Origin of the sequence: Citrobacter sp. T1.2D-1 (assembly GCF_950098555.1) — a bacterium.
Lineage (GTDB): Bacteria > Pseudomonadota > Gammaproteobacteria > Enterobacterales > Enterobacteriaceae > Citrobacter_A > Citrobacter_A telavivensis.
This window is the reverse complement of sequence record NZ_CATNHH010000012.1, coordinates 345,155-402,115: the sequence shown is the minus strand read 5'-3', so window position 1 is coordinate 402,115 and position 56,961 is coordinate 345,155. Positions and strand designations below refer to the sequence as shown.

The window sequence follows — 56,961 nt, the reverse complement described above, 5'->3', positions numbered from 1 at the left end:
TGACGTCTTCAAAGCGCTCGGCGCACACGGTGTTGTGCGTCGCGGTAACGGTATTCAGGTGATTGTCGGCCTGCATGTTCCTCAGGTTCGTGACCAGCTCGAAACGCTAATGAAATCTTCTTTATCAAACGAACATATCCCCATGACGGAGGCAGTATCATGAAAAAATTCTCGGTGGTAATCGCGGGCGGCGGGAGTACGTTTACGCCAGGTATCGTACTGATGTTGCTGGCAAATCAGGACAGGTTTCCCCTGCGTTCGCTGAAATTCTATGACAATGACGGGGTGCGTCAGGAGGTCATTGCCGAGGCGTGCAAAATCATTCTCAAAGAGCAGGCACCGGAGATTGCGTTTAGTTACACCACCGATCCCGAAGCCGCCTTTACCGATGTGGATTTCGTGATGGCGCACATTCGCGTAGGGAAATACCCGATGCGCGAAAAAGACGAAAAAATCCCGTTGCGTCATGGCGTATTGGGTCAGGAAACGTGTGGGCCTGGAGGGATCGCCTATGGCATGCGTTCAATCGGCGGCGTGCTGGAACTGGTGGACTATATGGAAAAATACTCGCCCAATGCCTGGATGCTGAACTACTCCAACCCGGCAGCGATTGTGGCGGAAGCGACCCGTCGCTTGCGACCGAATGCCAAAATTCTCAATATCTGCGATATGCCGATCGGGATTGAAGGGCGCATGGCGCAGATTGTTGGGCTTAAAGATCGTAAACAGATGCGTGTTCGTTACTATGGTCTGAACCATTTTGGCTGGTGGACGTCGATTGAAGATCTGTACGGAAACGATCTGATGCCAAAATTACGTGAATATGTGGCGAAAAATGGCTATGTGCCGCCTTCTGACGATGTACATACCGAAGCAAGCTGGAATGACACGTTTGCCAAAGCCAAAGATGTGCAGGCGCTCGATCCGCAAACGATGCCGAACACGTACCTGAAATATTATCTCTTCCCGGACTATGTGGTGGCGCATTCCAACCCGGAACGCACCCGCGCCAACGAAGTGATGGATCACCGTGAGAAGCATGTCTTCAGCGCCTGTCGGGCGATTATCAATGCCGGTGACTCTTCAGCGGGTGAGTTGGAGATTGATGAACATGCTTCCTACATTGTCGATCTGGCGGCAGCTATCGCTTTTAATACTCAGGAGCGGATGCTACTGATTGTGCCGAACAATGGGGCAATTCATAACTTTGATGAGACGGCAATGGTAGAAATTCCATGCCTGGTGGGACATAACGGCCCGGAACCGTTAACCGTAGGCGATATTCCGCACTTCCAGAAAGGGCTTATGAGTCAGCAGGTGGCGGTTGAAAAACTGGTGGTGGATGCCTGGGAACAACGTTCTTACCAGAAGCTTTGGCAGGCGATCACCTTATCTAAAACGGTACCCAGCGCGTCTGTGGCGAAAGTCATTCTCGATGATTTAATTGAGGCAAATAAAGGCTACTGGCCGGAATTACATTAAACCTCCTGACCGGCATCGGACGATGCCGGTCTCCTCGTTCTTTTCGATTTAGGCTATTCTGGAACCTGCCTGCAGCCCGACAAGGAATATTCATGAAACTTTCTCGCCTCGGAGAATCACCGGATTACCGTTTCTCGCTGGCAAACGAGCGTACCTATCTGGCGTGGATTCGTACTGCGCTGGGTTTTCTGGCCGCAGGCGTCGGGCTTGACCAACTGGCACCGGACTTCGCCACGCCGGTGATCCGCGAACTGTTGGCGCTGCTGCTTTGTCTGTTCGCTGGCGGCCTGGCGATTTACGGTTATCTGCGCTGGTTACGCAATGAAAAGGCGATGCGGCTGAAGGAAGATTTACCTTATACCCGCAGTCTGCTGGTTATCAGTCTAATTTTGACAATGGTGGCGATCGTCGTGATGGCGCTGGTGCTGTATGCCGGATAGCCGTAAGGCCCGTCGCATGACCGATCCGGGGCTGCAACCGGAGCGCACATCGCTGGCATGGTTGCGCACACTGCTGGGCTATGGCGCGCTGATGGCGCTGGCGGTGAAACATCACTGGCATCAGGCGGGATTCCTGTTCTGGGTCTCGATTGTGGTACTGGCCATCGTGGGCCTCATTCTCTGGCGCTATACCCGCAAGCGTAATCTGATGGATGTCTCGCTTCTTGATTTTTCCCAATCTCGCGCGGTTCGTGACAAATTTATGATCTCCCTCGCGGTGTTATCTCTCGCAATACTGTTTGCTGTAACGCACGTTCGCCAACTTATCCTCTCTATCGGAAATTTTGCATGACAGGATGTCAGGTCATGGCCAAACCGGCCAGTTCACGTTGTAACCTGGATTGTCGTTACTGCTTCTACATTGATAAACCCGTCCACCCGGTTATGGATGACGCAACGTTATCGACGTTTATTCAGCAGCATATTGCCGCACAGCCCGGGCAGGATGTCCTGTTTTCCTGGCAAGGTGGGGAGCCGACGCTCTGCGGTCTGGATTTTTTTCATCGCGTGGTGGAATTGCAAAAGCAGTTCGGCGCGGGAAAACAGATCCAGAACGCTTTTCAGACCAACGGTATTTTGCTCAATGACGCATGGTGCCGCTTTTTGCGCGACAACAACTGGCTGGTGGGACTCTCACTGGACGGCCCCGCCGATTTACATGATGCCTTTCGGGTCAGCCGTCGCGGAAATCCAACCCATCACAACGTTGTCAATACGCTGCAAAAACTGGTCGAATACCGTGTGGAGTTCAACCTGTTGGTGGTGGTGAATCGCCTCAACAGCGGTCAGCCGGAGCGGATGTACCACTATCTTCGCCAGCTTGAGACACCTTTTTTGCAGTTTATTCCGCTCGTTGAGTTGGATGAGCATGGCAGGCTGACGGCGGAATCGGTCGAGCCGCAGGCGTGGGGTCAATTTCTTAACGCGGTGTTCGATATCTGGGTGCGGGAAGATATAGGTCACGTGTACATCCAGCTCTTTGATTCGATGCTGGGCGTATGGTGCGGCTATCCGTCGCAGATGTGTACGTTAAGTCAGGACTGCGGTCACGCCTTTGCGCTGGAGGCCAATGGTGATTTGTATCAATGCGATCATTATGTCTATCCGCAATACCGGTTGGGTAACATTCATCACACCTCGCTAAAAACGCTCAATGCCAGTTCGCAGGCGAAAGCTTTTGGGGAGTTAAAAAGGTCCACGTTAAGCGCAGCGTGTCAGGCCTGCTCGCTGCTGCGCTTTTGTCATGGCGACTGTCCAAAACATCGGGATGAGAGTGGGAAAAGCGTGCTGTGCGCAGGATACCGTGCATTTATCGATTATACCGCGCCGCACATGCGCGTGATGCGCGATCTGATCAGGCAGCATCGCTCACCGACAGAGCTGATGGCGATGCTGCGCACAGGACGTTAGTGCCCTTTCGCCAGGTATTGCGCCATTTCTGCTTCTGGCACCATGCCGCCGCCCGTTGCCCAGACCAGGTGCGTGGCATTATTGAGTTGCTCAGCGCTGATGCCCTGCATCTGCTGATAGTCAGCGGATGCGCAGACGCGCTGAGGCCCGGCCATTCCCGCCAGGGCTGACGGTTCCAGACGAATGTTCTCCTCCTGCGCCAGCCAGCCCAGCATGTCGTACATAGACCGATCGCTTAAGGTATACAACCCGTCGAGCAGACGTTCCATCGCTCTGCCGACAAAACCTGATGCACGTCCGACCGCCAGACCATCTGCTGCCGTCAGGTTATCAATACCGATTTCCTGTACGGCGATGCCATCATGCAAGCCGGTATACACGCCCAGCAGCATGCACGGAGAATGGGTCGGTTCAGCGAAGAAGCAGTGCACGTTATCGCCAAATGCCAGTTTCAGACCAAACGCTACCCCGCCGGGGCCACCGCCCACTCCGCACGGCAGATAAACAAACAGCGGGTGATTGGCATCCACCACGCGGCCTTGCTGTTCGAATTGCGCTTTCAGACGCTGCCCGGCAACCGCATAACCTAAAAACAGCGTGCGGGAGTTTTCATCGTCGATAAAGAAGCAGTTCGGATCGGACTGTGCAGCCTTGCGGCCTTGCTCAACCGCCACGCCATAATCTTCTTCGTACTCAACAACCGTAACGCCGTGGCTGCGCAGTTTGGCTTTTTTCCACGCACGGGCATCAGCAGACATATGCACCGTGACGTTAAAGCCAATGCGGGCGCTCATAATACCGATAGACAGCCCCAGGTTGCCGGTTGAACCCACAGCGATACTATACTGGCTAAAAAAGGCTTTGAATTCCGGAGAAAGCAGAACGCTGTAGTCCTCTTCGGGGGTCAGCATACCGGCTTCCCGCGCCAGTTTTTCGGCGTGCGTCAGGACTTCATAAATGCCGCCGCGCGCTTTAATCGAGCCGGAAATCGGCAAATGGCAGTCTTTTTTCAGCAGGATTTCCCCGCTGATTTTCTGTCCGTACTGTTTTTCCAGACGTTGTTGCATGGCCGGAATGGCGACGACCTCAGATTCAATGATCCCCCCGGTTGCTGCGGTTTCCGGGAAGGCTTTGGCCAGATACGGTGCGAAGCGCGCCAGACGGGCGTGGGCATCCTTAACGTCTTGTTCCGTCAGCCCCACATAAGGTAAACCTTCCGCCAGAGAGGTGGTTCCCGGGTTGAACCAGGTCGTTTCTCGCAGAGCCACCAGATCCTCCACCAAAGGGTACTGGGCGATAAGTTTTTGTATGTTTTCCATAGGACGTCTCTTTGCGCTTAGATGATAAAGGAAAGCAGGAATGTGCAAGCCAGTGCAATAACCGAGGCGATAAATGTCGCGGTCGTATAGTATTTGAACGTCTCATTCAGGGTGGCGCCGCAGTACTGCTTAACCAGCCAGAAGAGGGAGTCGGTAACGATCGTGCAGCCAATGGCACCAGAACCAATGGCAATGGCGATGATCTCCGGACTGACGTTGGGATACATCGGCAGCATCGGCGCGACAATCGCCGTGGCGCCCATCATCGCCACCGTGGCAGAACCGACCGCCGCGTGCAGAATCAGCGCGACCAGCCAGGCCAGCAGAATCGGGTGCATGTCCATGTTGGAGAGGATCACCGCCAGCGTGTCTGCCAGACCGCTGCTCTTGAGGATGGCGTTGAACGCGCCGCCCGCCCCGATAATCAACAGAATATTGGCGATGGAACCAAAACCGTTTTCGGTATGGGTGAGCAGTGCGCTCATGCCAATATGCTGGCGCAGACCGAGAATGTAATACGCCACAAAGACGGCGATAAACATGGCAGTGATCGGGTTGCCGATAAATTCCAGCAGGGTGTACAGCGTGCTGCCTTTGGTCATGTTCAGTTCAGCCACGGTTTTCACCAGCATCAAACCAATCGGCAGCAGGACGGTAAACAGCGTTGCACCCAGCGATGGCAGTGTACTCTCCTCGCGTACTTTGAGGTCTGCAAACTCAGCGGGAACCGGTTTGAACGGCAGGCGATTACCGAGAAATTTCAGGAACAGCGGGCCGCCTATCAGTGAGGCCATCAGGCCAACCAGCAGGCCGTAGACGATCACCGAACCAATATCCGCACCCAGTTTATTGGCAACAAACAGCGCGGCCGGGTGCGGCGGCACGACGCAGTGAACGGCCATTAGCGCGGTACACAGTGGGATAGCCAGTTTCAGCAGTGAGGTGTTGGTTTTTTTCGCGATGGAGAACGCCAGGGGAATCAACAGCACCACGCCAACTTCAACGAACAGCGTAATCCCGCAAATCAACCCCACCAGCACCATAATGACGTCAGCGGAGAGCCAGCGGCAGCGCTGTAGCGTTAAGCCGATGCGTTCCGCCGCGCCGGAAACCTCCATCATTTTACCGAGAATGGTACCCAGACCGATGACCGCGGCGAGGAAGCCGAGCGTACCGCCGATCCCGCTTTCGATGGCATTGACCATGTCCAGCGGGCCCATGCCCATCATGGTCCCGACAAAGAAACTGGCGAGCAGCAGTGCCAGGAACGGGTGGAATTTGAATTTCACGATGGTCAGTACAATTAACACAATGCTAATTAGCAGCGTGCTCACAACCCAGATTTGAGAGTGCATATCTCACCTTGCCCTGTGATTTACCTGCCCCTATTGGACAAAAATTCGGCGTGGGCTGACAAACGATATAAATCCTCGTTCACATGAATCAGATTGAATCAAAGAGGTGATTTGCATCGAATATTCGCTCAATTTTGCGATATGGTTCACTCTCATTCATCTTTGTGCTGATTTTTTCTGCGGTTTTTTTTACACTTCGCCGGACTGAAGCTGAAGTCACCGAGGTACTCATGGAACCCCTTCGCGAAGTCAGAAACCACCTCCTGAACGGCTGGCAATTATCCAAACTGTACACATTTGAAGTAGCGGCCCGGCATCAGTCGTTTGCGATGGCCGCAGACGAGTTATCGCTGAGCCCCAGTGCCATCAGCCACCGCATTAACCAACTGGAAGAGGAGTTGGGGATCCAGCTTTTCGTGCGCTCGCACCGCAAAGTGGAACTCACCCATGAAGGTAAGCGGGTGTTCTGGGCGCTGAAATCGTCGCTGGATACGCTGAACCAGGAGATCCTCGATATCAAAAATCAGGAGCTTTCCGGGACGCTGACCGTCTATTCTCGCCCGTCTATCGCGCAGTGCTGGCTGGTGCCTGCGCTGGGTGACTTTACCCGCCGCTATCCGTCGATTTCGCTCACCATATTAACGGGTAACGACAATGTGAACCTGCAGCGCGCCGGGGTCGATCTGGCGCTCTACTTTGACGATGCGCCTTCGGCCCAACTGGAGCATCACTTCTTAATGGACGAGGCGATTCTTCCCGTCTGTAGTCCGGATTATGCTCAACGCTTTGATTTAATGGGGTCTCTGGTGAATCTGCCACATTGTACGCTGTTGCACGATCGTCAGGCCTGGAGCAATGATTCAGGGACCGACGAGTGGCATAGCTGGGCGCAACATTTTGCAGTGAATCTGCCGACATCGTCGGGAATTGGCTTTGATCGTTCAGATTTAGCGGTGATTGCTGCCATGAACCATATCGGCGTGGCAATGGGACGCAGACGGCTGGTACAAAAGCGACTGGAGAGCGGTGAGCTGGTTGCGCCTTTTGGTGAGATGGCGCTGACCTGTCACCAGCATTACTACATGACGACGTTACCCGGCAGGCAATGGCCGAAAATTGAGGCCTTTATCAACTGGCTGCATGAGCAGGCGAAGTCGTTTTCCAGAAGCGAAACTGCTACACGGTAAATAAAAAAGCGTGCTAAATACGTGATATTGCGCCTGCAAAATTGCTGAGGGTCATCGTGATTAAACCACTTGTCTCGCTCTTTGTGTTTGTCAGTTTCGCCCTGGGGGCAGCACAATCGCCGCTGACGGCGGCACATTATGCGCAGCAACTTGGTGTGGGAATGGACGTCGACTGGGCGCGCACTGAACAAGGTATCCGGGAGTTCGACCCGCTGGTGGTGCGGGACTTCAAGGCGAAAGGGATCGCTCATGTGCGTATTCGGGTAAGCGGAGAACCCACGGAGGCGCGGCTTATTCATCTGCGCAAGCTGGTGGAGGCCTGCGAGCAGTACGGCGTGATCCCGATTATCGCTTTTCAGGCGGACGAGTATAAAAATGACCCCAGTGCGAGCAATGAAAAAGAGGTGATCAATTGGTGGGTCGCGGTGGCGCACTATTTTGCCCACAGCGCGCCGCTGCTGGGGTTTGATCTGATTTACGAACCGGCCGGTAAGCTGAATCATAATCTGACGTCCCTGAACCGGGTGTATGACAAAACCATTCGTACTATCCACGCCATCGACCCGCAACGGATGATTTTTGTTGCGCCTCGTCTGCGTGCCGCACCGGAAGATCTGCCCAATCTCAGGCTGCCACCGCAGAGCCAGAGCTATGTCCTGGCGCAATGGCATATCTTCCCGTGGGGGCCGGTGAAAAATAACGGCAAATACCCCTGGACGTCGGGTACGGCTGCAGAGAAAGCGGCAATTCGCGCGCGCATCAACACTGCTGTGCACTGGCAGCAAAAAAGCGGGCATGTCAGTTGGGTTGGCGGATGGGCCACGGGAGAAACCAGCAAGAATCCTCCGTCCTCTTCACAGCTCGCTTTTGCCACGTTCATGGCATGTGAGCTGAAGAAGGTGAAAATTCCCTACGCGATCAACGCCGATACGCAGTTTTACGATGGGGAGGAAGGCGCGTGGCGGCCCGCGCTCGAGCCGCTGTTAATGGCGATGATTGCGCCGGACTGCGAAACGCCCGGCCATACGGTCATTAAATCGCCTGCCCCTGGTGTGAAAAACGCGCCGCCAGCGGTAACCAGCACAGTAAAATCAGTAGTCCCATAAGCGTCATCAGCAGGCCGAGACTGCCCTGCCCGGTCTGCGGCAGCATAGCGGAAAGCCATGCCAGTACGCCGGAACCAATATTTTGCAGACCGCCCACCAGCGCGCCCGCTGTACCGGCGAGGAACGGAAAGGGTTCCATCGCGCCGCTGGTCGCCAGCGGGAACAGCATCCCGGCGCCGAAGAAGAACAGCGCGGCGGGGATCAGCAGCGTCCAGACGTTCATCACGCCGAACCAGCCGGGGATCCACATCATCAGCCCTGCCAGCAGACAGCTCACCACTGACTGCCACATCAGCGTAGAGAAGCGTTTATTCGGGCGACCGGCAAACCATGCACCGAAAAACGCCGCCGGGATCGGCAGGATAAACAGGATACTCACCACCATGCTGCTCAGTCCTAACACCGCGCCCATCAGCACGCCGGAACAGGCTTCGAATACAGCGATACCGGCCAGTCCGCCAATCAGCATCAGCAGATAACAGTTAAAGGCGCTGTGACCAAACAAGGTTTTATAGCTGGTCATCAGCCGCGTGCGCGGTGCGCCAGTGGGACGTGTTTCCGGCATCCAGCGCGCCATGCTGAAGGTGACCCCCGCACAGAGCACGAGCAGGAAGACGTAACAGGCGCGCCAGTTCCATATCGTATCCAGCAGCCCGCCAATCAGCGGTGCCAGCAGCGGACTGACCAGGATGCCCATATTCAGCATGCTGTTGGCGTGGCGCAGCTGCGTGCCTTCGTACAGATCGCGCGGCAAGGTTCGCGCCATCACCCCGCCGACACCGGTCCCCATCCCCTGCAATGCGCTGGCGGCGATCAGCACCGTCAGGCTATGAGTCGTAATGGCGACCAGCGTGGCGAGCATAAAAATCGACATCCCGACGAGGATCACCGGACGGCGTCCGACGCGGTCGGAAAGCGGGCCATAAAACAGTTGCGATACGCCATAGGTCAGCAGATAGGCTGCCATCACGCTTTGCACGGCCCCTTCGCGAACGTTTAGCTCGCGTGCCATGTCGGCAATGGCAGGGATATAAATGGTTTGTGCCATCTGACCCACAGCCACAAGTAATACCAACATCAACAACAAATTGACGTTTCTCTGCCTTTTCATTTCGCTGAATACTTTTTAAAAAGAGAAAAAATAAGAATAAGGTGCTGCGCATTCCCATAAATGCGAGTGAAATCTACCACACTAAAAAAAGAAGGCCAGATGGCAGGCGGGAATGGAAAAGGGCTGAACGGCAGGATATGTAAACAAAAAGCGGCAACAAATGTTGCCGAGAGTGTGTTCTAGGACAAACGCAGCAGTATCGCGCCTGCCGCAATCCCGCCAGCAGCCACGAGGCGCAATCCTGCGACCCGTTCTTTCAGCAGCAACCAGGCGATAAGCGCGCCGAACAGGATTGAGGTTTCACGCAGTGCAGCGACCACCGCCAGCGGCGCGAGGGTCATCGCCCAGAGCGCCAGTCCGTAAGAGCCCATTGTGGCAATGCCGCCAAAAATTCCCTTTTTCCAGTGCTGCGTCAGATAGCGCAATGCTTCCCGGCGACGGGCAACCATCGCCCATCCCAGCAGGCAGGAGCCGTTCAAAAAGAAGGTCCAGAGCGTGTATCCCAGCGCGGTTTCCGACAGTCTGACGCCGGTGCCGTCGACCAGCGTATACCCGGCGATAAAACAGGCGTTAATCAGCGCGAGCACAATGCCCTGCTGCGAACGGGCCCGACCGTTAAAAGCCATACCGAGGATGGCGGCGCAGATCACTGCAATTCCCGTCCAGGCCAGCGTGGACAGGCTATCGCCAAGAAACAGTACGCTAATGATAGCCACCAGTAGCGGCGCCGTCCCGCGCATCAGCGGATAGGTCTGACTCATATCGGAGACGGTATAGGTTCTGGCGACCAGCACGGTGTAGACCACCTGTAATGCGGTCGAGGCGGCTAAAAACGGGATGCTGGCGGTCGAGGGTTGTGGTGCAAAGGGCAGGCACAGGAGCGCCATGATGGCGGCGGAACCGCTGACGCTGATGGCAGCGTAGAGCTTGTCGTTTCCGGCTTTCACAATGGCGTTCCAGCTGGCGTGCAGCAGCGCGGCGAATAGCAAGATGCAGAAAACGGAAAGGGTCATAGCGTAGACGTCACCAGGAAATGTCATAAAAATGTAACATATCATCACCGCGCAAGCATCAGTCGATGTAAAAGGGGAGCGGTTGCCCGCTCCCCTTTGGTGCGACTTGAATCTGAATTACTTCAGGTATTTCAGAACAGCATCAAGCAGTTGCATGGCTGCAACGATGAGTTTCAGGATAAGAATAACGATATCCACGAGGCTCATACGCGTCTCCTTTTGGCAAAGGAGCACGGTGCTGACGTACCTTTCCGCCGCCTGCTACCAGCACCTTCGTTGACATAACACAGTGTGCTCACCGGGGGGGTTAAGGCGCTGACGGCACCACCCGTTTCAGCCAGGACTTTGTTGCGCCGGTTTACGATGCGGCCCCACCTAACACATTGCGTACTGAGACATTATAGATAAACACTGTATAAATGAACAGGTATTTATGGACAGTGCCGAACTTCTGATCCATACTCAAAAGCGTCAAAATCCGTGCCGAAATTGCGTGTTCTTCGCAGAACGCGTATACTTTTGCTGTTGACATAACACAGTGTGCTTTGCGACTACCAACCGCATAACGCTGAAAAAACCTCGCTCCGGCGGGGTTTTTTGTTTTGGCCGCTTTTTCCTGGTGAAACGTGATCGTCGACGCATTTTTACGCAGATGAAAATTTTTCCGTTGTCAGCTTATGAAAGCTGTGCTTGTATAAATCCTGTTAATCATTAAACAGACAAGGTCCCTAATGAACTCTTCCATGCTGACGTCGACCCTACTAAAAACTGCGCCATCTTGCGCAGCGGTCGTCGTGCGTGTGGTGGTGGTCGTCGGCAATGCGCCGTAGGGTCCGGAACAACACACGATTCCAAAACCCCGCCGGCGCAAACCGGGCGGGGTTTTTCGTTTAAGAGACCTGCCCGGAGCGTCGGCCCAGAACAAAAGGACTGGAGTATGGCAAGTTCGGGCACAACATCAACATCCCAGCGTACGCGTTTTACCGGCGCTGAATTTATCGTTCATTTTCTGGAACGTCAGGGCATTAAGATTGTCACTGGCATTCCGGGTGGATCGATTCTTCCCGTCTATGATGCCTTAAGTCAGAGCACGCAAATCCGCCATATTCTGGCGCGCCACGAGCAGGGTGCGGGGTTCATTGCGCAGGGTATGGCGCGAACTGACGGTAAACCGGCGGTGTGCATGGCCTGTAGCGGGCCGGGCGCAACCAATCTGGTGACCGCCATCGCCGATGCGCGGCTGGATTCTATCCCCATGGTGTGTATCACCGGGCAGGTTCCGGCCTCAATGATCGGCACCGACGCCTTCCAGGAAGTGGACACCTACGGCATCTCTATCCCCATCACTAAACATAACTATCTGGTCAGACATATCGATGAACTCCCGCAGGTGATGAGCGACGCATTTCGTCTCGCTCAATCCGGACGTCCTGGCCCGGTGTGGATAGACATACCTAAGGATATCCAGATGGCGGTTCTCGAGATTGATGAGATGCCAGAACCGGCACAGAAAATGGCGACGCCGGAATTCAGCGCAGAGAGCATTCGTGAAGCGGCCGAGATGATTAACGCCGCACAGCGTCCGGTGCTGTACCTCGGCGGCGGGGTGATTAATGCGCCGCAGCGGGTGCGTGAGCTGGCGGAAAAGGCGCAGTTGCCGACCACCATGACGCTGATGGCGCTGGGAATGCTGCCGAAGGCGCATCCGCTGTCGTTAGGCATGTTGGGGATGCACGGTGCGCGCAGCACTAACTTCATCCTGCAAGAGGCGGATCTGCTGGTGGTGCTGGGCGCGCGTTTTGATGACCGGGCGATTGGCAAAACCGAGCAGTTCTGCCCGAATGCCAAAATCATCCATGTCGATATCGACCGTGCGGAGCTGGGCAAAATCAAGCAGCCGCATATCGCTATTCAGGCTGACGTGGATGAGGTACTGGCCCAGTTGATTCCGCAAATCGACGCAAACCCGCGCGCTGAGTGGCACCAGTTGGTCAGCGATCTGCAACGTGAATTCCCGTGCGCTATCCCGCAGGAGAGCGACCCGCTGTGCCACTACGGCCTGATCAACGCGGTAGCGGCCTGCGTGGACGATAACGCGATTATCACTACCGACGTGGGCCAGCATCAGATGTGGGCAGCGCAGGCCTATCCGCTGAACCGTCCTCGCCAGTGGCTGACTTCTGGCGGTCTGGGCACCATGGGATTTGGTCTGCCGGCAGCGATTGGCGCAGCGCTGGCGAACCCGGATAAGAAAGTACTGTGTTTCTCCGGCGACGGCAGTCTGATGATGAACATTCAGGAGATGGCGACCGCCAGCGAAAATCAGCTGGATGTGAAAATCATTCTGATGAACAACGAAGCGCTGGGGCTGGTGCATCAGCAGCAGAGCCTGTTCTATAAGCAGGGCGTTTTTGCCGCGACGTATCCGGGGACAATCAACTTTATGCAGATTGCTGCCGGATTCGGTTTGCAAACCTGCGATCTGAATAACGAAGCTGACCCACAGGCGGCATTGCAGGTGATCATCAGCCGACCGGGGCCGGCGCTGATCCATGTCCGCATTGATGCGGAAGAAAAAGTGTATCCAATGGTACCGCCAGGCGCGGCAAATACTGAGATGGTGGGGGAATAAACTATGCAGAAACAATCACATGAGAACGTCATTCTGGAACTCACCGTCCGCAACCACCCAGGCGTGATGACCCACGTTTGCGGGCTATTCGCCCGCCGTGCATTTAACGTCGAGGGGATCCTCTGTCTGCCGATTCAAAGCAGCGACCAGAGCCGTATCTGGCTACTGGTCAACGACGATCAGCGTCTGGAGCAGATGATTAGCCAAATCGATAAGCTGGAAGATGTGGTGAGAGTGGTGCGTAATCAGTCAGACCCCACAATGTTCAACAAAATTGCCGTGTTCTTTGAGTAACTTAATCGCCGTCTGAATCAGGGGTGATCACCTTGACGGAACCGTTCCGGCAGTGGGTGGCATAATCTGCCGGTAGCGGACGATCGCATATCAGGACATCAAAGGTGGAAAGCGGACCAATGCTGGCGGGGGCGACCTCATCGAACAGGGCGTAACGCGTCAGTAAAATTTTACGCAGTCCGCGCTCCATTGCTTTGCGCTTGGTGGCGAGGTCGTCCGGGTTAAACCAACTGACGCCGAAGTGTTCGTGTACGCCGCTGGCGGAGATAAACACTTTTCGCGGATTCAGGGAATCCAGCGGTGATGGGTTATTCGCATCGTAAAATGCGTCGCTCTTCGCCCGATACGTTCCACCACAGAGGATCGGCGTGGCGTTGGGCTTTTCATTGAGCGCGATAAAAACCTGGTGCGAGTAGCAGATCCCGGTAAAGGCGATCTCGTCCGGGATCATACCGATCACCAACGGCATCTCCGGACCATTATCAAAAAAGATCAGATCGTTTTCGCTCACCAGACCGGCCGCCAGGATAGCGACGGGTAAATCGTCGCGATGATGGGTCTTGTTGGCTGGCTGGGGGACGTTAGCTGGCGCGGTGGGTTTGCTGACCATCACGATATAGCCGCCGAGCAGCGTCAGGGGCAGCGGCTCGTCATCCTGGCTGAGATCCCGGCGAATGGTCATCACGGAAACCTCCAGCATCCGTGCGGCGTCTTTCAGATGGATGCGGTCGGTCTTCTTCAATAGTTCCATCAGACGTCGAATACGTTCTTTTTGTTTGGTTTCCATTCACCTTCTCCGCGATTCATGTTGCGAATGTTCCATGAGTAACATTTTTGTGTCTCTCGGAACATCATCTTGCTGCATTACTATACGTCTGGCTGGCGGGAATTAAAAGCGCGTTTGTTCGCGTTTTTTTGATTGTAACTGGTTTAATTTCAGTTAATTGTAACAGTTTAGATGCTGTTGATAGGTAACAGTGAATCATGAGGTGGGCAATAAATAAACAAGGAAATGATCTTCCAATCGCGATCGTAGTCACAAATGATACGAAAGTAACATGATAATGTTATTTTATTATCATTGTTATGTGATTGTTTCTTAGAGGGTGTAAAATGGATATCGCGGTTATTGGCTCCAACATGGTGGATCTCATCACTTATACCAACCAGATGCCCAAAGAAGGCGAAACCCTGGAAGCGCCGGCGTTTAAAATCGGCTGCGGTGGTAAAGGCGCAAATCAGGCCGTTGCGGCGGCGAAACTCAACTCCAAAGTGCTGATGCTGACCAAAGTCGGCGACGATATCTTTGCGGATAACACCATTCGCAATCTCGAATCCTGGGGCATCAACACCACCTATGTCGAAAAAGTCCCGTGCACCAGTAGCGGCGTGGCACCGATTTTTGTGAATGCGAACTCCAGTAACAGCATTCTTATTATTAAAGGGGCGAACAAGTTTCTCTCCCCGGAAGATATCGATCGCGCTGCGGAAGATTTAAAAAAATGTCAGCTTATTGTTCTGCAACTGGAAGTTCAACTGGAGACGGTTTACCACGCCATTGAGTTCGGCAAAAAGCATGGCATCGAAGTATTATTAAATCCCGCACCGGCATTGCGTGAATTAGATATGTCCTATGCCTGTAAATGTGATTTCTTTGTACCGAACGAAACCGAACTGGAAATATTAACCGGTATGCCAGTGGAGTCGTATGACAATATTTGCGCCGCCGCCCGTTCCCTGGTGGATAAAGGGTTAAACAATATTATTGTGACCATGGGTGAAAAAGGTGCGCTTTGGATGACGCGCGATCAGGAAGTGCATGTTCCGGCGTTTCGCGTTAATGCTGTTGATACCAGTGGCGCAGGCGATGCCTTTATTGGTTGCTTTGCCCATTACTACGTTCAGAGCGGAGATGTCGAAGCCGCAATGAAGAAAGCCGTCCTTTTCGCTGCGTTTAGCGTGACCGGGAAAGGCACACAATCCTCTTATCCGAGTATCGAACAATTTAATGAATTTCTTACCCTAAACGAATAATACTTCTGCACTGTAAAAGGTAGCACTATGAACGATAAAAACATCATTCAGATGCCCGATGGGTATCTGAATAAGACCCCTCTGTTCCAGTTTATTTTGTTATCCTGTTTATTCCCATTATGGGGATGCGCAGCCGCATTAAATGATATTCTGATTACGCAATTTAAAAGTGTATTTTCACTCAGTAACTTTGCCTCAGCATTAGTTCAGAGCGCCTTTTATGGCGGTTATTTCTTAATTGCGATCCCGGCATCTCTGGTGATTAAAAAAACCAGTTATAAAGTGGCGATATTAACCGGCCTGACGCTGTACATTGTCGGCTGTACGCTCTTTTTCCCGGCCTCGCACATGGCGACCTACACCATGTTCCTTGCCGCGATCTTCGCGATTGCGATTGGTCTGAGCTTCCTGGAAACCGCAGCGAACACCTACAGTTCGATGATCGGCCCAAAAGCCTATGCCACCTTACGCCTGAATATCAGCCAGACGTTTTATCCGATTGGCGCGGCGTCCGGCATTTTGCTGGGGAAATATCTGGTCTTTTCCGAAGGCGACAGCCTGGAAAAACAGATGGCGGGAATGAATGCCGAGCAGATCCATAACTTTAAAGTGCTGATGCTGGAAAACACCCTTGAGCCGTATAAGTACATGATTATGGTTCTGGTGGTGGTGATGGTGCTGTTTTTGTTAACCCGCTTCCCGACCTGCAAAGTGGCGCAAACCGCCAACCATAAACGCCCGTCGGCGATGGACACGTTGCGCTATCTGGCCAGCAATGCCCGTTTCCGCCGCGGTATTGTGGCGCAGTTCCTGTATGTGGGGATGCAGGTGGCCGTGTGGTCATTCACCATCCGTCTGGCGCTGGAGTTGGGCGATATCAACGAGCGTGATGCCTCTAACTTCATGGTCTATAGCTTTGCCTGCTTCTTTATCGGTAAGTTTATCGCCAACATCCTGATGACCCGCTTTAACCCGGAAAAAGTGCTGATTCTTTACTCCGTCATCGGCGCGCTGTTCCTTGCCTATGTTTCGCTGGCGCCGAGCTTTAGCGCCGTGTACGTCGCAGTGCTGGTGAGCATTCTGTTTGGTCCCTGCTGGGCGACTATTTATGCCGGCACGCTGGATACGGTGGATAACGAACATACCGAAATGGCGGGCGCGGTGATCGTGATGGCCATCGTTGGCGCCGCCGTGGTCCCGGCGATTCAGGGTTATGTGGCGGATATGTTCCACTCGCTGCAACTCTCGTTCCTTGTCTCCATGCTGTGTTTCGTTTACGTGGGGATCTACTTCTGGCGCGAAAGCAAAGTGCGCAGCCTGGCTGAAGCGACCGCTTCCTGAGGAGAACGATTATGACAACACGTATCACGCTGTGGCGGACGCTCTTTAGTGAACATCCGCAAATCCTGCTGGAGAACAGTGATTTCACGGTTACCGCCTTTCGTTATGCCAGCGGTGTGGAAGGGCTGAAGGTGCAGAACAGTCGTGGTCATCTGGTGATTCTGCCCTGGATGGGGCAGATTCTCTGGGACGCGCAGTTTGACGGCCACGATCTGACCATGCGCAACATGTTCCGTCAGCCGAAACCCGCAGCGGAAGTGGTGGCGACCTATGGCTGTTTTGCCTTCCATTCAGGACTGCTGGCCAATGGCTGCCCGTCGCCGGAAGATACTCACCCGTTACACGGTGAAATGGCCTGTGCTGCGATGGACGAGGCCTGGCTGGAACTGGACGGCGACAGCCTGCGCGTGACCGGACGCTACGAGTATGTGATGGGATTCGGTCATCATTATCAGGCGCAGCCTGCGGTGGTGATGCATAAAGCGAGCGCGCTGTTTGATATCCAGATGGCCGTCACTAACCTCGCGTCTGTCGCGATGCCGCTGCAGTACATGTGCCACATGAACTATGCATATGTGCCAGAGGCGACGTTCAGCCAGAATATTCCGGATGAGGCGCTGCGGCTTCGCGAATCGGTCCCGGCGCATGTGAAACCCACCGAACAGTGGCTGGCATTTAATCAACGGATCTTACAAGGCGAAGCGTCGCTGGCGACGCTCAATGAACCCAACTTCTACGATCCAGAAATCGTCTTCTTTGCCGACCAGTTGGACAGGTATACGGATAAACCCGAATTCCGCATGATCGCCCCGGATGGCACCACGTTTGTTACCCGTTTCGCCAGTTCGGAACTCAACTACGTAACCCGCTGGATCCTGTATAACGGCGATCAGCAGGTCGCGGCATTTGCCCTGCCTGCCACCTGCCGTCCGGAAGGATTTCTTGCCGCCCAGCGAAACGGCACGCTGATTGAGGTTCAACCGCAGCAAACCCGGACATTTACGGTCACCACCGGCATCGCCTGAACGCTCAAGGCTTGAACAGCAACGCGCTTATCGTTAAGGTAAGCGCTTTCGCCGGATGGCGGCGTAAACGCCTTATCCGGCCTACAGCGGTATCTGCCTGTAGGCCGGATAAGCGTAGCGCCATCAGGCCGTTGCACGCGCCAGGACAGAACCATGATCACCGTTGCCCTTATAGACGACCACCTTATCGTTCGCTCCGGCTTTGCCCAACTGCTGGGGCTGGAGGCGGATTTGCAGGTTGTTGCCGAGTTTGGCTCGGGGCGTGAGGCGCTGGCAGGATTACCGGGACGCGGCGTTCAGGTGTGCATTTGCGACATCTCAATGCCGGACATATCCGGGCTGGAGCTATTAAGCCAGTTACCGAAAGGGATGGCGACCATCATGCTTTCTGTTCACGATAGCCCGGCGCTGGTGGAACAGGCATTGAACGCCGGGGCGCGCGGTTTTCTCTCTAAACGCTGTAGTCCGGATGAACTGATCGCGGCGGTGCATACGGTGGCAACCGGAGGTTGTTATCTGACGCCAGAAATTGCCGTCAAACTGGCGGCCGGACGTCAGGATCCGCTGACCCGACGCGAGCGTCAGGTGGCGGAAAAGCTGGCGCAGGGGATGGCGGTGAAAGAGATCGCCGCCGAGCTGGGGCTCTCGCCGAAAACGGTGCACGTCCATCGCGCTAACCTGATGGAAAAACTGGGTGTCAGCAATGACGTTGAGCTGGCGCGGCGCATGTTTGACGGCTGGTAATGAAAACCCTGTTCTCTCGGTTAATCACCGTTCTCGCCTGTTTTTTTATCTTCTCTGCCGCCTGGTTTTGTCTGTGGAGCATCAGCCTGCACCTGGTTGAGCGCCCGGAACTGGCGGTACTGTTGTTCCCGTTTGGTTTGCGTCTGGGGCTGATGCTGCAATGTCCGCGCGGCTACTGGCCGGTTTTGTTGGGCGCGGAATGGCTACTCACCTTCTGGCTGGCGCAGGAAGTGGCGTTGGCGCATCTGCCTCTTTTGATGATCGGCAGTTTGCTGACCCTGCTGCCCGTGGCGCTGATCTCCCGCTATCGCCATCAGCGCGACTGGCGGACGTTGTTGCTTCAGGGAGCGGCGTTGACGGCGGCGGCGCTGTTGCAGTCGCTGCCCTGGCTGGGACAGGGGGAAGCGGCGTGGAATGCGCTGCTGCTGACCCTGACCGGCGGATTAACGCTGGCGCCTATCTGCCTGGTGTTCTGGCACTATCTGACCAGTACCACCTGGTTGCCACTGGGCCCGGCGCTGGTGTCGCAACCGGTGAACTGGCGCGGTCGGCACCTGATCTGGTATCTGCTGCTGTTCAGCGTCAGCCTGTGGCTCCAGTTGGGATTGCCCGCCGAGCTTTCGCGGTTTACCCCCTTCTGTCTGGCACTGCCTATTATCGCGCTGGCCTGGCACTATGGCTGGCAGGGGGCACTGATCGCAACGCTGATGAACGCCATTGCGCTAATTGCCAGCCAGACCTGGCACGATCATCCCGTAGATTTACTGCTCTCTCTGCTGGCGCAAAGCCTGACCGGGCTACTGCTTGGCGCAGGCATTCAGCGTCTGCGTGAGTTGAATCAATCACTGCAAAACGAACTGGCGCGTAATCATCGGCTGGCGGAGCGCCTGCTGGAAACCGAAGAGAGTGTGCGCCGCGACGTGGCGCGTGAGTTGCACGATGATATCGGACAGACCATCACCGCCATCCGTACCCAGGCCGGGATTGTACAGCGGCTGGCGGTGGAAAACGGCGGCGTGAAGCAGAGCGGTCAACTTATCGAACAGCTTTCGCTTGGCGTTTATGATTCCGTGCGGCGCCTGTTGGGACGCCTGCGTCCGCGCCAACTGGACGATTTAACGCTGGAACACGCTATCCGTTCGCTGATGCGGGAAATGGAGCTGGAAAGCCGCGGCATCGTCAGCCATCTCGACTGGCGAATCGACGAGACGGCGCTCAGCGAAAGTCAGCGCGTCACCCTGTTTCGCGTCTGCCAGGAAGGGCTGAACAATATTGTGAAACACGCCAATGCCAGCGCGGTGACGCTGCAGGGCTGGCAGCAGGACGAGCGGCTGATGCTGGTAATTGAGGATGACGGTAGCGGTTTGCCGCCGGGCTCCGGCCAGCAGGGGTTTGGCCTGACCGGGATGCGCGAGCGCGTGACGGCGCTCGGCGGTTCACTGACGATTTCCTGCACCCACGGTACGCGAGTCAGCGTCTCGTTGCCCCTGCGTTACGTTTAAGGAGCGGCGATGCTGACCTTCTTCAAAGCACCGGCGAATGCGCCGCAGTTAACGGACAAGCGCGAGATTGACGAACGCTACCGCTACTGGCGTCGTCATATCCTGCTGACCATCTGGCTGGGCTACGCCCTGTTCTACTTCACCCGTAAAAGTTTTAACGCTGCCGTGCCGGACATTCTCGTCAGCGGTGTATTAAGCCGTAGCGATATTGGCCTGCTGGCGACGCTGTTTTACATCACCTATGGCGTGTCGAAATTTGTTTCCGGCATCGTCAGCGATCGTTCCAACGCTCGCTATTTCATGGGGATCGGGCTGATTGCCACCGGTATCGTCAACATTCTGTTTGGTTTCTCCACCTCGCTCTGGGCGTTTGCCCTGCTGTGGGCGCTGAACGCCTTCTTCCAGGGCTGGGGCGCGCCGGTGTGCGCCCGTCTGCTGACGGCGTGGTATTCCCGTAACGAGCGCGGTGGCTGGTGGGCTATCTGGAATACCGCGCACAACGTTGGCGGCGCGCTGATCCCGATCGTCATGGCCGCTGTGGCGCTGCACTATGGCTGGCGTGCCGGGATGATGATGGCCGGAACGCTGGCGATTGTCATCGGGTTTTTTCTCTGCTGGCGGCTGCGCGACCGTCCGCAGGCCGTGGGATTACCGCCGGTAGGCGACTGGCAGCACGATGCGCTGGAAATCGCCCAGCAGCAGGAAGGTGCAGGACTGACCCGCAAAGAGATCCTCACCAAATACGTGCTGTTCAATCCTTACATTTGGCTATTGTCGCTCTGTTATGTGCTGGTATACGTGGTGCGTGCGGCCATCAACGACTGGGGCAATCTGTATATGTCCGAGACGCTGGGCGTCGATCTGGTGGCTGCCAATATGGCGGTGACGATGTTTGAACTGGGCGGATTTATCGGCGCACTGGTGGCAGGCTGGGGGTCGGACAAACTGTTCAACGGTAACCGTGGGCCGATGAACCTGATTTTTGCCGCCGGGATTTTGCTTTCGGTCGGCTCGCTGTGGCTGATGCCGTTTGCCAGTTACGTGATGCAGGCTGCCTGCTTTTTCACTACCGGATTCTTTGTCTTTGGCCCGCAGATGCTGATCGGAATGGCGGCGGCGGAGTGCTCGCACAAAGAGGCGGCGGGCGCGGCGACCGGGTTTGTGGGGCTGTTTGCCTATCTCGGCGCCTCGCTTTCCGGTTGGCCGCTGGCACAGGTGATGGAAACCTGGCACTGGACCGGTTTCTTCGTTGTTATTGCTATCGCCGCCGGCATCTCTGCCCTGTTATTACTGCCGTTCCTCAACGCCCAGGCCCCGCGCGAGGCCAGTGAAGCGTGATGTAGCTCACTTTTTTACCGCGAGTGGGGCAAAACTAAGACATTTTCCCGGTTTCGCCTGGACGCTGTCTCAGGCGTGTCTCCCGACTGATTTTTACAATGCCTGCTATTCGCAGGTATAAAAATGAACTCGGGAGTGTCCTATGCTGGCCTTTCTAAACCAGGTGCGTAAACCCACCCTGGATCTGCCGCTCGATGTGCGGCGCAAGATGTGGTTCAAACCGTTCATGCAGTCTTATCTGGTGGTCTTTATCGGCTATCTGACCATGTACTTGATCCGCAAGAATTTTAACATCGCCCAGAATGACATGATCTCCACCTACGGGTTGAGCATGACGCAACTGGGGATGATTGGCCTGGGGTTCTCCATTACCTACGGCGTGGGTAAAACGCTGGTCTCCTATTACGCTGACGGCAAAAACACCAAGCAGTTCCTGCCGCTTATGCTGATCCTCTCCGCGATTTGTATGCTCGGCTTCAGCGCCAGCATGGGCACCGGCTCGGTGAGCCTGTTCCTGATGATCGCCTTCTATGCCCTGAGCGGTTTCTTTCAGAGTACCGGCGGGTCGTGCAGCTATTCCACTATCACAAAATGGACGCCTCGCCGTAAGCGCGGCACCTTTCTCGGCTTCTGGAATATCTCTCATAACCTGGGCGGCGCGGGCGCGGCAGGCGTGGCGCTGTTCGGTGCGAACGTCCTGTTCGACGGGCACGTGATTGGGATGTTTATCTTCCCGTCGATTATCGCCCTGATTGTCGGCTTTATCGGTCTGCGATTCGGTAGCGATTCGCCGGAATCTTACGGTCTCGGTAAAGCTGAAGAGTTATTCGGCGAAGAGATCAGCGAAGAGGATAAAGAGACTGAAGAAAATGACATGACCAAATGGCAGATCTTTGTTGAATATGTGCTGAAAAACAAAGTCATCTGGCTGCTGTGTTTCTCCAACATCTTCCTGTACGTGGTGCGTATCGGTATCGACCAGTGGTCGACGGTGTACGCTTTCCAGGAGCTGAAACTGTCCAAAGCGGTGGCCATTCAGGGCTTTACTCTGTTTGAGGTGGGCGCGCTGGTGGGGACGCTGCTGTGGGGTTGGCTCTCGGATCTGGCGAACGGTCGACGGGCGCTGGTGGCCTGTGTGGCGCTGGCACTGATCATCGCGACGCTTGGCGTCTATCAGCATGCCAGCAATCAGTATGTCTATCTCGCGTCACTGTTTGCGCTCGGTTTCCTGGTGTTTGGTCCGCAGTTGCTGATTGGCGTAGCGGCGGTGGGCTTTGTCCCGAAAAAAGCCATTGGCGCAGCGGATGGTATCAAAGGCACCTTTGCCTATCTGATTGGCGATAGCTTTGCCAAGTTAGGCCTGGGGATGATTGCTGACGGTACGCCCGTGTTTGGTCTGACCGGTTGGGCGGGCACCTTTGCTGCTCTGGACGCTGCCGCGATTGGCTGCATCTGCCTGATGGCCATGGTCGCGGTCATGGAAGAACGCAAAATTCGCCGGGAAAGAAAAATTCAGCAGTTAAGAACCGCTTAAGTGTGTAGTGGGTAACATGTTGCCCAGCCTGTGCGCTGGGCTTTTTTTATGCCTGTTTCTGGCGACGGCATTCTGAAATCAGTCAGCAATCTCCGGAGAGATAAAGGTAAACGTTTCACCGTCAAACAGTCCCTGGCTGGTGAGTTTTAGTGCGGGGATCACCGGTAAGGAGAGAAACGCCATCTGGATAAAAGGCTCATCGGGCAGCGTGCCACACTCGAGACCCGCCGTTTTGAGCGCATCGATTTGTCCAGCCAGCGAATCGGCGGTGTCGGTACTCATTAATCCGGCAATCGGCAGCGGCAAATGGCACTGCACCTGACCGTTACGCACGACGCAGAGCCCGCCGCCATCTTCAATCACCTGATTAACCGCCAGCGCCATTTCATCAGCGCTGCAACCGATCACCACAATATTATGGCTGTCATGGCTGACCGTTGCCGCCAGCGCGCCTTCACGCAGGCCGAATCCGCCTAATAAACCGTAGGCCGGGGCCGACTGCTGACCGTAGCGCTCGAGCACGGCGATATAGCAAATATCATGGCGATCGAAGCCCCCGGCGGTGCACATGCAGGCACTGGCACCCGTCACCAGTTCGTTAGGGATAACATCAATCACCCGATAGCGTTTGCCGGGGGTGAAATGCAGCGCAAAGTCATCGGCGCAGACGGGGTGCCGCGCAATGGTATTGCCATAGGGCGGAACGGTTTGCGCCAGCCTTGCCGGTTCCCCGGCTTTCAGGCGTTCGGCATCAATGGGTTCCCCTTTGACAAACACTTGCTGTACCGCCACGTTGCGGGCATCGCTGAGCAGGACGATATCCGCCTGTTTTCCGGGGGCCAGTAAGCCTAAATGGTGCAGGCCAAAATGGCGTGCTGCTGACCAACTGGCGATGCGGTAAGCGACGTGTAGCGGGACGTTATGGTGTAAAATCAGTCGGCGAATCAGTGCATCAATATGCCCTTCATGAGCGATTTCCCAGGGATTACGGTCGTCGGTGCAGAGCAGGCACTGTGGGCTGTTGAAGGCGTTGATGAGCGGTGCCAGCGCGTCGAGGTTGCGGGCGGCGGACCCTTCGCGGATCATCAGCGCCATCCCAAGTTGCAGTTTGCGGCGCCCCTCCTCCAGGGCGTAACTCTCGTGGCAGTTCTCTATCCCGGCGGCGATGTAGGCGTTGAGCGCCTTACCGCTCAGTCCAGGACAGTGGCCGTCCAGCGTCAGATGGCGGAAGGCATCCATTTTGTCGAGCAACGTATTTTGTCCGACAATGACGCCAGGATAATCCATCACTTCCGCCAGTCCGGCCACCAGTGGATGATCGCGCCAGGTCAGCATCTGGTCGAGGGAGAAACGCGCGCCATTCACATCACATCCCTTCAGGGCCGGAACGCAGGAACTCACCTGAAGATACTGATTCTGCTTCGCCAGTTCGGCGCAGCGGACAAACCAGGAAAATCCCTTTTCGCCCATCACATTGACGATTTCATGCGGATCGCAAACAACGGTGGTGAGCCCGTGCGGCAGCGTTGCGGTTTCAAATGTGACCGGCGTCATCATGCTGGATTCAATGTGCAGGTGTGAGTCGATAAAGCCGGGAACGGCCGTTGCGCCGTGGGCATCGATACGCCGTAATGCCGGGGCGTCACGATACTCTGCGCCGATGCCCGCGATATGTCGTCCTTTGGTCACGATGGGACCCGTCATTTCCCCGCCATTGATAATATCGAGAAGGATGACATTATCAATAATATAATCGGCGACGGCTTCACCGCGCGCAACCGCTAATAATTTCTGCCGTTCCTGACGGCTAATATAATGAAATTTATGACTTATGCCGTTGTTCATATTTTTCTCATTTTGATTTTATCAATTTGATTATTATTTATCATAAAGAAATGCCGGGTGATTATTTAAAGCTTATCGATTAACGGGCATTGGCATTGTGATTGCAATCACTGAATTAAATATGGGAGATGTTTTAAATGAGACCTGATTATATCTTCATTAATGGATAAAAAAGATGAATACTGATGTCAGTGATGACGCGAGAAATGATTTAAATCATCTTTCGCGATTATTTAAACTGCGCCAGCATGGCACCGACGTGCGGACAGAAACGATTGCCGGGATGACGACTTTTTTAACGATGGTGTACATTGTGTTCGTGAACCCGCAAATACTCGGGGCCGCACAGATGGATCCCAAAGTGGTGTTTGTCACCACATGCCTGATCGCCGGCATCGGCAGTATCGCGATGGGCCTGGTCGCTAACCTTCCTGTTGCATTAGCCCCGGCGATGGGATTGAACGCGTTTTTTGCCTTTGTGGTAGTGGGGGCGATGGGGGTGAGTTGGCAAACGGGAATGGGGGCCATATTCTGGGGCGCGGTCGGACTCTTTTTACTCACGCTTTTTCGCATTCGTTACTGGATGATTTCCAATATTCCGATTAATTTACGTATCGGCATTACCAGCGGTATCGGCTTATTTATTGCATTGATGGGGTTAAAAAATGCGGGCGTTATTGTTGCGAATAAAGACACGCTGGTGACCATTGGTGACTTAAGTTCCCACAGTGTATTACTGGGTATTTTAGGTTTCTTTATTATTACCGTGCTGTCATCGCGTCAGTTTCATGCAGCGGTGCTGGTTTCCATTGTTGTCACCTCCTGTTGTGGATTGTTTTTCGGTGATGTCCATTTTAGCGGCATCTATTCTGTGCCTCCCAGTATCAGCGGGGTGATAGGTGAGGTGGATTTACGCGGTGCATTATCGCTTAACCTGGCCGGGATTATCTTTTCATTCATGCTCATCAATTTGTTTGATTCATCAGGAACACTAATTGGTGTGACGGATAAAGCCGGGTTAATCGGTAGCGACGGTAAGTTTCCAAGCATGAGGCGGGCGCTGTATGTCGACAGTGTAAGCTCGGTTGCCGGGGCGTTTATCGGCACCTCTTCCGTGACGGCCTACATTGAGAGCACCTCGGGCGTGGCGGTTGGCGGGCGCACCGGTCTGACGGCGGTGGTGGTGGGCGTGCTTTTCCTGCTGGTGATGTTTTTTTCTCCGCTGGTGGGTATGGTTCCCGCTTATGCAACGGCAGGGGCGCTGATTTTTGTCGGTGTGCTGATGACCTCCAGCCTCTCCCGCGTTAACTGGGATGATTTTACCGAGTCGGTGCCTGCGTTTATCACCACGGTGATGATGCCTTTTAGTTTCTCCATTACCGAGGGGATTGCGCTTGGTTTTATGTCCTACTGCATTATGAAAGTGTTTACCGGACGCTGGCGGGAGTTAAACCTCTGCGTCATTACGGTCGCGGCGCTTTTCGCGCTGAAAATCATTCTGGTGGATTAGTATTCGTGGGCCGTTTCCAGATATCATGAGCGCGGATAAAGCAGGAGAACTCATGGTCTGGATAATGCTGGCCACACTGGCGGTGGTGTTTGTTGTCGGGTTTCGGATCCTTACTTCCGGATCCCGGCGGGCGATTCGCCGCTTGAGCGAGCGCCTGAATATTGATGTGGTGGCGGTAGAATCGATGATCGATCAGATGGGAAAAGCGCAGGGAGAGGCATTTTTGCAGTATCTCCACCGCCCCGACGAGTCGCATCTGCAAAACGCCGCTCAGGTCCTGTTGATCTGGCAAAGTGTCATTGTGGACGGCAGCGAGCAGAATCTGTTGCAGTGGCATCGCCTGCTGCAAAAGGCCCGGCTGGCCGCGCCGATCACCGACGCGCAGGTGCGTCTGGCACTCGGTTTCTTACGTGAGGCCGATCCGGATATGCAGGACATTAATGCGTTCCAGATGCGTTACAACGCCTTTTTTCAACCCGAAGACGGCGTGCACTGGCTGCACTAAGACAATATAGACGATGAATGTCGTTAACTGAGCCGACGATATTCATCATGAATTACGCCATTCGCGGTTACGCCAGAACTTTTAATCCATGCTTCTGGACAACGCTCAGCAGTTTGAGAGACATCCCACTGGGGCGTTTCGCGCCGCTCTCCCATTTTTGCACGGTGGACACGCTGGTGTTCAGGTAATGTGCGAACACGGGTTGGCTAACGTTGAATTTCTCGCGTAGTGCTTTAATTTCAAGCGGCAGGAGAGCGTTGACCTGGCTCAGGCAGGCTTTGTCGAAATTGCGCATCGTTTCCTGAGGGATCGCCTCAACGTTATATAACCCGGATGCTGCGCTGTGGATGGCTTCGAAGGCTGGGCTTTTAAAGTTATTTTTTATAGTCATCGCAGACCTCCACCAGTTCTTTACTCTTAATCAATGCCGTAATGTTGTCATCAGTCAGACGAGCGTAATGTTTTGCTAACTCACGAAAGCCCGCCAGTTCGTTGATAGTGATATTTGTCATGTCCTGTTTGGCATACAAAAACGTGTAAAACCAGTGGTTGCCACCCCTCGCGAGGATAATCGCGCGGTCACGGTTCTGGTTCAGACGCTTTTTAAAAATGCCGCCTCCCAGATCGTCTGCCTGCCCCTGTAAAGTGGCTTCAATTGCCTGGCATAACTCATCATCTTTGATGGCATGGGATTTTGCTTCCCTGGAAAACCATTTGGTTTTGAATACACGCATCGGAGACATCCTGTAACCGTAAGTATAGCACCTGGTGGCATACTATGCGTTTCAATACGATGATAAATAAATTTTGCGGTAGATATTTCACATTTGCGAACCTTCTCGAAAGCGGCAATGCAAACGAAGAAAGTAGCCAAAACGTTAAATACGTCACATTTAAAATGTTACACTGCGTAGCTTCCCCACAAGAAATCGACGCAGATAGCAAAATGAGTGAATGTATCGAAGAGAAAACCCACGCTGACGTTGTCGCTCGCCCAAACTGGTCGGCAGTATTTGCCGTGGCGTTCTGTGTGGCTTGCCTGATCACCGTCGAGTTTTTACCCGTCAGTCTGTTGACGCCGATGGCGCAGGACCTGGGCATTTCTGAAGGCGTAGCCGGACAGTCGGTGACCGTGACCGCGTTTGTCGCCATGTTTGCCAGCCTGTTTATCACGCAGATCATTCAGGCCACTGACCGTCGCTACGTAGTGATTCTGTTCTCCGTGTTGCTGACCCTCTCCTGCCTGCTGGTCTCTTTTGCCAATTCCTTCGCGTTACTGCTGGTGGGACGCGCCTGTCTGGGACTGGCGTTGGGCGGATTCTGGGCGATGTCGGCCTCGCTGACCATGCGGCTGGTTCCGCCGCGTACGGTACCGAAAGCGCTGTCGGTGATTTTCGGATCCGTCTCTATCGCGCTGGTTATTGCCGCGCCGCTGGGTAGTTTCCTGGGGGGGATCATTGGCTGGCGTAATGTCTTTAACGCGGCGGCGGTGATGGGCGTGCTGTGTATTATCTGGTTGGTGAAATCGTTGCCGCCGCTGCCCGGCGAGCCTTCGCATCAGAAGCAAAACATGTTCAGCCTGCTGAATCGTCCGGGCGTGATGGCGGGGATGATTGCCATCTTTATGTCCTTTGCCGGGCAGTTTGCGTTCTTCACCTACATCCGTCCGATATATATGAATCTGGCGGGCTTTGATGTCGATGGCCTGACGCTGGTGCTGTTGAGCTTTGGTATTGCCAGTTTTGTCGGCACGTCGCTGTCGTCCTTGATTCTCAAACGCTCTGTCAAACTGGCATTAGCCGGTGCGCCGCTGGTGCTGGCGCTGAGCGCGCTGGTGCTGATGCTGTGGGGCAGCGACAAGATTGTTGCGGCAAGCATTGCAATTATCTGGGGGCTGGCGTTTGCGCTGGTGCCGGTGGGATGGTCGACGTGGATCACCCGATCGCTCGCCGATCAGGCAGAAAAGGCTGGATCCGTCCAGGTCGCCGTGATCCAGCTTGCCAATACCTGTGGGGCCGCGGTGGGAGGCTATGCACTCGATAACCTTGGCCTGCTGTCGCCCCTGATGCTTTCCGGCAGCCTGATGCTGCTGACGGCGCTTCTGGTGGCAGCGAAAGTTCGCATAAAGGGTATGCAATGACCTCAACCCTCATTGAGGGTTCCTTCACGTAGGCCGGATAAGGCGTTAACGCCGCCATCCGGCATTATGCCCGGTGGCGCGTTGCTTACCGGGCCTACGTGACTGTAGGCCGGATAAGGCGTTAACGGCGCCATCAGGCATAACGCGATATTGCCAATCAGAACCACGCTTCCCACATCGCGCCGACGTTGAAATCGTCCAGCGTTTCGTCATCTGTGCCGTTCACGCGTGCGGTGCGGTCGTTATCCACTTTGCCGCCGGTGACATAGAAGCGCAGCATTGGACGGAATTCAGGCCCCATCGCAATCGACATGTTCTGCGACAGCGTCAGCTTCCAGCCTTTGTTATCGCCGCCGTTGTCATAATCGACACGCTGATAGCCCGCTTCCAGCCAGGTGGAGTGCACGTCGTTCCAGAAGTACATGGGACGTACAATGGCACCGTAGTTCTTACGATTTTCACTCTGGTCAGCACTGTTATCGTAGTCATGGAATGCCAGCAGGTATTCAACCTGCGCCTGCTGCGTAAACTTGTGGCTTCCTTCGAAGCTGGCGTAAATCGCGGTCAGGTCGTCGGTTTTGTTGTAGACGCTGTTGTCGGAGTTATCAGAGTAACGGGCGATCACTTTGTTGACGCCGCTGTCATTGGTATGACTCACCACAAACGCGCCCTGCCAGGCCTTCAGGCGATCGTCGGTGTCGACGGCTTTCGAGTCAAAGCCGTAGTTGGCGTAGATTTCCAGATCCAACGGACCGAGTTTCATGCCGTGAATTTTTGAGGTAACGGCGTAGTTCCCTTTATCACCCGTGCCGGAACCGCCGGTACAGGTAATGCGTGACGGGTTGGCTTCATCTTCCATCACTTCCGGGCTGCACGATTCAACGGCAGCTACGGTGGCAACGTCAAACTGAATGCCGCCAATATCGAAGTTCTTCACCCCGGCACCCTGGCCGTCGTGGTTCATCCAGAAGTAGTCGTTGATCCCCTGTTGCGGACGCTGGTGGAAGTCGCGACCGGCCCAGATATAGGCGTTCGGGTTGGATTCCAGGACGTTGGTGACTCCCGCGTAAGCTTTTTTGAGGTTCACCTCGTCGCCCCAGTGGTCGATCATCACGTTGATATCCCAGATCGCGCCGTTGTCGCCTTTGAACGCTTTGGAGAGCTGGAATTCACCGCCGTTGCCTTCGTTACCCAGACGACCAATGGCGGATGCACCGTTATAGGAACCATCAACGCCCACGTATTTCTGATCGCCACTCTGGAACTGCGCGCCATAACGCGCATAGCCACTGAATTTCACACCGAACGGGATGGCCATGTCGGGTGACTGTGCGGCGCTTTGCGGCTCGTTAATGACATCGGTTTTTTTCGCCACAGCAGCGTCCATTTTCGCCTGACGTTCCGCAAGGGCTTTATCTACGGCTTTGGCGACGATGGCGTCGATTTGTTCCTGAGTAAATTCCTGTGCGAGTACAGAAATCGGGCAAAGCGCGGCCACGACCGCCATGGCTAATGGAAGTTTTTTTATCATGTTCATGGTTATCTCATTTACGTTTTATCCTTCAGTTTGCATTAAGCATTCTGAATAGATGTGCGCATTAATTTATTTTAAGATAATAACCATCCCGCCTCGGTGTAATTCGCTATCACCAAAACAAGTTGATCTGTTATTTATAGATAGAGGTACAGGTAGTATTTATTTAATCGTAGTGACGTCTCCGTTTATTATTTAATTTAAATTAGCGTTGATAGAGATGAATAATTTCTTCTGACAGTTCGCGGGCTAACAGCGACGTCATTAAGTGATCCTGCGCATGCACCATAATTAACGTCATGGGTTGCCGGGCTTCCCCGGCATCCTGTTCGATCAATTTGGTTTGCATGTGGTGAGCCTGACGAGCGTAGCCGTCAGCCTCCCGAAGCAGGCTTTTCGCCTCGTCAATGTTGCCTGCACGCGCGGCGTGCAGCGCCTCGAAGCACAGACTACGGGACTGTCCGGCATTGACGATAATGTCCATTACTGCTTCTTCTAATGCAATCATTGTCTGTATCTCTTAATCGAATCCGTTGTGTTCGGCGGTATTAGCGAACCACTCGCCGCTCTTTTTCACCGTACGTTTTTGCGTGTCTAAATCTAACTGTACCAAGCCATAGCGGTTTTTATATCCGTTGAGCCATGACCAGTTATCAATAAACGTCCACATATGGTAGCCAAGACACTGACAGCCCTCGCTGATCCCTTTATGTAGCCATTTAAGGTGTTCAGAAACAAACTCAATACGGTAGTTGTCGTTAATTTGCCCATCCTGAATAAAACGCTGTTCGTTTTCTACGCCCATTCCGTTCTCAGAAATAAAGCAGCGCGGGTTGCCGTAATTATCACGCAGGTTCGTAATAATATCGTAAATACCCGGCTCATAAATTTCCCACCCGCGATAAGGGTTCATTTTGCGGCCTGGCATTTCGTAGTAATCAAACAACCACTCCGGCATAAAGGGCGCATTCAGATTGACTGCGGTATCACGGCATTTCACCCGACGCGGCTGGTAGTAGTTAATCCCCAGCAGGTCGATTTTGCCATCGGCAATCAGCTGTGCGTCACCCGGTTGACAGGCTGGCAACTGATCGTACTCTTTCAGCAATGCCACCAGATCCGCCGGATATTCCCCTTTCAGCACCGGATCGAGGAAGCTGCGGTTAAACAGCAGATCCGCATAGTGTGCGGCTTTCACATCCGCCGGATGCGGTGAGCGCGGATAGGAAGGCGTCAGGTTGAGCACCACGCCAATTTCGCCATCGTTGTTGCCCGCGCGATAAGCGCGAACCGCCGTCGAGTGCGCCAGCACGGTGTGATACGCCACGGTCGCTGCGCGCCTGAAATCCACTACGTTCGGGTAATGGAAGTCATACAGATAGCCGCCTTCCACCGGCACAATCGGCTCGTTGAAGGTGAACCAGTGCTTAACGCGGTTGCCGAACAATTTGAAACACGTCTGCGCGTAGCGGCCAAAGGCCTCCACGACGTCACGGTTTTCCCAGCCGCCCTTCTCCTGCATCACCATCGGCATGTCGAAGTGAAACAGCGTGATAAACGGCGTGATGCCCTGCGCCAGCAGTTCGTCAATGACGTTGTTATAGAACGCCACCGCCTCAGGATTCACCTCGCCCGTACCATCAGGAATCAGACGTGACCAGCTTAACGAGGTGCGGAAGCTGTTATGTTTTAACTGCTTCAACAGCGCGATGTCCTGTTTCCAGTGCTGATAAAACGTCGAGGTGTTCGCCGGGCCAACCCCCTGATGGAAACGACCTGGCTGGCGGTCGAACCACACATCCCATGTGGTCTGGCTTTTGCCGCCGTTCAGGCTATCCCCTTCGGTTTGCAGCGCTGAGCAGGCACTGCCCCACCAGAAGTTTTCAGGAAAACGGTATCTCATTGTTCTGACTCCTTGATTCATTATGAGTTGCTACGGGCAGCGTTCGCCACGGAGACGGCGTCCTGGGCTTTTTGCTCTTCTGTTTTCATCAGAGAGCGTTCGTAAGCGCGCAGGAACGGGAGGTAAATCAGCGCCGACATCACCATGCAGATCAGGCACATCACCACCGGACTAAAGGCCCAGTTTGCCGCCCACGATGCGCCAATCGGTGCGGGCGTGGTCCACGGCGTCAGTGATACTACCTGATCCAGCCAGCCCAGACGGGTCGCAGCGTATGCCAGTACGGCGTTGATCATGGGCACGAAGACGAACGGGATAAACAGCATCGGGTTCATGATGATCGGCGCACCGAACAGAATAGGCTCATTAATGTTAAAGAAGCTAGGGACGATCCCCATTTTGCCGATCGTCCGCAGATGGGTAACGCGACTGCGCAGCAGCAGGAAGGCCAACGGTAAAGTAGAGCCCACGCCGCCGATCAGCAGGTAGTGATCCCAGAAACCTTGCAGATAAACGTGTGGCAGGGCGACACCCGCCGCGAGAGCAGCCTGGTTTGCCGACAGGTTTGCCATCCAGAACGGGTTCATAATGCCCGTGACGATCAGCGAGCCGTGAATACCGGCAAACCAGAAAATCTGGCACATCAGAACCGAAAGCAGGATCGCCGGCAGGGAGTCAGACGCTGAAACCAGCGGTGCCAGCAGATGCATAATCGCCTGCGGAATAATCATTCCGGTCTGCGCTTCAATAAACAGGTTCAGCGGATGCAGTGTCGCAATGACCACCAGAACCGGAATGAGGATCTCAAACGAACGGGCGACGCCGGTCGGAACCTCTTTCGGCAGACGGATTGTGATGTTGTGCTGCTTCAGCCAGGCATAGACGCGCGTGGAGTAGATGGCGGTAATCAGTGCGGTAAAGATCCCCTGACCGGAAAGGTACTGCGTGGAGATTTTACCGTCGGCATACGGTGCGGCGACCAGTAAAAAGGCCATAAACGCCAGCAGGCCGGACATAATCGGATCGAGATTAAACTGACGGCCCAGACTGGCGCCAATGCCCACGGAGATGAAGAACGTCATAACGCCCATACTGAGGTTAAACGGCAGCATCAGTTGTTCACGGTATGTGGCGGAAAAATCGAGCCAGCCACGGGCAAAGCTGTTGGTGGTTTCGGCAGAGAACGGCGGAAAAATAAACACCAGCATGAACGAGCCGATGATCATAAACGGCAGCGCCGCGGTAAAACCATCACGAATCGCAATCACGTATTTCTGCTGGCCCAGTTTACCGGCAAGAGGCGTGATGGATTGTTCTATGACAGCAACCATTGACTGATATAACGAACTCATAATGACACCTTTCTAATGTGCCGCTTCAATCAGCGACAGAGCAAAATCCAGCACCTTGTCACCGCGTTGCATTCCGTAATCCTGCATATCAATGGCTTTTACGGGGATGTTTTGGGTGGCAGCCTTCTCTGAGAGCGTGTTAAGCATGTATTTTACCTGGGGGCCAAGTAACACCACCTGGTAGTTTGGAAACTGAATGTCAAATTCGGAAACGCCATATGCATCAATTTGTACTGGCAGCTTCCGCTCTTCTGCGGCTTCGACCATTTTACGAACCAGCAGACTGGTGGACATCCCTGCAGAGCAACACAACATAATCCTGAACATTATTAACCATCCTCAAAATGTAAAAACTTATTGCGAGTCTGATTTGATATCATACGGAAACCGGTTTCCATACGAAGCAAACGGAACTGTGACAACCGTCAAGATCTTATTCTTATAAGGCTAATTATTTGGATTTGGCTCACGGTTTCGTCGCTATTTCACGCTTTTTGAGTGGAAACGGAAAATCGGTTTCCATGAAAAAAGGAAAACGCTATACTGCTGGTGGCGAATATTTAAGCCAATGTTAAATTCAGGATTGAAGGAGCCAGGCAGGCTCTGTCAGGGGAGAATGATGTCTACTATCAACGATGTATCGCGTTTGGCTGGCGTGTCTAAAGCCACGGTGTCGCGCGTGTTGAGCGGATCGCGTGGTGTGAAGGAAGCCAGTCGTCTTGCCGTGTTAAAGGCGGTGGATGAGCTGAACTATCGTCCGAATGTGATTGCCCAGTCGCTGCTCAGTCAGTCCACCGGCTGCATAGGCGTGATTTGCGCGCAGGACAACATCAACCAGACGACGGGCTACCTTTACGCGCTGGAAAAGCACCTGAGTCAGCATCAGAAACATTTGTTGCTTCGTTTCGCCAATACCAAAGCGGAGGTGATGAGCGCCCTCGATGAGTTAAGCTGCGGCTTGTGTGACGATGTGCTGATTATTGGTGCGCGTTTTCCGCTGCATATCACGCAGGAGAACGTCATTCTGGTGGACTGTCTGGAGGCAGGCGACGACGTGACCAGCATTCAGTTTGACCACACCTTTGCCACCGAAACGGCCTGTAACTATCTGATTAGCCAAAATCGTCGGCAGATAGCCCTCATCCATCCTGAAGGCATGGGGTTCTGCGAACAGGTGCTGCTCGGTTACAAACATGCGCTGGAGAAGAACTTCCTGCCGTTTAATCGCAACCTGGTCTTTATGGAAGCGACCTCTTCCTCGGTGGCGTTACAGGAGCTGTTAAATAACGCTTCCACGCTTAACTTTAACGCGCTGCTGGTGGCGGATGAGCAGCAGGCTCAGCGGGTGATCCCGCAATTGCAGGCGTTTAATAAGTCGGTTCCGGAAGACATTATGATCTTCAGCCTCGCCGGCTCGCTGCATCTGCCGGGGATCCCGACCATCCCGGCAATCGAATACTCTATGGATGCGATGGCGGCGCGGATTGTCAGTTGGCTGAACGAAAAAACGCAAAGTATGTTGGGATCGTATGTGCTGCGCGGCGACTTAATCATCCCGGATGTGCGTCAGCGGTAAAGTTTATCATCGGGCGTGAAGCGCGGGCTTCACGCTTACATGTCCGGGCATTCCACCTTGCCGAGCGCTTCCCAGTAGTTGTTCTGATTATTCCTTTCCATCGCCAACGCCGCCTCGCGGATGTGCTGTTGATTGTCTTTATTCGCCATGATCGTTTTTTCCCACGCCTCGTCAGAAGGTGAACCCTGCGGCGTACAGATTTTGCGTAGGTCCTTGAGTATCGTATTTTTTTCGTGCGCGGATTGCAGTGCGCCGTAAGGCGAGTCGGCCTGTGCCAGCGTGGGCAGCAAGAAAAGGGCGGCAATGATCGATAAAACGGCTCGTTTCATGATAATAATCCTTGTAGTCGATGCGCATCATTTCAAGAGTAAGTGTAGACGGTGTACGACTCCCTCAGCAGCCTGTGCTACTGTCGGAAAACGATTCAGCCAAAAGTTGTAGTTTTTCAGGAGGATAGAGTGCAGATACAGATTACAGATACCGTTACCGAAGACGATCAAAACGCGCTGCTTGCTGGACTGCGTGCCTACAATTTCCAGTTTCTGAAAACGAGGAATTTTGGCGATCTGGCGGTTTACTGGCGTGACGAGCAGCAGGACATTCGCGGTGGATTGATTGGCAAAATCAAAGGGGAATGGCTGAGCATTGATTTTTTATGGATGCATGAGTCCCTGCGCAAAGGCGGTTACGGCAGTCAACTGATCCAGGCTGCAGAGCACGCCGCTCGCGAGAGAGGTTGTCTCCATGCGCTGGTCGATACCCTGAGTTTTCAGGCGCTGCCGTTCTATCAGAAGAACGGTTATCAACTGCAATTGACCCTCGATGACTTCCCGGAAAAAGGGGCCGCCCGGCATTATTTATCGAAAACATTTTGATGACCGGACGGGTTCACCATGACGTCTGGACGTCGATTCACTTTCTTGCATAGCAGAATAGTGTATGTTCTGAACAATCATTTAATTCTTAAGCGGTAAAGAGATGAGACGGATTGAGATCGTACTGGGAGAGCTTGAAAGGCTGACGCGTGGGCTGGATCGTGCCGATTTGGCGCAGGAAACGGCGTTCACGGCGGAGGCGATTGGCTTTAACCTGGGGCTGGCGCGCAACTCGGTCAGTAAAGATCTCAATCAGCTGTGGAACGATGGTCTGGCGATTAAAAGCCGGGGACGTCCGGTGTTCTTCCTGCACAGACAGACGCTGGAGACGTTGCTGGGGCGCAAGCTGGAGAGTAGCGAGCGCGAAGTGCGCTCGGTGGCCGACCTGCTTCCGCAAGCGGAAAATACGGGCGGTGACGATCCTTTCACCGGTCTGATTGGCTACGATCGCAGCCTGCGTGACGCCGTAGAAAAAGGCCGTGCCGCCGTGCTCTATCCGCAGGGCCTGCATGTGTTGCTGACCGGGCCGTCCGGCGTAGGGAAAACCTTTTTTGCCGAACTGATGCACCGCTTTGCCTGCGAACAAGCCGCCGGTTCCCCGCCGCCGCTGGTCTATTTTAACTGCGCCGAGTACGCCCATAACCCGGAACTGCTCTCTTCGCACCTGTTTGGCCATCGTCAGGGGGCCTTCACCGGTGCGAGCGAGAATAAACCCGGTCTGGTCGAGCAGGCGGACGGCGGCTATTTGCTGCTCGACGAAGTGCATCGCCTGCCCTACGAAGGACAGGAGAAACTATTTTCTATTCTCGATAAGGGCGAGTACCGTCCGCTGGGATCCAGCGCCACGGCGCGTCCAATCTCGGTTCGTCTGATTTGCGCGACCACGGAACCGGTGAGTTCATCGCTGTTGCGCACCTTCCAACGACGAATTCAGGTGAGCATCGACTTGCCGGGGATTCGTCAGCGATCGATTGAGGAACAGGTGGAGCTGATCGTCGGTTTTTTGCAGCGTGAAAGTCGCAAAATCGAGCGTACGGTCAGCATCGACAAAACGCTGTTGCTCTGGCTGTTGAACAAACCGCTGGAGGGCAACATTGGTCAGTTGAAGAGCGATATCCAGTTCTTGTGCGCCCAGGCGTGGGCATCGGGGATGACGGAACATAACGACACGCTACAGCTGGATAAACGGCTGGCGGAGATACCGTTCCATGCCACGCCGGAACAACGTCTGCTGGTCGACGCGCTGTTTGAAGGAAAAGAGCGGCTGAACATTGATGCGCGTACGCTGCCGGCGCTGAAAACCTCACTGGCGACCGGGGCGGAAATCGAAGAGAGCGATCTCTTTTACAGCTTCCTGACCCGTGAATATGTCAATCTGCGCAACAGTAATGTCCCGCCGGCGGAAACGCTGGCTATCCTGAAAAACAAGCTCAGTTCAATCTTCGAATATGGCCTCTACAGCCGCGATAGCGTGGCGCATCCGCCGCGCTATGGCGATCAAATTGAAGAACGCGTGACGCTACTGATCGGCTGCGTGGAGCAGGTGCTGGGCTTTACGCTGCCGGAAAATCTGGTGAATCCGCTGCGCAAGCACTTCCTGGCGCTGATTGGCTATGTCCAGCGCGGACTGATTCCGCAGCTCTACTCTTCCAGCCTGATCCTCGACCGCTGCAAGGATGAATACGATAACGCCACGCTGTTGTGCCGGAAAATCAATGAACTGCTGCATATTCAGTGCCCGGCGACGGAAGTGGTCTGGCTGTGTCTGTTCCTGAAAGAGTGCCGTCACTACCGCCAGCGCATTGATGCCAGCCCGGACTGCGGCGTGATCCTCGTCGCGCACGGCGCAACCACCGCGACCAGCATGGCGCAGTACGTCAACCGCGTACTGGAACGCGATCTGTTCAGCGCGGTCGACATGCCGTTTGAGCAGTCGGTGCATGACACGCTGGAAACGCTAACCCAGATTATTCAGACCCAACGCTATCAGCGGCTGATTCTGATGGTCGATATTGGTTCACTGGTGCATTTCGGCAGTACGATCAGCAAGTTATTTCAGATAGACGTACTGTTAATGCCCAACATCACGCTGACCAGCCTGCTGGAGATCGGGCTGGATTTAAGCTACGAAACCAGCGACCTGCCCCAGCTTGCGGCGCTCATGCAGAGCAAAAACATCCCCTGTCAGCTGTGTACCCCGCAGCAGGAAAACGGCGGCAAAGTGCTGGTTATCTCCTGCATTACCGGTATGGGTACGGCGGAAAAAATTAAAAAAGTGCTTGAGGAGAGCTTTGGCGAACTGATGTCGCAGGACACGCGAATGGTTATTCTCGATTACAACGACGTGCGCAGCCTCGAACGCGTCCAGCAGGCGCTGAACGCCAATGAGCGACTGGCGGGAATTGTCGGTACTTTCCAGCCGGGGCTGCCGGATATTCCGTTTATCTCGTTGGAAGAACTGTTCTCAGAGCAGGGGCCAAAACTGGTGTTAAGTCTGCTGACGCCGGATCTCTCCAGCGCCGAACGCCGTCTGGAGATGGAGCGCAGTGCCATGCGTTTTATCAGCGCGCTGACCATGGAGAGCATTATTAACCATATTTCGGTGCTCAATCCGCAGCGCATTCTCAAGGAGATGGAGGGCGTGCTTAACCACCTGACGACCACGCTTTCCCTGAAACCGAGTCGCCAGGTGACACTACGCTTCCTGATCCACTGCTGTTGCATGGTTGAGCGTATCGTGATCAACCGTAAACCGTTACAGATGGCGCTGGAAAACAAACCGAATCTCGATCCCCGCGCGTTTAGTGTCATTAAATCTGCGTTTCTGCCCATTGAAGAGGCCTATGCCATCCGTTTATCGGATGCGGAATATTTTTATATCTACGAACTGCTTTATAGCTGATCCCTTAACGGGCGAGGCGTTGCGCCCTGCCCGCTCTCTTTTCCCCCTCGCGTGACACAAATACTGGCACAACCCTTGCTCTTACTTTGATGAGTTTTGCCGGATGGCGGCATAAATGCCTTATCCGGCCTACAAAAGCATTATCCGTAGGCCTGATAAGCGAAGCGCCATCAGGCATTGCAAGTCTCATGTAATCGCGCCAGGAGGCCATTTTGACTACCACTCAACCGTTGCCCGAAATTCTGCTGCTCACGCATGGTGGCTGGGGACAACAGCTCTGTAACAGCCTGCGTATGGTGATGGGCGAAATTAAAGGCGTGACGGAAATTGCACTGATGCCCGTCGATACGCTGGGCGAGTTTTATCAGCGTGTCGAGGACGTGGTGAAAACCATGCCGGACGGCTCGCTTATTCTGACCGATTTTGTTGGCGGTACGACGTCCAATGTGGCAGCGCGACTGAGCGCGGATTATCCGGTGGCGGTCGTTTCCGGGTTGAACGCGTCGCTACTGCTGGAAGCGCTGGACAGACGTGAACACGGTTCGTTGACCCTCTGCGTCAGTGAACTGGTGGAAGCCGGACGCAGCAGTTGCCTGGACGTTGTCGCTCATGTCCGTCAATTACAACAATCACAATAAGGAAAATCATCATGGCAAACATCGTGTTATGTCGTATCGATAGCCGACTGATCCACGGACAGGTGGTGACGAAGTGGGTCGGACAGTCCCAGGCTAACCGCATCGCAGTGGTCAGTGACGAACTGGACGCCGATCCGTTTATGAAAAACATCTACCTGATGGCCGCGCCGCCGAACATCAAAGTGGATTGCTACAGCAACCAGAGCTTTGCGGCTTCCTGGAAAGAGAACCAACTGGGCGACGGCAATGTGCTGGTGCTGTTCCCCTCCCTGGCGGCGATTCAACAGGCCGTACAACAGGGGTTTGATGTCACGACCATTCAGGTTGGCGGCCTGGGCGGCGGGCCAAACCGTAAAGCCGTGTTCCAGAACATTACGCTCGATGAAAAAGACGTTGGCATTCTTAACGACCTGAAAAGTCGTGGGATTCAGGTGTTCTTCCAGACTATCCCGGAAGATAAACCGCAGTCGCTGGACGATATCCTGAAAAAATTCTAATTCTCTGATAATGGGATAACACTATGGATACCTTAGTTTTTGCAAGCCTCATGGGGTTGTATTACTGGTTTGCCCGCTTACGCCTTGGCTACACCTTCTCTGCCATGCTGCTTCAGCCGGTGGTGGTGGCCGTCTTTGTCGGGCTGCTGCTTGGCAACATGCAGACGGCGATGATTATCGGCGCGGGGATGCAGCTCGTTTATCTCGGCGTGACCTCAACGCCTGGCGGTAACGTGCCGTCAGATCCGGCGCTGGCAGCCTGTATCTCGATTCCTATCGCGGTGAAAGCCGGGATGGATCCAAACCTGGCGATTGCGCTGGCGATCCCCTTCGGTGTGATCGGCGTTTTCCTCGACCAGTTGCGTCGTACGCTGAACGCGGCCTGGGTACATATGGCCGATAAGCACGCGGAAACGGCGAATATGTCGGGCATCATGCGCTGTGCGTTCCTCTACCCGGCATTGCTCGGACTGGCGCTGCGTTTCCCGGTGGTGTTTGCCGCGAACTACTTCGGTCAGGACGTGGTGGAAAGTTTCCTCAAACTGATGCCGCACTGGCTGACCCACTCCTTTGAAATCATGGGCGGGATCCTGCCGGCGCTGGGCTTCGCCATCACCATTATGGTGATCGGTAAAAAGAGCCTGCTGCCGTGGTTTATCGGCGGATTCTTCGCGGTGCTGTACCTCAAGGTGGACATCATGGCGATGGCGATCTTCGGTACCTGTGTGGCCTTCCTGATTAAAGGTCTGGCGAAAAATGAAGGAGCAGCATGATGAGCAGCGACGTAATGCAGCATGAACTGGTTGAGCGCGCACGGACAACCGGGGCGTTGACCAAAGCGGATATCACCAAAGCGTGGTTTATCTACTGGCTGGGCGCGGAGGTATCCAACTCCTATGAACGTCTGCAGAGCCTGATTTTCTGCGCCTCGATGACGCCGATCATCAAAAAGCTCTACCCACAAAAAGAGGAGCAGGTGGAGGCGCTAAAACGTCACCTGAACTTCTTCAACTCTGAGCAAACTTTTGGCGCGGTGATCCAGGGGATTTCCATTGCCATGGAAGAGCAGAAAACGCGCGGCGAGCCGATCAGCGATGCCTCAATTACCGGGATTAAAACCGGTCTGATGGGCCCGCTGGCTGGGATGGGCGACTCCATTGTTTGGGCCGCCGTCATGCCGCTGCTCATTGCGATTTTCATCCCTTTCGCCGCCAATGGCAGCGCGTTTGGCGGTATTGCACCGCTGATCCTCTATCCGGCAATCACGCTGGCGATCAGCTACGGCCTGATCCACAAGGGCTACACCCTGGGGCGTGATTCTATCGTCGGATTACTGCAAGGGGGGCGAATCAAAGAACTGATCTACGGCGCGAACGTGCTGGGGTTAATCATGATGGGCGCGCTGTCGGCAAGCTACGTCAAGATCACTACGCCGTTGAAAATCAGCGCGCTGAAGGGTTCTGAAGTGGTGGTGCAGCAGATCCTCGACTCCATCGCGCCAGGCCTGCTGCCGCTGGCGGCGGTGTTTGCCATCTATATCTTTCTGGTGAAGAAAGGGCCGCGATACACCACCATTCTGTTGTCAATTGTGGCGCTTAGCGTGGTTTGTTCGCTGCTGGGAGTGTTGTAAGTCATGACACAGAATATCTATCAACAGCTGGGACTAAAACAGGTGATTAACGCCTGCGGCAAGATGACGATTCTTGGCGTCTCCAGCGTCGCGCCCCAGGTGATGCAGGCCACTGCGCGGGCGGCCTTCGCCTTTGTCGAAATCGATGAGCTGGTGGACCGTACCGGTGAGCTGGTTTCCCGCTTTACCGGCGCGCAGGACAGCTATGTGACCTCCTGCGCGTCGGCGGGGATCGCCATTGCCGTTGCCGCCGCTATTACTCGTGGCGACCCGCTCAGGGTGGCTCTCATGCCAGACAGCAGCGGCATGGCCAACGAAGTGGTGATGCTGCGCGGTCATAACGTGGATTATGGCGCTCCCATCACCAGCGCCATTCGTCTGGGCGGCGGGCGCGTCGTGGAGGTCGGGGCGAGCAATCTCGCCGCGCGTTGGCAACTGGAGAGTGCGATTACCGACGAGACCGCCGCGCTGTTGTATGTGAAATCGCACCACTGTGTACAGAAGGGCATGCTCAGCATTGACGACTTTGTACAGGTTGCGCAGATCCATAACCTACCGTTGATTGTCGATGCCGCCGCCGAGGAGGATTTACACGCCTGGGTGGCGAGTGGGGCGGATATGGTTGTCTACAGCGGGGCAAAAGCCTTCAATGCGCCCACCTCCGGGTTTATCACCGGCAAGAAACCGTGGATTGCCGCCTGTAAAGCGCAGCATCACGGCATCGCCAGAGCGATGAAGATCGGTAAAGAGAACATGGTCGGACTGGTGTATGCACTGGAAAATTATTACCAGGGGCAGACTGTGGTGACCGCCGAACAGTTGCAACCGACGGCAGAGGCGATTTCGGCAATCCGTGGGCTGACCGCCGATATTGAGCAAGACGAAGCCGGGCGCGCTATCTGGCGTATTCGTGTACGGGTCGACACGCAGGTGCTCGGTCTGGACGCGCGTGAAGTCGAAGCTCAACTTCGGGGAGGCGATATCGCTATCTACGCCCGTCGCTATAACCTCCATCAGGGCGTCTTTAGCCTCGACCCACGTACGGTCGCCGAAGGGGAAATGGCACTCATTGTGGCGCGACTCAGGGAGATTGTAGAACATGCAGCAGATTAATTTTTATCGCCAACGTGTGGCGATTAACGTGCTGGCGAAAGATATCGCCAACGCCCGGGAAATCTATGACGCCGCCGAGGGACATGCGGTGATTGGCATCCTGTCCGCGCAGTTTTCGTTAGTTGACGAAGGCGTCCAGGAGGTCAAACGTTGGATGGCCGAAGTCCCCTCGGTTTCAGTGGGCCTGGGGGCAGGCGATCCGGCGCAGTATTACAAAGCAGCGATGATTGCATCAAAGGTCCATCCGGCGCACGTCAACCAGACCTTCACCGGCAGTGGTTTTGCGGCGGGGGCGTTGGCGGCGACAGGCGGAGAACAAACGCACATCAACGCGCTGGTCAGCCCGACGGGGACGCCTGGTGAGGTACTGATCTCCACCGGCGTCAGTAGCGGTCAGGGAACGCCAGCGCGCGTCTCATGCGATGCTGCAATCCGTATGATGCAAGATATGGGCGCGCACGCGGCGAAGTTCTTCCCAATGGGGGGCGAAAAGTCTCTTCCTGAGCTGTATGTGCTGGCAACCACTGCGGCACGTAACGGCATGACGCTGATCGAACCGACGGGTGGCATTGATGTGGAAAACTTTGGCGTCATACTGCAAACCTGCCTGGAGGCAGGCGTGCCGCGCGTAATGCCGCATTTATACACATCGATTATCGACCCACAAACGGGCAACACCCGACCTGAAGATATCGTCCGGTTAATGGAGATCGTGAAAGCGTTGGTCTGAACCGAATGGCGCTGCGTGTGGTTGGCGCAGCGTCATCAGGATTTTTGAATATTCCCTCTTTATGCTTTTTTCTTCTTATTGATGCCTTTTCGTTTTTTAAACCGCAGCAGCCTTCCCGCTATAGTCATTTCATTACTCATCAGGCGGTTATTTCAAAAGGATAAAAACGTGAAATTGACGATACCTCATTTACGGACAGGGGCGGCGGTACTGTTGGCGGGATTGTTGTTGGTCGGTTGCGACCAGCAGAGCAGTGATGCAAAGCACATCAAAGTCGGCGTGATTAACGGCGCCGAGCAGGATGTGGCGGAAGTCGCCAAAAAAGTGGCGAAAGAGAAGTACGGTCTCGACGTCGAACTGGTCGGTTTCAGCGGCTCACTGTTGCCGAACGATGCCACCAACCACGGCGAACTGGATGCCAACGTCTTCCAGCATCGCCCGTTCCTTGAGCAGGATAATCAGGCGCATAACTATAAGCTTGTGGCGGTGGGGAATACCTTTGTCTTCCCGATGGCCGGCTACTCGAAAAAAATAAAAACGGTCGATCAATTGGCGGACGGCGCAACGGTGGCGATTCCTAACGATCCCACCAACCTCGGACGGGCGCTGTTGCTGCTGCAAAAAGAGCAGTTGATTACCCTGAAAGAAGGAAAAGGATTGCTGCCGACGGCGCTGGACATCACCGCCAACCCGCGTCATTTACAGATTATGGAGCTGGAAGGGGCGCAACTGCCGCGCGTACTGGACGACCCGAAAGTTGACGTGGCAATTATCAGCACCACTTATATTCAGCAAACCGGGCTTTCTCCGGTTCACGACAGCGTGTTTATCGAAGATAAAAATTCGCCGTATGTGAACATCCTGGTGGCGCGAGAAGACAATAAAGATGCGGAAAATGTGAAGGAATTTCTGGCGTCTTATCAGTCACCTGAAGTCGCAAAAGCGGCAGAAACGATCTTTAACGGCGGTGCGGTTCCGGGGTGGTGATCGGTAACGCATTCAGATAACTGAATTTTATCGCCAGAAGCGCTCTTCTGGCGATACTGTACAACGCTACCTTTATCGCTGAACGAGCATTAAGATTATCCCTTCTTTTCCTTGTGTTCAGATTTTTCAATGAACAATGTACTTCCATTCTTTTTTGTACTCAAAAACCCCGCTTCTAATAGTCATTTGTCCTTTTTTGTAAGGTTATGATGAGTAATCTGTAGATTTATATTCTGAGAAAGAGTATGTGACTAAAAGAAAAGATCGTTACGGGAAAATTCCTGGAATTGGCGGGTTTTGCAACACCAGGTTAACGATGGTTACGTTTTTTATTAAAATAAGATTTTTCTTACAATAAAATAAAAGAATGTTTCATTCATAATTAATTATTAATTATTAACACATTACGTAAAGTACCCGAGTCGGTTTGTCAGGATTATTCTCTTAATCGTGAAAAATGGTTTTTCTGGCTAAAAATTCGACTGCAAATGTATCTTTTTTGTTTAAATTGTTTTTGTTTTTTGTTTTAAGTGTGATCGTGAGGCGTTTAATTTAGCTGTGTTTTGGTTTGTGTATTGATTTAGATCAATTTAATCGATTTATAAAATTTTATCTTTTTTTAACCAATGCTGTCTTATAAAAACCTAATTATCGATATATTTATAAGGGTGAATAGCGTAGATAGAAGGCAGCACTTTATTTTCCGATAAGCATTTGGATTGATTGGTTTTGGTTGAAAAATCCTAATATTGCGGATGAAAGTTTTGCGTATATCATGTCAATGGAACCGAAAGGTGTTATTCAGTGCCCGTATTCATGATGGGGCGAGAATCGTTTTATCTTAATAACACATTCAATGGGCTGTTCATTTATATCAACCACAACAGGGAATTAATTATGCGTAAATATAATTTTGCGTTGTCCGCATTAGCAATGGTTTTCACTTCTGCATTTACTGCTTCAGCATTTGCCGTTGATGGTACTATTACAATTAACGGACAAATTACTGATACCACTTGTACTATTTCTGTCGATGGCGGCAGTAATGATGCAACGGTAATACTGCCAACCGTCTCTTCGTCTACCCTCGCAACAACAGGGGCAACAGCCGGTGCGACGCCGTTTACGATCTCACTGAGCAGCTGTTCAGGTACGGCGTTGAATAATGCCAGCACCTATTTTGAACCCGGTACCTATGTTGATAGCACAACCGGCCGTCTGAATATTGATACTGGCGCGTCTGATGCCGCGACTTTCGTTCAGGTTCAATTATTAAATGCCGATCGTAATCCTATTGTGGCAGGGGCTTCAGTGGCGGCCGGTCAGAATGATATCCCGGTTGATATCTCGTCTGGCAGCGGTTCACTGAATTACTTTGCACAATATTATGCGACAGGCACAGCGACTGCGGGTTCCGTAACGACTCAGGTCGATTACACCATGGTATACGAGTAACAGAAACAGGAGTAAGGGGACATCCTTTACTCCTGATTATGAGGTAACGAGATGTTAAAGATATTATCTTCCGGCATGGTTTTATTATTTTCGATGTTCTCAATGAACGTCATGGCTGACGTTGTTATTAATGGAACACGCATTGTCTTTAATGCAAAAGACAAGGAGTCGACGGTACAGCTAAAAAACCGGGGGAGTAATCCTTATCTTTTACAAATATGGATGGACGATGGTAACCCACGGGCGAAACCGGGAGAAATCAACGTTCCATTTCTCATTACGCCTCCTGTCGTTCGTATTGACCCGGCTAAAGGGCAAGCGGTGCGAATTATGGCGACAAACCCAGCATTACCGCAGGACAGGGAGTCTGTTTTTTGGTTTAACATGCTGGAGATTCCGCCAAAAGCACAGGCCGCAACGTCGGGGAATACCCGTATGCAGTTGGCATTTCGTACCCGTATAAAATTATTCTATCGTCCGGATAATCTGCAGCCAACACCATTGCAGTCATATAAAGAACTAAAACTATCCCTACAAGGGAACAATATAAAAGTTGTCAACGATTCTCCTTATTACATCACCTTTAACAAGATTGAGATTCGTAAGACAAAAGAGTCCGAAGTCCTGGCATCTGTAGAGAAATTTCCTCAAAGGATGGTAAATCCTAAAAGTGAAATAGTATTCCCCCTCGCGAATAGAAAGTCAGCAAGGTTAAGTGATGCTTCATTTTTTTACAGTGTAATAAATGATTATGGTGGAGAAACAACAAATGAGCATAAATTACAAAATAGCCCATAATGCTATTTCTTGTTCTCTGAGACTAACCCGCGTTGCTCAATTCATTATCTTTTCTTTTGTTTCTGTTCAGGTTGCCTTTGCTGACACCGATGATGTGCAGTTTAATAGTGATTTTTTGCGCTCAGCGATTGATGTGAGTAATTATTCACGGGGGAATCCGGTCCCTCAGGGGCAATATCATGTTGATCTTTATGTGAATGATAAGTGGAAAGGGCGCGGCGACGTTAAATTTGAAAATGATAAAAGTAATCCCCTTGTCGCCAGACCTTGTTTTACACTAAAGCTGGTATCCATGCTGGGTATCGATATTGATAAAATTGAACCAGAAATGCGTCAGTTGCTCAAAACTGATGACAGTTGCGTGCGTATTAATGATATTTCTCCCGATTTAACAGCCTATTACGATGTGACATCGCAGCGTATTAATGTGCAGGCTCCTCAGATATGGCAACTTCGCCAGGTTCGCGGCTATGTGAATCCTGAATTATGGGATAACGGTATCCCTGCGGCAACGCTGCAATATGATTACAACGCATGGCATGCCGATATGTCCGGATCTGATGCCATCTCTTCCCAGTATTTAGGTTTGATGGGGGGACTCAATTGGGATGCGTGGCGCTTACGCTATCGTGGCATTTTTAACTGGAACAATGATAAGGGCTGGCAATATGACTCAACCAGCACTTACCTTGAGCGCGGCATTATCCCGTTACGCAGTAAGCTGGTGATGGGCGATTCCACCACCGATGGTCAGGTTTTTGACAGCGTCGGTTTTCGCGGCGTGATGCTGACTTCTGACGATCGTATGTATGAGGATTCACAGCGTGGATATGCGCCAGTCATTACTGGCGTTGCAAACACTAACGCCCTGGTCAGCGTCAGTCAGCGAGGCGTACACATTTATCAATCGACGGTACCGCCCGGCGCATTCCGTATTGACGATCTGTACCCCAACGGCACAGGGGGCGATCTGCTGGTCACCGTTAAAGAGGCGGACGGAAGCGAGCACAGTTTTACCGTAACCTACGCTTCCATCGCTGAACTGCTGCGTCCGGGAACCAGTCGCTATTCGCTGATGGCTGGGCGCTATCGGAATTCCTCTGTTAATGAAAAACCGCAGATTGCGATGGGGACATTTCGTCACGGTTTCACCAACCTGTTGACCACTTACACGGGGGCTATTGGCGGGGAAGATTATCAGTCTGTCGCCGGTGGCATCGCGCTCAATACCCCTGTCGGTGCCTTTTCTGCTGATATCACGCATGCCCGAACGACGTTTGCGGATGACAGCAAACGTGAAGGCCAAAGCATCCGTTTTTCATTTGCCAAGATCTTACCTGTCGTGGATACCAATATCACGCTGGCGAGCTACCGCTATTCCAGTTCGGGTTATTACGATATTGATGACGCAATGCTGATGCGCGACTTAGAGAGAACGAATAAAGGCGCCTATTCCAGCAGCATTAACCGTAAAAATCGGCTGCAACTCAGCGCGACGCAAACTATTTCAGATACGCTTGGGAGTATTAACATCAGCGCCAGTACCCAGGATTACTGGAATAAAAGCGGGCGCGACACCGAATATCAATTGGGCTACACCAATGCCTTTAAGTGGTTCAATTTTAACCTTAATGCCAGTCGTACCCGCGATTTAGTCAAAGATAAATGGGACAACAAAATTGCGATTGGTATCTCTTTACCCCTCGGGAATAGTGCGCGCTCAGCTTATCTCAGCTCCACCTATGTACAAGAGAGCGGGCATCGGGGACTGCAAAACTCAATCGCCGGAACGTCCGGAGAAAACCGCCAGTATAACTGGAGCGCGTTCGCTAATCAGGATCATTACGACCATAGCAGCAGTAAAACCACTGGCGGGGCCAGTGGAAACTGGACTTCACCCTGGACCACCCTGGGAGGCAACTTCTCTGCGGGTCAGGGTTATCAGCAATATGGTATGAACCTTTCTGGCGGCGCTATCGCCTGGCAAAACGGTATTGTGCTGACGCCTATTATGGGTGACACCATGGCTGTCATCGAAGCAGAGCATGCCGGGGGCGCGAAGGTTACGAATAACAGCAGCCTCAGCCTTAACCGTAGCGGAAATGCCGCTGTGCCTTATCTCTCCCCGTATCGCCAGAACACCATCGAACTCGATCCGAAAGGGTTATCGAACGATGTCTCCCTGGACGTCACCAGTCAGAACAGCGTACCTACCGCGGGTGCGGTGGTACTGATGAAGTACGCGACGGATAAGGGATATTCGGTTCTTTTCACCCTTCAACATGCCGGTGAGTCTCTGCCGTTTGGCGCAGATGTCGTGGATGAGCGCGGCAATACTGTCGGTTATATCGCCCAGGGAGGGCAAAGTTTTGCTCGTGTTAAGAATCTGTCGGGCACACTGCGTGTGAAATGGGGAAGTGCTGTGGGTCAGCAATGCCAGTTCAGCTACCGCTTATCAGAGCAGAAAAGTGCGAATACCGCCGACTTACGTCGCGCTGATGCGGTATGCCAGTCATTAAGGAGTGAAAAATGAAATCTATCGTAACGGGAGTGGTGCTCTCTTTTTTGACACTGGTAGCGATGTGCGGCGTGGCGCGTGCCGACGGGACATGGGTGAATTGTGATCGTACCAATGGCTACTACCAGTACTTTGACTCTACGACCATACAGGTGGGTAAAGACGCTGCCGTAGGGGATTTACTGGGAACATGGGTAACCTCTTACAACCCAACAGCCTGGACCTGCTCTCATCGAACCAGCTATCAGAGTTATGCGGTACCGATGGCCGTACAGGGATACCCTCCCTATACCATTTGGGGCACCACACAGGTTGATGGACAAAGTTACAACGTCTATAACACCGCGGTAAAAGCGGGATTGGGCTATATCGCCCGCTGGCGCTATACGGTTAAAGGGCAAACCAGCGACTGGTATCCACTCACCGTCGCCAACGGCGTTTATCAGACGCCAACGCAGTTATTCACGGTGACGGACGATGGCAGTTCATGGAAGCTTGGCGTCGATGTCCAGATTCGCTTTGTTAAAACCTCCACGTCGTTGACTGCGGGCAGCACCTCCGTTTTTGACCCGATGTATATGCGTCATTACCAGACTTATGGGGGCAGTACTTCCGTCGGAAGCGGAACCTATATGATTGCTGATTTTCTGGCGGGTGGTCTGGTGATTTCGACAACGGGGGGAACCTGTACGACATCGGATGTCACGGTTAATTTACCCCCAGTCAGTCGGACGGATTTTAGCGGAGTAGGTTATACCGCGGCACGTACAGATTTTAATCTGAATTTCACGAAGTGTCCGGCGGGATTATCGAGTATCAGTTATTTATTTACACCGACTACGGCCATTATTAATAACGCCAATGGTGTTTTTGCTTTGGCGAGTACGTCAACAGCCAGTGGCGTTGGGATTCAGTTACTGAACGATCAGGATATTCCTCTGTCATTTAACACGGCGTATCTCCTGACTGATTACGATCCGACTCAGAATAATGCAAATTATACTGTGCCGCTACGGGCGGGGTTATATCAGACGGAAGCGAACGTGTCTTCAGGCGTTGTTAAAGGTGCGGTTACCTTCACCCTGGTTTATAAATAAAGGAGAGGGCGTGAAGAAACGACTTAAGCATGTTTTGAATCACTTCCTGATATTACTTTTGCTACCATCATCGGCAATGGCGGCAACCTACATTAATTACACGCGAGTGATCGTTAATGAGAAAGACCGTGAGTCTACCTTTACGGTTTACAATGAAGGTTTGAGGCCGGTCTTATTACAGCTGTGGACGGAAAAAGAGTCGCTTTTAGAGCGTCCAGAGGACATTAAAACGCCGTTTATCATTTTACCGCCAATTTTCAGGCTTGAAGGCAACACCTCTCGCGCGGTGCGTATTCAGTTCGTCGGCGATCGGCAGACGCTGCCTGAAGACAGAGAGTCTCTATTCTGGCTGAATACGCTTGAAGTCCCGCCAGTTGCCGATAGCAAGAGCGGTTCCGGCGCGCTGCAGGTCGCTTTTCGTACCCGGGTAAAGTTATTCTGGCGACCGCTGTCGCTAGCGGCAAACACGCTGGAAGAGAGTGTGAAGAAAATACAGATAACCGCCTCAGATTGTGGGGGGAATCGTTGTCTATTGGTAAAGAATAATTCGCCTTTGCATGTGACATTAATGGGTCTTACGCTCAACGACGGTACAGAAATAAAACAGTTACCTGATGATGGTCTCCTCGCACCGTTGTCGACAAAAACGGTTATTTTACCTAAAGGTGCAACGGGAAACCGTACTGTCGAAACATTTTCATGGATTGATGATTATGGTGTGGTCAATACCTATAAAAACTAATGCGAAGGATACTGCTATGCTTAATTTTAATTCCTCATCCTTACGGTATAAGTTTATTTATCTGACAAAAAACATCTATGATGGTATTGCCATTCACACGCTTTTTGCAGATGCGTTACATGAGTCTGGTTTGAAAACGGAACTCAATGAAGATATTCCATTTCACCTGATAGATAAGTATATTAACTTTATCCCATTTTCATTGCGTTTTAATGTAACTTATAAGCAGCGCGATCGCGTACTTGAAAATGACATCACGCTGTCGGCAAAAGGAGAAGAGATAAAGCGAATGAGTTTTAATCATATCCTTTTTTTTGTGGATATGTATAAACCCGAACATACCTCTTTTCTGTCGTTCGAAGGGCTGCAAGATCTCAACGCGATCAGGGAGCGTATAGATGCTTTTATGGTGCATTGTGATGCCGTGATCAGTGGTAATAAAAAATGCCGCTCAAGAAGTTTTTTGTTCACGCTGCGCGAACAGCAAATTGTCTTTCATTTGTTGCAGGGAATGTCTGTTAAAGAAATTGCGCTTGAACTTGAGGTGAGCGACAAGCTTGTCTATCGGGAACGATGGGCGCTGACGCGTAAACTGATTGACCAAAAAAACTGCAGACTATACAAAAGGTTAATAAACATAAAAACGACATGATGAAAGTCGCAGAGTGGACGGTGCTTTCGTGCGTCCACTCTTTTTTGTTACACCGTTCTGGCGCGGCGGCGGGAATCCATCGAGATCAACACCACGGAGGACAGGATCAGCAGCGTGCCCAGCCAGTCCGGCAGGGTGAAGGTAATGCCCAACAACAGCAGCGACAGCAGGGCGCTACTCAGCGGTTCGGCACAGCTTAAAATACTCGCTTTCGGCCCACCAATCATCTGCGCACCCTTCAGATACAGGCTGAACGTCAGCGACGTGCCAATCACCACCAGGTAGAAAAACGCCAGGATCAGGCTGCCATTGACCACAAAATCTGTGCCCTCTCCGGCGTAAAACGGCAGCAGAATCATCCCACCGATTAACATACTCCAGCCGACAATCGGCAAGGTGCCGTAGTGCGCAATCAGCGCTGACGGGTAAGTCGTATAAAATGCGGCGGCAAACGCTGAGGCAATCCCCCAGAACAGCGCGGCGGGCGAAACTGACAGTGAGGTGGGGTTGCCGTGCGTCACCAGTAAAAAGGTGCCGATGAGCGAAGTGAGGATGGCGGTCAGCACCAGCGCGCCGGGACGGGCTTTACGCACCAGCGCGAACCACGCAACGATGATCGTTGGCGACAGAAATTGCAGCACCGTGGCGGTCGCGGCGTTGGATTTTTCGATGGTTAGCAGGAAGGTGAGTTGCACCGTCAACGCGCCAACGACAGAAAAAATCAACAGGCTCAGAGCGTCTTTGCGATCTTTGAAAATGGAAAAGATTTTGTCGCCGTGTACCACGGAGAGCATCAGCAGAATTAAGCCGGCAAATATCAGGCGCGTCATGGTCAGAAATGGCGACGACATCTGGCTTTGCTCCATGATGTACTGCGCGCAGACCCCTGAACTTCCCCATAAAACGGCGGCAATCAGGACATTCAGCATCCCTCTTCTGGTGGACCCCATGCTTTCCTCGGCTTTGTTTTTTCGACGTTATTTGCAGGCATGATAACAGATAAGACAGAAGCGTTTCCCTCGCCATAACAGGTTGTTTATTCATGGCCTGCATGCAAATCCGAATCCAGGCGTTTTTGACATTGCGCGGGGGATGGCGGCGTTCTATTGTCAAAATGAAACTTCAGCAGGAAGGAACACATCATGGGTAAGCGTCGTGGTTTAACGGCTGTGCTGGCCACTCTGGTTTCTCTCTCCCTGTTTGCCGCGCCAGTGATGGCAAATCCGGGAAATGGTAACGGAAACGGTCATGGCGGCGGCCAGGGCAACAGCAGTGGCAATCAGGGAAATAAGGGCAACCAGGGAAATAACGGACAAAAAGGAAATTCGGCCCAGAAAAACAACGGTTCTTCCGATCATCGTAAAAATTATGGCAAACCCGATCACGTCGAGTCCGACATTAGTTTTGCGACAGCGCGTCATCTGGCGGTGAATTATGGTCTGACGGGTTATAAATCTTTGCCGCCGGGAATAGCAAAAAACCTGGCACGAGGAAAACCGCTTCCTCCGGGGATCGCGAAAAAAACGGTTCCGGCATCGATGCTGGGAGAACTCCCTTACTATCCGGGCTATGAATGGAAAATCATAGGGGATAATCTGGTCCTGATTGCGCTGAGTACCGCGGTGGTCACCGCAATTATTAACGGGGTGTTTGATTAACCTATTAAAAAGCCGGGGAGCTTTCCCCGGCTTTTTACATCAGAACGCGACGTTAACGTCAGCCATCACAGAGGTTTCGCTGTCGCCTTTACCTTTAACGCGTAACGTGCGCGCCGTTCGTTTCTTTATGAGAATCCGCTTTCGTCTGTGGCAAAAGCGGATTCTTTTTTATTCGCCGCGTAGGATCTGGCGGAAATGGGATACCAGCGGGCGTTGATTAGCTTTATGCCAGGCGGCCCATAATTGCGTGGAATAATTCATCCACGGCAATTCGCGTAATACCACGCCTTCCGGCGCATTGTGACGCAGGCTATGTTGAATTAATGCCAGACCTAATCCTGCAGCGACCAGACCTAATGCTGTCAGCGGTTCGCCGGCTTCTAAACGAATATCAGGATTAAACCCGGCTTTTACGCAGGCGGCGACAAAATGATCGCGAGAATGCGCATCGTCGTTATGAATCACCGCAATCCACTGCTGATCGCCAAGTTGCGACGCGACAAGGTTTTCCTCCTGTGCCAGAGGATGGTTTTGCGGTAAGGCCAACAGCATACGATCGTTCAGAACCTGAATGTATTCCAGGTCCTGTTCATAGTCTGCGGGCGGCGTATCGACCAGAGAAAAATCGAGGCTGCGCTGGCGCAAGCCTTCAATCTGGGTAGCCGGTGGCTGGCTGTAAAGCGCGATATGCACATCCGGGCGCGATACACGTAACGTACGCAACGCCGTAGAAAGCACGCCGGAATGCATGGCGTTTTCAATATAGCCAATACACAAGCCTCCATCTTCACCGCGTCCCAGACGTTTACCCAGTGATTCCAGACGATTGGCATGCGTCAGCAATGAACGCGTTTCGGCGAGGAATGTCTGCCCATCGGCAGTCAGTCGGATGCGTTGTTGATTGCGCTCAAACAGCATCAGTCCCAGGCGTTCTTCCAGTTGCGCAATCTGGCGGCTGAGCGGCGATTGCGAGATATGCAGTCGCTCAGCAGCACGTCCTACGTGCTCTTCTTCTGCGACCACTACGAAGTACTTCAGTTGGCGTAAATCAATCATATTAGACCTCAAAGGACTTAAGTTAGACGAATTATGTCCTATCAAGTCACAACATTGCAAGGTATTGTGAGCTTCGTCACAGGGCGATAGCAAAAAACGCCCGAACTAAACCCGAATACTTGAGGACATCTTATGAGCATTAAAAATTTACTTCCCGGCAAAATCGGCTTAGGCGGCGCGCCGCTCGGCAACATGTTCCGTGCCATTCCGGAAGAAGAGGCCCACGCCACCGTGAGCGAAGCCTGGAACCTGGGCGTGCGTTACTTTGATACCGCGCCGCTGTACGGCTCTGGCCTTTCTGAAATTCGTATGGGCGAAGCGCTGTCTCAGTATCCGCGCGATGAATATGTTTTGAGCAGTAAAGTCGGCCGCATCATGCTGGACGAAATGGAAGATCCCGCCAAACGTGATTTTGGTGAGAAAGGCGGTCTTTTCGAACACGGCCTGAAGAACAAAATTCTGAATGACTACTCTGCCGACGCCACCCTGCGCTCGATTGAAGACAGCCTGAAACGCCTGAAAACGGACCATCTGGATATCGTCTGGATCCACGATCCGGCGCAGGATTTCTACGGTGACAGCTGGCTGGAGCAGTTCAATATTGCCCGTACGGGTGCGTTCCGTGCGCTGACGCGTTTGCGTGATGAGGGAGTGATCAAAGCATGGGGACTGGGCGTGAACCGCGTCGAACCTTGTGAACTGACGCTGGCGCTTGATGAGCCGAAGCCGGATGCGTTCCTGCTGGCAGGTCGTTATTCCCTGTTGGATCACGAACGTGCACTGCAACGTCTGATGCCGGAAGCACTGGAACATAACGTTGATATCGTCGTCGGTGGCCCTTACAGCTCCGGCGTGCTTGCCGGTGGTGAGCACTTTGAATATCAGAAAGCCTCCCCGGCCATTAAGCAGAAAGTGGCGCAAATTCACGCCATTGCCGCGCGTTTTAACGTCGATGTTAAAGCAGCAGCACTGCAGTTCGCGCTGGCGAACCCTGCCGTTGCGGCGGTTATTCCTGGCTCCAGCCGTCCTGGCCGTATGGCGGAAGATCTGGCTGCACTGAATGCAACCGTTCCGGCTGAATTCTGGGCGGAAATGCGCCGTCAGGCTCTGGTTGCGGAAAACGCGCCGCTGCCGACCCGTTAATCAACCGAGTGAGAAAAATATGAAACTGGATCTGACAGGTAAGGTCGCTGTTGTCAGCGGCTCGACCTCCGGTATTGGGCAGGGTATTGCTGCCGGACTGGCAAAAGCAGGTGCAACGGTGGTTGTCGTCGGTCGCAAACAGCACGGCGTCGATGACGCAATGGCCGCGATTACGGCGCAACACCCTGCGGCGTTGCTGCGCGGCGTGGTGGCCGATCTCAGCACCGAACATGGCGTAAATGCGCTGATCGCCGCCGTTCCGACGGCGGATGTGCTGGTCAATAATCTGGGGATTTTCAACGATAAAGATTTCTTTAGCGTTCCGGATGACGAGTGGCTGCACTTCTACAACGTCAACGTTATCTCCGGCGTGCGCCTGGCGCGTCATTATGCGCCAGCCATGACGGAACAAGGCTGGGGGCGAATTATCTTTGTTTCGTCCGAATCGGGCGTAGCTATCCCCGGCGACATGATCAACTACGGCGTCACGAAAGCCGCGAATCTGGCGGTGTCCCATGGTCTGGCGAAGCGACTCGCCGGAACCGGTGTGACCGTTAACGCCATTCTGCCGGGGCCGACTTTTACTGATGGCCTGCAGGAGATGCTGGCGGACGCCGCCGCGCAGTCGGGACGTAGCCCGCGTGAACAAGCCGACGAGTTTGTCAGAACGGCACGCCCGAGCTCCATCATCCAGCGTGCGGCGGATGTGGAAGAAGTGGCGAATCTTGCGGTTTATCTCGCGTCACCGCTCTCCTCGGCAACGACAGGGGCAGCCCTGCGCGTTGATGGCGGCGTCGTCGACACCCTGACAATGTAACCCTATAAATTTAAGAGAAAAATATCATGGCTAAGACAAGTGTATCGATTGAAATTCCGGCTTCTGCCGACGCCGTATGGCAACTGATGGGCGGCTTTGACGCGTTGCCGGACTGGCTGCCGTTCATCCCGAAAAGCGTGGTGACAGAAGGGGGGCGCGTGCGTTCGCTGACAACTTCCGACGGCGGTACCGTGATTGAGCGTCTGGAAGCGTTTGATAATCGTCAGCGCAGCTACACCTATTCCATTATTCAGGCGCCGTTCCCGGTGGTGAATTACCTCTCAACCATCACGGTTCATGAGACCGCCGACAGCCAGGTTTCCCGCGTGGAATGGTCCGGCGAATTCACGCCAGTGAACGT

Annotated in this window: 57 protein-coding genes (2 of these 57 only partly in view); 40 read left to right on the top strand and 17 right to left on the bottom strand. The window is 53.4% G+C overall.

The window, feature by feature from the left end; all coding sequences use genetic code 11:
• From QQZ17_RS13305 to QQZ17_RS13285, 5 genes are all read left to right on the top strand, one after another.
• A protein-coding gene (locus QQZ17_RS13305) for an alpha-glucoside-specific PTS transporter subunit IIBC (protein ID WP_152400786.1) crosses the window boundary here: on the top strand, positions 1–163 show its 3' portion. It extends 1,460 nt beyond the left edge of the window; the window shows 163 of its 1,623 coding nt (coding positions 1,461–1,623); the start codon falls outside the window, past its left edge; the stop codon is at positions 161–163.
• Positions 160–1,482, top strand: a complete 1,323-nt coding sequence (locus tag QQZ17_RS13300) for a 6-phospho-alpha-glucosidase (protein WP_152400784.1) — start codon at positions 160–162, stop codon at positions 1,480–1,482. The genes QQZ17_RS13305 and QQZ17_RS13300 overlap by 4 nt, the downstream gene beginning before the upstream one ends.
• A 92-nt stretch (positions 1,483–1,574) precedes the next feature.
• A complete protein-coding gene (locus QQZ17_RS13295) occupies positions 1,575–1,922 on the top strand; it encodes a YidH family protein (RefSeq protein WP_152400782.1) in 348 nt (115 codons plus the stop codon).
• The gene (locus QQZ17_RS13290; RefSeq protein ID WP_152400780.1) at positions 1,912–2,274 is read left to right on the top strand and encodes a DUF202 domain-containing protein; all 363 of its coding nucleotides are present in this window, start codon (positions 1,912–1,914) and stop codon (positions 2,272–2,274) included. The genes QQZ17_RS13295 and QQZ17_RS13290 overlap by 11 nt, the downstream gene beginning before the upstream one ends.
• The gene (locus QQZ17_RS13285) at positions 2,271–3,392 is read left to right on the top strand and encodes an anaerobic sulfatase maturase (RefSeq protein WP_187696651.1); all 1,122 of its coding nucleotides are present in this window, start codon (positions 2,271–2,273) and stop codon (positions 3,390–3,392) included. Before QQZ17_RS13290 ends, QQZ17_RS13285 begins: the two co-directional genes overlap by 4 nt.
• Here the strand turns inward: QQZ17_RS13285 and dsdA are convergent.
• Complete coding sequence (dsdA, locus tag QQZ17_RS13280) at positions 3,389–4,711, bottom strand: D-serine ammonia-lyase (protein ID WP_152400776.1); 1,323 nt, start codon at positions 4,709–4,711, stop codon at positions 3,389–3,391. The genes QQZ17_RS13285 and dsdA overlap by 4 nt on opposite strands.
• Positions 4,712–4,728: 17 nt before the next feature.
• Positions 4,729–6,066, bottom strand: coding sequence for a D-serine transporter DsdX (dsdX, locus tag QQZ17_RS13275; protein ID WP_152400774.1), 1,338 nt, complete (start codon positions 6,064–6,066; stop codon positions 4,729–4,731).
• A gap of 230 nt (positions 6,067–6,296) precedes the next feature.
• Between dsdX and dsdC the strand changes: the two genes are divergently transcribed.
• Complete coding sequence (gene dsdC, locus QQZ17_RS13270; protein WP_152400772.1) at positions 6,297–7,253, top strand: DNA-binding transcriptional regulator DsdC; 957 nt, start codon at positions 6,297–6,299, stop codon at positions 7,251–7,253.
• A 56-nt stretch (positions 7,254–7,309) separates the two neighbouring features.
• On the top strand, positions 7,310–8,359 hold the full coding sequence (locus QQZ17_RS13265; protein WP_152400770.1) for a cellulase family glycosylhydrolase: 1,050 nt from the start codon (positions 7,310–7,312) through the stop codon (positions 8,357–8,359).
• On the opposite strand, the gene emrD is transcribed toward QQZ17_RS13265, so the two are convergent.
• The 3 genes from emrD to tisB all read right to left on the bottom strand — a co-directional run bounded on the left by emrD (position 8,286) and on the right by tisB (position 10,690).
• Entirely contained in the window at positions 8,286–9,470 is a 1,185-nt protein-coding gene (gene emrD / locus QQZ17_RS13260; RefSeq protein WP_152400768.1) for a multidrug efflux MFS transporter EmrD, read from the bottom strand. The two genes, QQZ17_RS13265 and emrD, sit on opposite strands and share 74 nt — an antisense overlap.
• Before the next feature lie 179 nt (positions 9,471–9,649).
• Entirely contained in the window at positions 9,650–10,483 is an 834-nt protein-coding gene (locus QQZ17_RS13255) for a DMT family transporter (protein ID WP_152400766.1), read from the bottom strand.
• Between the two features lie 117 nt (positions 10,484–10,600).
• Positions 10,601–10,690 carry a type I toxin-antitoxin system toxin TisB gene (tisB, locus tag QQZ17_RS13250; protein WP_152400764.1) on the bottom strand — a complete coding sequence of 30 codons (90 nt, stop codon included), beginning with the start codon at positions 10,688–10,690 and terminating at the stop codon, positions 10,601–10,603.
• Between the two features lie 524 nt (positions 10,691–11,214).
• Here tisB and ivbL point away from each other — a divergent pair.
• From ivbL to ilvN, 3 genes are all read left to right on the top strand, one after another.
• Positions 11,215–11,313 (top strand): ilvB operon leader peptide IvbL, encoded by a 99-nt coding sequence (gene ivbL / locus QQZ17_RS13245; RefSeq protein ID WP_125369117.1) that lies wholly within the window; start codon positions 11,215–11,217, stop codon positions 11,311–11,313.
• Between the two features lie 107 nt (positions 11,314–11,420).
• Positions 11,421–13,115, top strand: coding sequence for an acetolactate synthase large subunit (gene ilvB, locus QQZ17_RS13240; RefSeq protein ID WP_152400763.1), 1,695 nt, complete (start codon positions 11,421–11,423; stop codon positions 13,113–13,115).
• A gap of 3 nt (positions 13,116–13,118) precedes the next feature.
• Positions 13,119–13,409 carry an acetolactate synthase small subunit gene (gene ilvN / locus QQZ17_RS13235; protein ID WP_152400761.1) on the top strand — a complete coding sequence of 97 codons (291 nt, stop codon included), beginning with the start codon at positions 13,119–13,121 and terminating at the stop codon, positions 13,407–13,409.
• A gap of 1 nt (position 13,410) precedes the next feature.
• Here ilvN and QQZ17_RS13230 read toward each other — a convergent pair whose 3' ends face one another.
• Complete coding sequence (locus QQZ17_RS13230; protein ID WP_152400758.1) at positions 13,411–14,196, bottom strand: DeoR family transcriptional regulator; 786 nt, start codon at positions 14,194–14,196, stop codon at positions 13,411–13,413.
• A 326-nt stretch (positions 14,197–14,522) separates the two neighbouring features.
• Here QQZ17_RS13230 and rbsK point away from each other — a divergent pair, with 326 nt between their 5' ends.
• The 7 genes from rbsK (at position 14,523) to uhpT (ending at position 22,927) form a co-directional block, all read left to right on the top strand.
• Positions 14,523–15,443 (top strand): ribokinase, encoded by a 921-nt coding sequence (gene rbsK / locus QQZ17_RS13225; RefSeq protein ID WP_152400756.1) that lies wholly within the window; start codon positions 14,523–14,525, stop codon positions 15,441–15,443.
• Between the two features lie 27 nt (positions 15,444–15,470).
• Positions 15,471–16,784, top strand: a complete 1,314-nt coding sequence (gene fucP, locus QQZ17_RS13220) for an L-fucose:H+ symporter permease (RefSeq protein WP_152400754.1) — start codon at positions 15,471–15,473, stop codon at positions 16,782–16,784.
• Between the two features lie 11 nt (positions 16,785–16,795).
• Positions 16,796–17,809, top strand: coding sequence for an aldose 1-epimerase family protein (locus tag QQZ17_RS13215; RefSeq protein WP_152400752.1), 1,014 nt, complete (start codon positions 16,796–16,798; stop codon positions 17,807–17,809).
• A 153-nt stretch (positions 17,810–17,962) separates the two neighbouring features.
• Entirely contained in the window at positions 17,963–18,553 is a 591-nt protein-coding gene (gene uhpA / locus QQZ17_RS13210) for a transcriptional regulator UhpA (RefSeq protein ID WP_152400750.1), read from the top strand.
• A complete protein-coding gene (gene uhpB / locus QQZ17_RS13205) occupies positions 18,553–20,055 on the top strand; it encodes a signal transduction histidine-protein kinase/phosphatase UhpB (protein ID WP_152400748.1) in 1,503 nt (500 codons plus the stop codon). Before uhpA ends, uhpB begins: the two co-directional genes overlap by 1 nt.
• A 9-nt stretch (positions 20,056–20,064) precedes the next feature.
• Entirely contained in the window at positions 20,065–21,393 is a 1,329-nt protein-coding gene (gene uhpC, locus QQZ17_RS13200) for an MFS transporter (protein WP_152400746.1), read from the top strand.
• Between the two features lie 142 nt (positions 21,394–21,535).
• Positions 21,536–22,927: a hexose-6-phosphate:phosphate antiporter gene (gene uhpT / locus QQZ17_RS13195; protein ID WP_152400744.1), complete on the top strand. Its 1,392-nt coding sequence runs from the start codon at positions 21,536–21,538 to the stop codon at positions 22,925–22,927.
• Positions 22,928–23,005: 78 nt separating this feature from the next.
• On the opposite strand, the gene adeD is transcribed toward uhpT, so the two are convergent.
• Positions 23,006–24,772 (bottom strand): adenine deaminase, encoded by a 1,767-nt coding sequence (gene adeD / locus QQZ17_RS13190; protein WP_152400740.1) that lies wholly within the window; start codon positions 24,770–24,772, stop codon positions 23,006–23,008.
• 175 nt (positions 24,773–24,947) lie between these two features.
• Here adeD and QQZ17_RS13185 point away from each other — a divergent pair, with 175 nt between their 5' ends.
• A complete protein-coding gene (locus QQZ17_RS13185; protein WP_152400738.1) occupies positions 24,948–26,282 on the top strand; it encodes an NCS2 family permease in 1,335 nt (444 codons plus the stop codon).
• A gap of 52 nt (positions 26,283–26,334) precedes the next feature.
• A complete protein-coding gene (locus QQZ17_RS13180) occupies positions 26,335–26,787 on the top strand; it encodes a DUF1198 domain-containing protein (protein ID WP_152400736.1) in 453 nt (150 codons plus the stop codon).
• Positions 26,788–26,854: 67 nt separating this feature from the next.
• On the opposite strand, the gene QQZ17_RS13175 is transcribed toward QQZ17_RS13180, so the two are convergent.
• A complete protein-coding gene (locus QQZ17_RS13175; RefSeq protein ID WP_152400734.1) occupies positions 26,855–27,178 on the bottom strand; it encodes a helix-turn-helix domain-containing protein in 324 nt (107 codons plus the stop codon).
• The gene (locus QQZ17_RS13170) at positions 27,162–27,521 is read right to left on the bottom strand and encodes a type II toxin-antitoxin system RelE/ParE family toxin (protein ID WP_152400732.1); all 360 of its coding nucleotides are present in this window, start codon (positions 27,519–27,521) and stop codon (positions 27,162–27,164) included. Before QQZ17_RS13170 ends, QQZ17_RS13175 begins: the two co-directional genes overlap by 17 nt.
• A gap of 212 nt (positions 27,522–27,733) precedes the next feature.
• Here QQZ17_RS13170 and nepI point away from each other — a divergent pair, with 212 nt between their 5' ends.
• The gene (nepI, locus tag QQZ17_RS13165; RefSeq protein ID WP_152400730.1) at positions 27,734–28,927 is read left to right on the top strand and encodes a purine ribonucleoside efflux pump NepI; all 1,194 of its coding nucleotides are present in this window, start codon (positions 27,734–27,736) and stop codon (positions 28,925–28,927) included.
• Between the two features lie 157 nt (positions 28,928–29,084).
• Here the strand turns inward: nepI and QQZ17_RS13160 are convergent, their stop codons facing one another.
• The 5 genes from QQZ17_RS13160 to QQZ17_RS13140 all read right to left on the bottom strand — a co-directional run bounded on the left by QQZ17_RS13160 (position 29,085) and on the right by QQZ17_RS13140 (position 34,043).
• On the bottom strand, positions 29,085–30,464 hold the full coding sequence (locus QQZ17_RS13160) for a carbohydrate porin (protein ID WP_152400728.1): 1,380 nt from the start codon (positions 30,462–30,464) through the stop codon (positions 29,085–29,087).
• Positions 30,465–30,666: 202 nt separating this feature from the next.
• Positions 30,667–30,969, bottom strand: coding sequence for a PTS lactose/cellobiose transporter subunit IIA (locus QQZ17_RS13155; RefSeq protein ID WP_046492303.1), 303 nt, complete (start codon positions 30,967–30,969; stop codon positions 30,667–30,669).
• Positions 30,970–30,981: 12 nt separating this feature from the next.
• A complete protein-coding gene (locus tag QQZ17_RS13150) occupies positions 30,982–32,364 on the bottom strand; it encodes a glycoside hydrolase family 1 protein (protein ID WP_152400726.1) in 1,383 nt (460 codons plus the stop codon).
• Between the two features lie 20 nt (positions 32,365–32,384).
• On the bottom strand, positions 32,385–33,716 hold the full coding sequence (locus tag QQZ17_RS13145) for a PTS sugar transporter subunit IIC (RefSeq protein ID WP_061075858.1): 1,332 nt from the start codon (positions 33,714–33,716) through the stop codon (positions 32,385–32,387).
• Positions 33,717–33,728: 12 nt separating this feature from the next.
• Entirely contained in the window at positions 33,729–34,043 is a 315-nt protein-coding gene (locus tag QQZ17_RS13140; RefSeq protein WP_042323435.1) for a PTS sugar transporter subunit IIB, read from the bottom strand.
• Positions 34,044–34,335: 292 nt separating this feature from the next.
• On the opposite strand from QQZ17_RS13140, the gene QQZ17_RS13135 reads away from it, so the two are divergent.
• Positions 34,336–35,292, top strand: coding sequence for a LacI family DNA-binding transcriptional regulator (locus QQZ17_RS13135; protein ID WP_152406222.1), 957 nt, complete (start codon positions 34,336–34,338; stop codon positions 35,290–35,292).
• Between the two features lie 35 nt (positions 35,293–35,327).
• Here QQZ17_RS13135 and QQZ17_RS13130 read toward each other — a convergent pair whose 3' ends face one another.
• On the bottom strand, positions 35,328–35,621 hold the full coding sequence (locus QQZ17_RS13130; protein ID WP_152400724.1) for a YicS family protein: 294 nt from the start codon (positions 35,619–35,621) through the stop codon (positions 35,328–35,330).
• A 129-nt stretch (positions 35,622–35,750) separates the two neighbouring features.
• Between QQZ17_RS13130 and QQZ17_RS13125 the strand changes: the two genes are divergently transcribed.
• From QQZ17_RS13125 to QQZ17_RS13055, 15 genes are all read left to right on the top strand, one after another.
• Positions 35,751–36,167, top strand: a complete 417-nt coding sequence (locus QQZ17_RS13125) for a GNAT family N-acetyltransferase (protein ID WP_152400722.1) — start codon at positions 35,751–35,753, stop codon at positions 36,165–36,167.
• 103 nt (positions 36,168–36,270) lie between these two features.
• Positions 36,271–39,069: a transcriptional regulator DagR gene (gene dagR / locus QQZ17_RS13120; protein ID WP_152400720.1), complete on the top strand. Its 2,799-nt coding sequence runs from the start codon at positions 36,271–36,273 to the stop codon at positions 39,067–39,069.
• Positions 39,070–39,281: 212 nt separating this feature from the next.
• Positions 39,282–39,707, top strand: coding sequence for a PTS sugar transporter subunit IIA (locus QQZ17_RS13115; protein ID WP_152400716.1), 426 nt, complete (start codon positions 39,282–39,284; stop codon positions 39,705–39,707).
• An 11-nt stretch (positions 39,708–39,718) separates the two neighbouring features.
• Entirely contained in the window at positions 39,719–40,204 is a 486-nt protein-coding gene (locus QQZ17_RS13110; RefSeq protein ID WP_042323421.1) for a PTS system mannose/fructose/N-acetylgalactosamine-transporter subunit IIB, read from the top strand.
• 23 nt (positions 40,205–40,227) lie between these two features.
• Positions 40,228–40,977 (top strand): PTS mannose/fructose/sorbose/N-acetylgalactosamine transporter subunit IIC, encoded by a 750-nt coding sequence (locus QQZ17_RS13105; RefSeq protein ID WP_042323417.1) that lies wholly within the window; start codon positions 40,228–40,230, stop codon positions 40,975–40,977.
• Positions 40,974–41,834 carry a PTS system mannose/fructose/sorbose family transporter subunit IID gene (locus QQZ17_RS13100; protein WP_161215577.1) on the top strand — a complete coding sequence of 287 codons (861 nt, stop codon included), beginning with the start codon at positions 40,974–40,976 and terminating at the stop codon, positions 41,832–41,834. Before QQZ17_RS13105 ends, QQZ17_RS13100 begins: the two co-directional genes overlap by 4 nt.
• A gap of 3 nt (positions 41,835–41,837) precedes the next feature.
• Positions 41,838–42,947, top strand: a complete 1,110-nt coding sequence (dgaE, locus tag QQZ17_RS13095) for a D-glucosaminate-6-phosphate ammonia lyase (RefSeq protein WP_152400714.1) — start codon at positions 41,838–41,840, stop codon at positions 42,945–42,947.
• Positions 42,934–43,677, top strand: coding sequence for a 2-dehydro-3-deoxy-phosphogluconate aldolase (dagF, locus tag QQZ17_RS13090; RefSeq protein ID WP_152400712.1), 744 nt, complete (start codon positions 42,934–42,936; stop codon positions 43,675–43,677). The genes dgaE and dagF overlap by 14 nt, the downstream gene beginning before the upstream one ends.
• Positions 43,678–43,845: 168 nt before the next feature.
• Positions 43,846–44,664, top strand: coding sequence for a lipoprotein NlpA (nlpA, locus tag QQZ17_RS13085; RefSeq protein ID WP_152400710.1), 819 nt, complete (start codon positions 43,846–43,848; stop codon positions 44,662–44,664).
• A gap of 897 nt (positions 44,665–45,561) precedes the next feature.
• Complete coding sequence (locus tag QQZ17_RS13080) at positions 45,562–46,119, top strand: fimbrial protein (protein ID WP_152400709.1); 558 nt, start codon at positions 45,562–45,564, stop codon at positions 46,117–46,119.
• 51 nt (positions 46,120–46,170) lie between these two features.
• Positions 46,171–46,917 carry a fimbria/pilus periplasmic chaperone gene (locus QQZ17_RS13075; RefSeq protein WP_152400707.1) on the top strand — a complete coding sequence of 249 codons (747 nt, stop codon included), beginning with the start codon at positions 46,171–46,173 and terminating at the stop codon, positions 46,915–46,917.
• Complete coding sequence (locus QQZ17_RS13070; RefSeq protein WP_342395158.1) at positions 46,865–49,450, top strand: fimbria/pilus outer membrane usher protein; 2,586 nt, start codon at positions 46,865–46,867, stop codon at positions 49,448–49,450. Before QQZ17_RS13075 ends, QQZ17_RS13070 begins: the two co-directional genes overlap by 53 nt.
• Entirely contained in the window at positions 49,447–50,532 is a 1,086-nt protein-coding gene (locus tag QQZ17_RS13065; protein WP_152400704.1) for a fimbrial protein, read from the top strand. Before QQZ17_RS13070 ends, QQZ17_RS13065 begins: the two co-directional genes overlap by 4 nt.
• A gap of 10 nt (positions 50,533–50,542) precedes the next feature.
• Positions 50,543–51,274 carry a fimbrial biogenesis chaperone gene (locus tag QQZ17_RS13060; protein WP_187696652.1) on the top strand — a complete coding sequence of 244 codons (732 nt, stop codon included), beginning with the start codon at positions 50,543–50,545 and terminating at the stop codon, positions 51,272–51,274.
• A gap of 16 nt (positions 51,275–51,290) precedes the next feature.
• Complete coding sequence (locus QQZ17_RS13055; protein WP_152400700.1) at positions 51,291–51,926, top strand: hypothetical protein; 636 nt, start codon at positions 51,291–51,293, stop codon at positions 51,924–51,926.
• A 47-nt stretch (positions 51,927–51,973) separates the two neighbouring features.
• Here the strand turns inward: QQZ17_RS13055 and QQZ17_RS13050 are convergent, their stop codons facing one another.
• Positions 51,974–52,876 carry a carboxylate/amino acid/amine transporter gene (locus QQZ17_RS13050; protein WP_152400698.1) on the bottom strand — a complete coding sequence of 301 codons (903 nt, stop codon included), beginning with the start codon at positions 52,874–52,876 and terminating at the stop codon, positions 51,974–51,976.
• 192 nt (positions 52,877–53,068) lie between these two features.
• Between QQZ17_RS13050 and QQZ17_RS13045 the strand changes: the two genes are divergently transcribed.
• Entirely contained in the window at positions 53,069–53,584 is a 516-nt protein-coding gene (locus QQZ17_RS13045; RefSeq protein WP_152400696.1) for an anti-virulence regulator CigR family protein, read from the top strand.
• A 168-nt stretch (positions 53,585–53,752) separates the two neighbouring features.
• Here the strand turns inward: QQZ17_RS13045 and QQZ17_RS13040 are convergent, their stop codons facing one another.
• The gene (locus QQZ17_RS13040; protein ID WP_152400695.1) at positions 53,753–54,640 is read right to left on the bottom strand and encodes a LysR substrate-binding domain-containing protein; all 888 of its coding nucleotides are present in this window, start codon (positions 54,638–54,640) and stop codon (positions 53,753–53,755) included.
• Between the two features lie 132 nt (positions 54,641–54,772).
• Between QQZ17_RS13040 and QQZ17_RS13035 the strand changes: the two genes are divergently transcribed.
• The 3 genes in view from QQZ17_RS13035 to QQZ17_RS13025 are tightly spaced (at most 26 nt apart) and all read left to right on the top strand, a layout consistent with a single transcriptional unit that may run on beyond the window.
• Positions 54,773–55,783: an aldo/keto reductase gene (locus tag QQZ17_RS13035; protein ID WP_152400693.1), complete on the top strand. Its 1,011-nt coding sequence runs from the start codon at positions 54,773–54,775 to the stop codon at positions 55,781–55,783.
• Between the two features lie 19 nt (positions 55,784–55,802).
• Positions 55,803–56,600: an SDR family NAD(P)-dependent oxidoreductase gene (locus QQZ17_RS13030; protein ID WP_152400691.1), complete on the top strand. Its 798-nt coding sequence runs from the start codon at positions 55,803–55,805 to the stop codon at positions 56,598–56,600.
• A 26-nt stretch (positions 56,601–56,626) separates the two neighbouring features.
• A protein-coding gene (locus QQZ17_RS13025; protein ID WP_152400689.1) for an SRPBCC family protein crosses the window boundary here: on the top strand, positions 56,627–56,961 show its 5' portion. It continues 82 nt past the right edge of the window; only the first 335 of its 417 coding nucleotides appear in the window; the start codon lies at positions 56,627–56,629; its stop codon lies off the right edge, out of view.

Coding starts and splice junctions, on each gene's coding strand:
- QQZ17_RS13175 (WP_152400734.1), bottom strand. CDS start 27,178: ATGACTATAAAAAATAACTTTAAAAGCCCAGCCTTCGAAGCCATCCAC.
- QQZ17_RS13110 (WP_042323421.1), top strand. CDS start 39,719: ATGGCAAACATCGTGTTATGTCGTATCGATAGCCGACTGATCCACGGA.
- QQZ17_RS13150 (WP_152400726.1), bottom strand. CDS start 32,364: ATGAGATACCGTTTTCCTGAAAACTTCTGGTGGGGCAGTGCCTGCTCA.
- dsdC (WP_152400772.1), top strand. CDS start 6,297: ATGGAACCCCTTCGCGAAGTCAGAAACCACCTCCTGAACGGCTGGCAA.
- QQZ17_RS13155 (WP_046492303.1), bottom strand. CDS start 30,969: ATGATTGCATTAGAAGAAGCAGTAATGGACATTATCGTCAATGCCGGA.
- QQZ17_RS13030 (WP_152400691.1), top strand. CDS start 55,803: ATGAAACTGGATCTGACAGGTAAGGTCGCTGTTGTCAGCGGCTCGACC.
- dsdA (WP_152400776.1), bottom strand. CDS start 4,711: ATGGAAAACATACAAAAACTTATCGCCCAGTACCCTTTGGTGGAGGAT.
- QQZ17_RS13100 (WP_161215577.1), top strand. CDS start 40,974: ATGATGAGCAGCGACGTAATGCAGCATGAACTGGTTGAGCGCGCACGG.
- QQZ17_RS13055 (WP_152400700.1), top strand. CDS start 51,291: ATGCTTAATTTTAATTCCTCATCCTTACGGTATAAGTTTATTTATCTG.
- emrD (WP_152400768.1), bottom strand. CDS start 9,470: ATGAAAAGGCAGAGAAACGTCAATTTGTTGTTGATGTTGGTATTACTT.
- QQZ17_RS13080 (WP_152400709.1), top strand. CDS start 45,562: ATGCGTAAATATAATTTTGCGTTGTCCGCATTAGCAATGGTTTTCACT.
- tisB (WP_152400764.1), bottom strand. CDS start 10,690: ATGAGCCTCGTGGATATCGTTATTCTTATCCTGAAACTCATCGTTGCA.
- fucP (WP_152400754.1), top strand. CDS start 15,471: ATGAACGATAAAAACATCATTCAGATGCCCGATGGGTATCTGAATAAG.
- QQZ17_RS13035 (WP_152400693.1), top strand. CDS start 54,773: ATGAGCATTAAAAATTTACTTCCCGGCAAAATCGGCTTAGGCGGCGCG.
- QQZ17_RS13105 (WP_042323417.1), top strand. CDS start 40,228: ATGGATACCTTAGTTTTTGCAAGCCTCATGGGGTTGTATTACTGGTTT.
- QQZ17_RS13230 (WP_152400758.1), bottom strand. CDS start 14,196: ATGGAAACCAAACAAAAAGAACGTATTCGACGTCTGATGGAACTATTG.
- ilvB (WP_152400763.1), top strand. CDS start 11,421: ATGGCAAGTTCGGGCACAACATCAACATCCCAGCGTACGCGTTTTACC.
- uhpA (WP_152400750.1), top strand. CDS start 17,963: ATGATCACCGTTGCCCTTATAGACGACCACCTTATCGTTCGCTCCGGC.
- uhpT (WP_152400744.1), top strand. CDS start 21,536: ATGCTGGCCTTTCTAAACCAGGTGCGTAAACCCACCCTGGATCTGCCG.
- QQZ17_RS13285 (WP_187696651.1), top strand. CDS start 2,271: ATGACAGGATGTCAGGTCATGGCCAAACCGGCCAGTTCACGTTGTAAC.
- ivbL (WP_125369117.1), top strand. CDS start 11,215: ATGAACTCTTCCATGCTGACGTCGACCCTACTAAAAACTGCGCCATCT.
- QQZ17_RS13290 (WP_152400780.1), top strand. CDS start 1,912: ATGCCGGATAGCCGTAAGGCCCGTCGCATGACCGATCCGGGGCTGCAA.
- rbsK (WP_152400756.1), top strand. CDS start 14,523: ATGGATATCGCGGTTATTGGCTCCAACATGGTGGATCTCATCACTTAT.
- uhpB (WP_152400748.1), top strand. CDS start 18,553: ATGAAAACCCTGTTCTCTCGGTTAATCACCGTTCTCGCCTGTTTTTTT.
- QQZ17_RS13300 (WP_152400784.1), top strand. CDS start 160: ATGAAAAAATTCTCGGTGGTAATCGCGGGCGGCGGGAGTACGTTTACG.
- QQZ17_RS13255 (WP_152400766.1), bottom strand. CDS start 10,483: ATGACCCTTTCCGTTTTCTGCATCTTGCTATTCGCCGCGCTGCTGCAC.
- ilvN (WP_152400761.1), top strand. CDS start 13,119: ATGCAGAAACAATCACATGAGAACGTCATTCTGGAACTCACCGTCCGC.
- QQZ17_RS13040 (WP_152400695.1), bottom strand. CDS start 54,640: ATGATTGATTTACGCCAACTGAAGTACTTCGTAGTGGTCGCAGAAGAA.
- QQZ17_RS13145 (WP_061075858.1), bottom strand. CDS start 33,716: ATGAGTTCGTTATATCAGTCAATGGTTGCTGTCATAGAACAATCCATC.
- QQZ17_RS13075 (WP_152400707.1), top strand. CDS start 46,171: ATGTTAAAGATATTATCTTCCGGCATGGTTTTATTATTTTCGATGTTC.
- dagF (WP_152400712.1), top strand. CDS start 42,934: ATGCAGCAGATTAATTTTTATCGCCAACGTGTGGCGATTAACGTGCTG.
- adeD (WP_152400740.1), bottom strand. CDS start 24,772: ATGAACAACGGCATAAGTCATAAATTTCATTATATTAGCCGTCAGGAA.
- QQZ17_RS13050 (WP_152400698.1), bottom strand. CDS start 52,876: ATGGGGTCCACCAGAAGAGGGATGCTGAATGTCCTGATTGCCGCCGTT.
- QQZ17_RS13180 (WP_152400736.1), top strand. CDS start 26,335: ATGGTCTGGATAATGCTGGCCACACTGGCGGTGGTGTTTGTTGTCGGG.
- dsdX (WP_152400774.1), bottom strand. CDS start 6,066: ATGCACTCTCAAATCTGGGTTGTGAGCACGCTGCTAATTAGCATTGTG.
- QQZ17_RS13065 (WP_152400704.1), top strand. CDS start 49,447: ATGAAATCTATCGTAACGGGAGTGGTGCTCTCTTTTTTGACACTGGTA.
- QQZ17_RS13045 (WP_152400696.1), top strand. CDS start 53,069: ATGGGTAAGCGTCGTGGTTTAACGGCTGTGCTGGCCACTCTGGTTTCT.
- QQZ17_RS13130 (WP_152400724.1), bottom strand. CDS start 35,621: ATGAAACGAGCCGTTTTATCGATCATTGCCGCCCTTTTCTTGCTGCCC.
- QQZ17_RS13070 (WP_342395158.1), top strand. CDS start 46,865: ATGATTATGGTGGAGAAACAACAAATGAGCATAAATTACAAAATAGCC.
- QQZ17_RS13135 (WP_152406222.1), top strand. CDS start 34,336: ATGTCTACTATCAACGATGTATCGCGTTTGGCTGGCGTGTCTAAAGCC.
- QQZ17_RS13215 (WP_152400752.1), top strand. CDS start 16,796: ATGACAACACGTATCACGCTGTGGCGGACGCTCTTTAGTGAACATCCG.
- QQZ17_RS13140 (WP_042323435.1), bottom strand. CDS start 34,043: ATGTTCAGGATTATGTTGTGTTGCTCTGCAGGGATGTCCACCAGTCTG.
- nepI (WP_152400730.1), top strand. CDS start 27,734: ATGAGTGAATGTATCGAAGAGAAAACCCACGCTGACGTTGTCGCTCGC.
- QQZ17_RS13185 (WP_152400738.1), top strand. CDS start 24,948: ATGAATACTGATGTCAGTGATGACGCGAGAAATGATTTAAATCATCTT.
- QQZ17_RS13160 (WP_152400728.1), bottom strand. CDS start 30,464: ATGAACATGATAAAAAAACTTCCATTAGCCATGGCGGTCGTGGCCGCG.
- uhpC (WP_152400746.1), top strand. CDS start 20,065: ATGCTGACCTTCTTCAAAGCACCGGCGAATGCGCCGCAGTTAACGGAC.
- QQZ17_RS13295 (WP_152400782.1), top strand. CDS start 1,575: ATGAAACTTTCTCGCCTCGGAGAATCACCGGATTACCGTTTCTCGCTG.
- dgaE (WP_152400714.1), top strand. CDS start 41,838: ATGACACAGAATATCTATCAACAGCTGGGACTAAAACAGGTGATTAAC.
- dagR (WP_152400720.1), top strand. CDS start 36,271: ATGAGACGGATTGAGATCGTACTGGGAGAGCTTGAAAGGCTGACGCGT.
- QQZ17_RS13170 (WP_152400732.1), bottom strand. CDS start 27,521: ATGCGTGTATTCAAAACCAAATGGTTTTCCAGGGAAGCAAAATCCCAT.